This is a genomic window from Brevibacterium casei CIP 102111 (assembly GCF_900169275.1).
In the GTDB taxonomy this organism is placed as follows: Bacteria; Actinomycetota; Actinomycetes; order Actinomycetales; family Brevibacteriaceae; genus Brevibacterium; species Brevibacterium casei.
In genome coordinates this window covers 57,672-113,930 of sequence record NZ_FXZC01000006.1, presented here as the reverse complement: position 1 = coordinate 113,930, position 56,259 = coordinate 57,672, and the positions used below count along the sequence as shown (strand labels likewise).

The window sequence follows — 56,259 nt, the reverse complement described above, 5'->3', positions numbered from 1 at the left end:
CGGTCGGCACCCCACCCGAACGGGTTCCCTCCGAGTTGGAGGGGGTGGACCATGAGATTCGTGTCAGCCAGTTGCACTCGTGTCATGTCTCCAGCCTACTCGCGGCGATAGAATCGGTGCACCGGGCCACAGTGAGGAGCCGCCATGTCCGAGACGCAGTTCTCCGCGCAGCTGCGGGAGGCCACCGCCGTCATCCACGACGATGTCGAGCACACCGACTTCATGGTCGATCTCATGGAGGGCAGGCTCGACGCCGAGGCGTATGCGACCCTGCTCACGCAGTACGAGGTCATCTACGCAGCCCTCGAGGATCGGGCCCGCATGTTCGCCGACGATCCCGTCTTCGCGCCCTTCCACGATCCCCGGCTGGAGAGGCACGAACGCATCGTCTCCGATCTCACGGCGCTGGGGTCGGGCGACATCGCCGTCACCGAGGCGGCCCTCGACTATGCGAGCCGGCTCGCGGCGATCGAGACCCCGGAGGCGATGATCGCCCACCATTACACGCGCTACCTGGGCGATCTCTCCGGCGGGCAGGCGATCGGCACGCTCATGGGCAGGCACTACGGGATCGGCGATGACGCCCTGACGATGTGGGACTTCTCGGACCTCGGGAAGACGAAGCCGTACAAGGACGCCTACCGGGCCCGACTCGACGAGGTCGCCGCCACCGGCGGTGACGAACAGGCGGTGACCGCCGAGACGCTCGATGCCTTCGCGCTCAACGGGACGCTGCTCGCCGAACTCACGGCCGCCCGCGAGCAGTCCGTCGCCTGAGGTGCCTCACCCGGGCTGAGCCTGGTCAGCGCACTTTGCGGCGCATGAGGACGGCATCGGCGCCGGGATAGTAGTCCGGCCGTCTCCCCCACTCCTCGAAGCCGAGGGACCGGTAGAGGCCGAGCGCAGGCGCATTGCCGTCGGCGACCTCGAGGTGGATGAGGCCCGCTCCTGCCTCGTCCGCCCAGTCGATGCCCGCGAGCAGCAGTGTGCGCCCCACTCCCCGGCCGCGGGCCGCCTCGGTGGTCGCGATCGTCATGACATCGGCCTCCGAGCCGACGGCGGACATGACGACCCATCCGGCGAGGTCACCCGTACCCTCGTCCCGGGCGACGAACATCGCCGTGCCCGGCTGGGCGGCGACGGCCCAGTAGTACGGGAGGGTCCATGCGGTGGCCCCGAAGATGCGCGCATCGGCCGCGGCGACCTCGCTCAGCTCCCACCACGGCAGTTCGCGCACGCTCACGGTCATCGCAGTGCCCCTACTTGAGCAGGGTCTGTCGGACGGGGGTCGCGGCGGCGTCGGGTTCGCGCAGGTACTCGGGGACCGGGTCGCCGAGTTCGCCGCCCGAACCGAGCACCCGGGCCGCGGCGAACGCGAGGTGCTCGGCCTTCGGGTCGACGATGTCGCTGTCCGTGGACTCGCCGATCGCCTCAGGGTAGAGGGCGAACCCGCGCCCGAACCGCTGCCCCACGGCCTCGGGGTCGATGTCGTGGGCGGCGAGTTCGGTCGCGAGCTCCGCGGGCTTCGCGACGAGCGGGCCTGAGAGCATCGTCTCCGCCGCTGCGTCCCACACACTCGCGTAGACCTCCTTGCGGCGGGCGTCGCCGGCGATGAGGACGAGCCCGGTGTCAGCACCGGGACGAGCGTCCCCGCGGGCGGCACGGGAGCGGCGGACCTCCTCGGCGATGGCCGTCTGGGAGAGGATCCCGCGCACGGGGATGTCGCGGGCCAGGCCGACGGCGATGCCCGCCGCGATGCCCACCCGCAGTCCCGTGAACGGTCCCGGGCCGGTGCCGGTGACGACGAGCTCGGGGACCTCCGGCCGCTCGAGGACGCGGGCGAGTGCGGGACCGATGAACTCGACGTGGTGGCGCTGGTCAGCCGCCTGTTCGGCGGCGAGGACCGCTCCGGTGGTCGTGTCGACGAGGGCGACCGAGGCCGCCTGCGAGGTGTCGATTCCGAGAATGATCATCCGTCGACCTCCGCATCGGGTCCGAGGCCCGTCCTCACCGCCGCCGTGAGCGCGCCGAGGCGGCCCTCCCAGTCCTGTCCGTGTCCGGTGATCTCGACGACGCGCTCCTCGTCGACGAGATACTCGTCGTCGGCGGGGTCCTCGTCGTCGAGGTCGGAGACGTCGTCTCCTCCGCCGTGGGTGATCGTCACCGACAGGTAGTCCTGGCTCAGCTGTTCGGCGAGTCCCTCGCCCCATTCGACGACGGTGATCGAGTCCTCGAGTTCGGAGTCGAGGTCGAGGTCGGAAAGCTCCTCGGCGGCGCCGAGACGGTAGGCGTCGACGTGGACGAGAGTCGGACCGCCGTGGCGTGAGGGGTGTTCGCGGGCGATGACGAAGGTCGGTGAGGTGATGCGGCCGCGCACCCCGAGCCCCCGGCCCAGTGCCTGTGTGAACGTCGTCTTCCCCGCACCGAGGTTGCCGGTGAGGATGAGAAGGTCACCGGCGCTCAGGTGGGCGGCGACCACCTCGGCGAGGGTGCGCATCTCATCGAGGCTGCGGATCCGGATCCTCATCGGGCCTCCGTGCTCGTCGGGTCGGCGGGCGCCCTGTCGCCGGGGTCGGCAGGGTCGGCGTCGATGAGGACCCGGTCGACGCGGGCGCTCAAGCGGGTGACGATCTCGTAGTTGATCGTCTCCGCCCAGTCCCCCCATTCGGCGGCGGACGGGCCGCCGGGACCGAAGAGGACGACCTCGTCGCCGATGGCGACCTCCGCGTCGCCGACGTCGACGATGAACTGGTCCATCGCGATGCGTCCGACGATGGGAAACCGCTGTCCGCGGATGCTCACCTCGGCGCGGTTCGACGCCGACCGGGGCACCCCGTCGCCGTATCCGCCGGGTACGAGCGCGAACCGGGTGTCCGCCTCGGCGGTGTACGTCAGTCCGTACGAGGCGCCGTGCCCGGCGGGGATGTGCTTGAGGTTGACGACCTCGGAGACGAGCCGCATGACGGGGGTGAGACCGAGGTCGCCCGGTTCGGCGTCGGCGAGCGGGGAGAGGCCGTAGAGGGCGAGTCCGACCCTGGCCGAGGTGCCCGGCACGGGCCTGAGCGTGAGTGCGGCCGGGGAGTTCGCGATGTGGACGTCGAGGTCGGAGGCCTCACCGAGGCGGCCGCCGGCTGACTCGAGGAGCGCGGTGAGCTCCCGACGGGCTGAGTCGAAGACCTCCTGCTGCTGCGCGGTCTCGGGGCGCTCGGGTTCGTCGGCGACGGCGAAGTGGCTCATGATCCCGGAGACGACGAACGGGGGCGCGTCCTCCTCGGCGCATGCCCGAAGCATGGTGAGGACGGCGGGAATGTCCTCGGGTGCGAGCCCGTTGCGCCCGAGCCCGCTGTCGATCTTGAAGTGGACGCGCGCCCGGATGCCCGTGGCTCGCGCGGCCGCGGCGACCCGATCGAGGGCACCGGGGGTCGAGACGCCGAGGGCGATGTCCGCACGCAGGGCCGCCTCGAGGTCGCTGCCGGGACCGTAGAGCCAGGCCATGATCTCGGCGTCGGCGCCGAGGAGGTCGCGCAGGGCGAGGGCCTCGGGCACGGTGGCGACGCAGAACTCGCGGAGACCTGCGGCGTGGAGGGTCGGGGCGACGAGGTCGACGCCGTGCCCGTAGGCGTCGGCCTTGACGACGCACTTGAGTCGGGCGGGGCTGACCGCCTCGGTGAGGGCGGCGGCGTTGGCCCGCAGCGCGGACGCGTCGATCTCAGCCCTGACGAGGGACATGTCGCGTGAGGTCACTGGACAAGGATACCGTCCGCGGCCCGGCCCGAGTGGACGAGGGCGGACGTCACCTGCCCGACGGCGGTGACGAGCTGTTCGGCGTTGATCGACAGGGACCCGGCGGCGTTGTGGAGGAGCACGCCGAGCCCCGCGGTGTGCGCGACCACGCGATCGGGCATCGGGCCGTCCTCGCCTCCGGTCCGCCGTTTCGCCTGCGCGGCGGCGAGCAGGGTGCCGATGATCCCGGTGAGCACGTCGCCGGAACCGGCGGTCGCGAGGCTCGCCGGGCCCGGAGCGGGCAGGACCGCGAAGCCGTCGGGGCACGCGATGACCGTCTGAGACCCCTTGAGGAGGACGATGTGCCCGGTGTCCGCGGCTGCGCGCCTGGCCCAGAGCAGCGGGTCGGCCGCGACCCGGCCTGCGGTGATGATCTCGCCGAGGAGGCGGCTGAGGAGGCGGGAGAGCTCACCGGCGTGCGGGGTGAGGACGACGGGTCGCCCGTGGAGCCGCCCCGCCGCTCCCGGCACCGGGGCCGCCTCGGCATGGCCGACCATCTCGATCGCTCCCGCGTCGAGGACGACGGGGACCGCGGTGCCGCCGATCGCTGCGAGCCCGGCCTCGATCGCCCCGGTCTCGGGGTCGCCGGAGCCGACGACGAGGGCATCGAGGCGGCCGGGACCGAGGACCACCTCGGCGTGGCGGTCGAGCACCCGCTCTCCGACATCGTGGGCGCCGAGGAAGCGGACCATGCCCGGGGCTGTGCCCACGGCGGCGCCGGTGGTGAGGACGCCGGCACCCGGGTACTCGCGCGAGCCGGCGACGACCCCGATCACCCCGCGGGAGTACTTGTGGGACTCCGGGCCGGGGCGCGGGAACTCGGTGTCGAGGTCGGCGGAGTCGAGGAGTTCGGCGACGGCGGCCTCGGCGGAGAGCCCGAGACCGATGTCGACGACGTGGACCGGCCCGGTGAACCTGGCTGAGCGGGGGTCGATGAGCTCGGCCTTGAGCCCGCCGAAGGTGAGCGTCGCATCAGCGTGGATCCGGGACTCGGGGCCCGCCGAGGCGGGATCGAGGTCCGAGGGCATGTCGACGGCGATGACGGTGCCCCCGTACTCGGACTCCCGCCAGTCGCGGATGAGGCGGGCGACGTGCGGGGGCAGCCCACGTCGACCGCCTGTGCCGAGGATGCCGTCGAGCACGAGGTCTGAGCGGGTGAGTTCGGTGAGCGCGGCGGTCCGTTGGGCCGCGTCCTGCCCGCTGTCGAGGTCGATGACGTCGGCGCCGGCGCGCACCGCCGCGGCGAGCCCGTCGCCGTGGGTGGTGCCGAAGAGGACGATGACGCCGACACGGGCCCCCAGGCGGGCCAGCGCCGCAGCGGCGAAGAGGGCGTCACCGGCGTTGTTGCCGGGGCCGGCGAGCACGCAGACCCGGGACCCCGTGACGAGTCCGCGCCGAGCACGGAGGACCTCACTGCAGAAGCGGGCCAGCGCCGCGGCGGCACGGGCCATGAGGGGTGCGCCCGCCTCGAGCAGAGGCACCTCGGCGTCGCGCACGGTCCGGCTCGGGTACGCGTAGGTCGGCATCGGATGCTCCTTCCTGCCTGGTCGGCTCTGCTGGTCAGTGCTGCGTGGTCAGCGCTGCTGGTCGGGGCTCACTCCCGGGCGAGCCGGTCGAGGCGGCGGGCGGCGAGGTGGGCGAGGAAGAGCGCCTGATCGGCGAGGCCCTCGTCGCTGTGCCTGGCCCGAGGCGAATGGTTGGCCTCCCGCTCCTCGACGGGCAGGGTGGGCAGCGCTGCCCCGAAGTGGCCGTAGGCACCGGGCACCTCGGCGAGCACCCGGGAGAAGTCCTCGGAGCCGGGCAGAGGATCGGGCCGCGACCAGGTCCGGTCGGCGCCGAAGAGGTCGGCGAAGGTCTCGAGGAAGAAGTCCGCCTCGGCGTCGTCGTTGATCGTCGGCGGCAGGATCCGCTCGTAGGCGACCTCGGCCTCGAGTCCGTGGGCGGCGACGAGCCCGCTGACGAGGTGGGGAAGCTCCGCCTCGGCGCGGGTGGTGACGGTCTCGGAGAACGAGCGGACGCTGACGACGAGGGTCGCGAAGTCGGGGATGACGTTGGGGGCGGTGCCGGCGTTGAACTGGCCGACGGTGACGACGAGGGGATCGAAGATGTCGAAGCGGCGGGTGACGTACTCCTGGAGCTGACCGACGAGCATCGCCCCCACGGAGATCGGGTCGCGGCCGGTCGCCGGCCTGGATGCGTGGGTCCCCTTCCCGTGGACGGTGATCGTCATCTTCGCAAACGCCGCCATGTACGATCCGCGTCTGCTCGACCCGAGGCCGAGGTCCTGATCCGCGGAGACATGGATCCCGTAGGCGGCCTTGACCCGGGGACCGGCGGCGTCGAGGACGCCCTCGTCGAGCATCCGGCCGGCCCCGTCAAAGCCCTCCTCACCGGGCTGGAACATGAACACGACGTCGCCGGGCAGCTCTGCGCGTCGGTCGTGGAGGAGACGCAGCGCCCCGACGAGGCCCGCGGTGTGGAGGTCGTGGCCGCACGCGTGCATGTTCCCGTTCACCGCGGCGAAGTCGAAGCCCGTCGCCTCGGGCACGGGCAGGGCGTCCATGTCCCCGCGCAGGAGCACGGCGGGCACGACGCCCGTCGAATCCTCGGTCCGCCTGCCGCCGCGGAGGACGACGGTGAGCGAGGAGAGGGCGGAACCGTCGGTGATCTCGACGTCGAGGTCGGCGATCGCCTCGCGGACGAGGGCCTGGGTCTCGGGCAGGTCGAGGCCGACCTCCGGGGCGGCATGGAGGGCGCGACGCAGGGTGACGAGGTCGGGGGCGAGAGCGGCCGCCTCGGCGGGAGTGGGGAGGGAAGCCATGGGGAGAGTCTATGCCCGCATGCAGGCGGTCAGCCGAAGTGGCGGGACTCCCATTCGACATCGGGGCTGAGCGAGGGCCCGTCGCCCTCGGCGATGACGAAGGTCATCGTCACATTCGCATCATGGGTGATGGAGAGGTGGAGGTTGGTGCCGCCGATCGCGCGGAAGTGCTCGAGGACGAGCCCGCGGAGACGGAACGACGGGGCGCCCGAGCGGGCGGGGACCACCTCGGCGGACTGCCAGGGCAGCCACCCGGGGAACCCGATCGCCTTCTTCAGGGCCTCCTTCGCGGAGAACCGGGCGGCCAGGGACGCGTCCGTGCGGCGCTTGCCGTTGCGTTTGAGCTGTTCAGCGGGGGTGAGCAGCCGGTCGAGGAGTTCGGGCACGCGCTCGATGTGCTCGGCGAAGCGCGGGACGTCGGCGATGTCGGTGCCGATGCCGAGAATGGCCATGGGGCCTCCTCTTCAGGCTGCTGTGCCGCAGATGCGGTGCGGTCCGCAGGTGCTGTGCGGTCCACGGTCCCGGCGGGGTGCCGGAACCGCGGACCGGAGGGATCACTCGACGGTGACGGACTTCGCGAGGTTGCGGGGCTGGTCGACGTCGAGGCCCTTGGCCGTCGCGAGCTCCATCGCGAAGATCTGCAGCGGGACCGTGGTGAGCAGCGGCGCGAGCAGCGTCGAGGTCTCGGGGACGTAGATGACCTCGGAGGCGAACTCGCGCACGTCCTCGTCTCCCTCCTCGGCGATGACGACGGTGTTCGCACCGCGCGCCCGGACCTCCTGGATGTTCGAGATCACCTTGGCGTGGAGCGAATCGCGTCCGCGCTTCGAAGGCACGACGATGATGACGAGCTGGCCGTCGTCGATGAGCGCGATCGGACCGTGCTTGAGCTCGCCCGCGGCGAAGCCCTCGGCGTGGATGTAGGCAAGCTCCTTGAGCTTGAGCGCACCCTCCATCGCGACCGGGTAGCCGACGTGACGGCCGAGGAAGAGCACCGAGCCGACGTCCTCGTTGCGGCGGGCGAGCTCGAGCACCTGGTCCTTGCCCTCGTCGAGGATCCGCTGGATCTTCTCCGGGATCGTCTGGAGGTCCTTGAGGATGAGCGCGATCTCGTCGCGGAACTTGTTCCCGCGCAGCTGCGCGAGGTAGAGGCCGAGCAGGTAGCAGGCGACGACCTGGGAGAGGAACGCCTTCGTCGAGGCCACGGCGATCTCCGGTCCCGCGTGCGTGTAGAGCACGGCATCGGATTCGCGCGGGATCGTCGAGCCGAAGGTGTTGCAGATCGCGATGACCTTCGCGCCCTGCTGGCGGGCGTGGCGCACGGCCATGATCGTGTCCATCGTCTCCCCCGACTGGGAGATCGCGACGATGAGGGTCTTCTCGTTGACGACGGGGTCGCGGTACCGGAACTCGTGGGCGAGTTCGACCTCGACGGGGATGCGGCACCAGTGTTCGATCGCATACTTCGCGACCTGACCGGCGTAGGCGGCGGTGCCGCACGCGATGACGACGATCTTGTCGATGGTCTTGAGCACCGACTCGTCGATGTTCATCTCATCGAGCGAGAGCTTGCCCTCGGTGTCGAAGCGGCCGAGCAGGGTGTCGCCGACGGCCTGCGGCTGATCGTGGATCTCCTTGTCCATGAACGAGGAGAAGCCGCCCTTCTCCGCCGAGGCGGTGTCCCAGTCGACCTCGAACTGCTCACCGGGGACGACCTTGCCGGCGAGGTCGGTGATGACGACCGAGTCCGGGGTGATGGTGACGACTTCGTCCTGGCCGATCTCGACGGCGGTGCGCGTGTAGTCGATGAACGCGGCGACGTCTGAGCCGAGGAAGTTCTCCCCCTCGCCGAGGCCGATGACCAGCGGCGAGTTGCGGCGCGCGGCGACGACGGTGCCGGGCAGGTCCGCGTGGACGGCGAGCAGGGTGAAGGCTCCTTCGAGCTGCTGGGCGGTCACGCGCATCGCATCGGTGAGGTCGCCGCATTCGCGGTAGTTCTTCGCCAGCTGCGCGGCCGCCACCTCGGTGTCGGTCTCCGAGGTGAACTCGAAGCCGTCGGCGACCAGCGGTGCCTTGAGCTGCGCGAAGTTCTCGATGATGCCGTTGTGGATGAGCGCAAGGCGTCCGCCGTCGGCGACGTGGGGGTGGGCGTTGACATCGGTGGGACCGCCGTGGGTCGCCCACCGGGTGTGTCCGATGCCCGTCTGCGCGAGCGGAAGCGCATTCGCCTCGAGGTCATCGGTGAGATTGGAGAGCTTGCCCGCCTTCTTGGCGGTGGCGAGTTCGCCGTCAGGGGTGACGAGAGCGACTCCAGCGGAGTCGTACCCGCGGTATTCGAGCCGCTTGAGGCCGGCGAGCACAACGTCGAGCGCAGTATGGTCGACATCGGTGACCGGCGCACTGGAGACATATCCTACGATTCCACACATGAGAGGAATTTTACTGGGCCGAGTCAACCCCGCCTCCCACCGGGTACCCAGGCCGTCCGCCGAGGTGACCGGGGGCACTGCCGGCCTGTGACGGCGACCGCATCGCCGGGGTGGCGCCGGCCGCATCGCCGGGGTGACGGCGGCCGCATCGCCGGGGTGCCACGGCGGTGCGGGAGGCGCCCATGACGCATGACACAATTGTCCCCATGCCTCATGTCGATCCGCAGCTTGACCGTGCGCGCCGCCTTGCCGGACTCAACACCGCGAGGAAGCTCGACGACCAGCCGAGCTCCCCGTTCTGGGAGTTCGACCGCGAGGTGTGGGGCACGCTTGCGCAATCGACTCCACTGCCGCTGACCCAGCGCGACATCGAGCGGCTGCGCGGCCTCGGCGATCGCATCGATCTCGACGAGGTGGCGCAGGTCTACCTGCCGCTGTCCCGCCTGCTCAACCTCTACGTCTCCGCCCGGCAGGGCAAGCACCAGATGACGCGGGAGTTCTTCTCCCCCCTTCACGAGCTCGGCCTCGAACCGCAGGACGCCAAGCGCACGCCCTTCGTCATCGGCGTCGCCGGCTCCGTCGCAGTGGGCAAGTCGACGACGGCCCGTGTCCTGCGCGAACTCCTCGCCCGCTGGCCCGACACCCCTCGCGTCGAGCTCATCACCACCGACGGGTTCCTCTACCCCAACGCCGAACTCGAACGCCGACACCTGAACGGCCGCAAGGGCTTTCCCGAGTCCTATGACCGCCGCCGCCTGCTCCGCTTCCTCTCTGCCGTGAAGTCCGGGGCCCCGGAGGTCCGGGCACCCGTGTACTCCCACCACACGTACGACATCGTTCCCGGCGCCGAGGTGGTCGTCCGCTCCCCCGACGTCCTCATCGTCGAAGGGCTCAACGTCCTCCAGCCGGCCCGGCCCCGCAGCGACGGGACCGTGGGTCTGTCGACGAGTGACTACTTCGACTTCTCCGTCTACGTCGACGCCCGCTCCCGCGACATCCGCGAGTGGTACGTCTCGCGCTTCCTCAAACTCAAACACGGCGCCTTCCAGGACCCCGACTCGTACTTCCACCGCTACTCGAAGCTCAGCGACGACGAGGCGGTGACGCTCGCCACGGAGATCTGGGACTCGATCAACTTCCCCAACCTGCGGGAGAACGTCCTGCCCAGCCGCGGTCGCGCCGACCTCGTCCTCCACAAATCCGCCGACCACACGATCCGCAAGGTCCAGTTGCGCAAGCTCTGATCCGCGGCTGGTCGGCGGGCGTCGCGGATTCGCTGTCGTCGGTCGGGCGCCGCGCACTCCCGGAGTTCGGTCCGGGCGGGCGGAAATAGAATCGGCCCACGCACAGTTGCACTGAGTGCACAGTTTGTCATCCCCAAGGAGGCGATGCGCCTTCGTCCGGGTGCGTGCACTCCCACTCGGGCGAGAAGCAGGAGAGAGGCGACGATGAGTCTGCAGTCGGCACACAGGGTGATGTACACCTCGGTGAAGAGTCAGCGCACCCCGCAGACGACGATCCAGAAGGGCACCTACCGGCGGATCGCCGGATTCGCGAAACGGCACAAGAGGAAGCTCGCCGTCTTCCTCACCCTCTCCGTCGGCTCCGCCGTCATCGGCGTGCTCAACCCCGTCCTCGCCGGTGACGTCGTCAACGCGATCACCGGCGGCGGTCCCGTCGCCACCGTCGTGTGGCTCGCCGTGGCCATCGGCGCCCTCGCGATCGCCGACGCCGCGCTCTCGATCACGAACCGGTACCTGTCCGCGCAGATCGGCGAAGGCCTCATCTTCGATCTGCGCACCGCCGTGTTCGACCACGTCCAGTCGATGCCGATCGCCTTCTTCAGCCGCACCCGCACCGGTGCGCTCGTCTCGCGGCTCAACACCGACGTCATCGGGGCGCAGCGGGCGTTCTCGAACACGCTCTCGGGCATCGTGTCCAACCTCGTCTCGCTCATCCTCACCGTCGCCGTCATGGTGACGATCTCCTGGCAGGTCACGGCCCTGTCGATCCTCCTCCTGCCGCTGTTCATCATCCCCACGAGGATGCTCAGCGGGAAGCTCGCCGCCCTCCAGTTCCAGGCAGCGGAGAACAGCGCCGACATGTCGACGCGGATGACCGAGCGCTTCTCCGCCGGCGGTGCCACGCTCATCAAGCTCTTCGGCAACCCCGCCACGGAGAACCGCGAGTTCGCCGACCGCGCCGGTCAGGTCCGCGACATCGGGGTCAAGGTCGCGATGCTCCAGTCGACGTTCGTCGCCTCCCTCACCCTCGTCTCAGCTCTCGCGCTGGCACTCGTCTACGGCATCGGCGGCGCCCAGGCGGTCCTCGGTCATCTCAATGCCGGTCAGGTCGTCACCCTCGCCCTCCTCCTCACCCGCCTGTACACGCCACTGACGATGCTCGCGAACGCCCGCCTCGACATCATGAGCGCCGTCGTCAGCTTCCAGCGGGTCTTCGAGATCCTCGACCTCGTCCCGTTCATCAAGGCGCCGAAGGACCCCAAGGAGCTGCCTGAGGACGGCCTCGACGTCGCATTCGACCATGTCAGCTTCGCCTACCCGAGTGCCGAACAGGTCAGTCTCGCGAGCCTCGAGGACGTCTCGGTGCTCGACGCCCGCGGCGGTCAGGAGGTCCTCCACGATCTCCGCTTCACGATCCCCGCCGGTCACACGGTCGCCCTCGTCGGCTCCTCGGGGGCCGGCAAGTCGACGATCGCCTCACTGCTGCCGCGCCTCTACGATGTCACCGAGGGCAGCATCACGATCGGCGGTGTCGATGTCCGCGAACTCTCCGCGGAGACGCTGCGCAAGACGGTCGGCGTCGTCACCCAGGACGGGCACGTCTTCCACGAGTCGATCCGGTCGAACCTCCTGCTCGCGAAGCCCGATGCGACGGAGACCGAACTCGACGACGCCCTCGACCGGGCGCAGCTCCACGACGTCATCGCGGCCCTGCCCGACGGGCTCGACACCGTCGTCGGCGAGCGCGGCTACCGGCTCTCCGGCGGTGAGCGCCAGCGGCTGACGATCGCCCGGATGCTCCTCGCGGCCCCGGAGATCGTCGTCCTCGACGAGGCCACCTCGGCGCTCGACTCGACGAACGAGGCGGCCGTGCAGCAGGCGCTCGCGCACGCGATGTCGGGGCGCACCGCGCTCGTCATCGCGCACCGGCTCTCGACGATCCGGCAGGCCGACACGATCCTCGTCGTCGAGGCCGGGCGCATCGTCGAGTCCGGCTCGCATGCCGAGCTCATCGCCCGCGGCGGCCGCTACGCCGAGCTCTACGCGACGCAGTTCTCCGACAGCTGAGGAGCGGAGCTCAGGCGCGGAGGCCGAGGAAGGCCGGGATCTCGGCCACCGAGGGCAGCGACTGCGCGCCGTCGAAGGCGGAGAAGTCCGCGGCGGTGAGCGCTCCGGTCTCGACGCCGAGGACGATTCCGGCCCCCGAGGCGGCGCCGGCTTCGACGTCGACGGCGGTGTCACCGGCGACGAGCACGGTGCGGACGTCCTTCGTCCCGGTCCGCTCCATCGCCCGCTGGATCATGTACGGGTAGGGGCGGCCGGCGGCCACCTCGTCGGAGCAGACGACGGCGTCGAGGTTCCCGTCCTCCCCCGTCGCCCACCCGAGGCCCTCGAGGAGGGGGCCGGCGACGTCGGTCGAGAACCCGGTCGTCAGCGCCACCTTGACCCCGTTCCGGCGGAGTTCGGCGAGCGCCTCGGTGACGCCGGGCAGCGGTTCGGGCGGGGTGGCGGCGTAGAACTCGCGCAGCAGCGCGCGGAAGCGGTCGAAGCACTGAGCGACCGTGCCCTCGTCCGCGGCATGCCCGCCGAGGCGGAGGAGGTTGCGGATCGCCTCGACCTTGTCGGTGCCCATCCAGGTCTGGAGGTTCTCCTCGGTCACCTCGGTGCCGGTCTCCTCGACGCTTTGGCGCAGCGCCCGGTAGACGTCTCCGTGCTCGTCGAGCGTGGTGCCTGCCATGTCGAAGACGGCGAGGTCGATGGTCGTGGTCATTGGGGGTTCTCCTTCGCAGAGGTGGATGCGGGCGGCAGTGTCGCCGCCCGGCGTGGCGCGCGTGTCATGGGTCGGCTGGGACCGAGGTCAGTCCTCGGGGATGAGTCGGATGACGTTGCCGCCCGAGGCGGCGGTGTTGTTGATCGTGAACGTCACCTTGCCGGGCAGGTACCGGTCATCGGAGTACTCGACGGGGACGCCGGCACCGGTCGAGGTGATCCGGAGTTCGCGCAGCAGCGGCGTGCAGTCGGGCACCTCGAGCAGTTCGGCGTCGAGGCCCGCTGCGGTCACGGCGTCGAAGGTGTGGCGGGCGGCGACGAGTTCGACGCCGTTGCCCTTGAGGTGGGCGAAGATCGATCCGCTGTCGGTGTCGAAGTCGAAGAGGTGACGTCCGGCCTCGAGGGTGAAGGCCGTGCGCTCGACCATCACCGGCACGTCGTCGAGGAGGCGCAGGCGGATGATCTCGACGACGGTCTCCCCGACCGGCACGGACAGTGCCGCGGCCACCTCTTCGTTCGCGGCGCGGCGGGCGAGTTCGACGGTGCGCTGTCCCGGACGCCGATGCGTCGACTGCGCCCACTCGGAGAAGGAGAGGAAGCTCGTCATCGACTGCGTCGGCACGGAGCCGACGACGTGGGCGACCGCTCCCTGACTGCCGGCGATGATGCCCTCGGCCCGCAGTGCCGCGAGCGCCTGGCGCACCGGACCGCGGGAGACGGAGAACTCACGGCAGAGTTCGGCCTCGCTCGGCAGCGGCGCCCCGATGGGAAGCCTGCCGTCGGTGATCCGCGCCCGCAGCTCGTCACCGATGACCCTGTGCAGGGCCGCCCGCGGCTCCATAGGTGAACGTGAACTTGTCATCATAGGTTCGACGATAACCTACCGGCCCCGGCTTTCGGGCCTCCGTGATTGAACGCGGGATGAACAGACACCCCGCGCGAACGCTCGCAGATGAACGGATCGCCAACTTATATATACATGCCCCGAATCCGCTTGTCTCAGGCGTCCCGGACACGGCAGTCTCGAGGCATGAACCATTCTGACATCATCGTCGTCGGGGCCGGCATCATCGGCCTCGCCCATGCCCGGGCCGCCGCTCGCCGGGGCCTGAGCGTGACGATCCTCGAGGCCGACACGGTGCCGCGCGGTGCGTCCGTGCGCAACTTCGGCCACGCCTGCATCACCGGGCAGACCGGTGAGTTCGCCGAACTCGCCGCCGCCGGCCGCCACCAGTGGATGGAAGCGGCGAAGGAGGCCGACTTCTGGGCCGCACCGACCGGCGCCTTCGTCGTCGCCACCTCGCAGGCGCAGATGGCGATCCTCGAACAGGCCCGTGCTGAGAAGGGTGCGGCCGCGATCGACCTCCTCACGCCCGAACGCCTCGGGGCCGCGGTCACCGGCGACCCCCACGCCCGCCTGCGCGGCGCTGTGGGCGGGGCGCACCTGACCGCCGACCTCCGTGTCGACCCCCGCACCGCGGCCCCCCGGCTTGCGCAGTCACTGAGCTCCGCCTCGGCGATCGACCTGCGCACCGGGGTCCGGGTGGGCCGAGTCGCCGACGGACGGGTCGAGACCTCGGTGGGCACGTTCACCGCCGACCACGTCATCGTGTGCACCGGCCACCAGCTTCCCGCGCTCTTCCCCGAGCTCGCCGCCGAGGCCGAACTCGTCGAGTGCGCGCTGTCGATGACCCTGGCCGCGACCCCGGAGCACATCCGCACGGATGCTGCGATCCTCACGCGCACCTCGCTGCTGCGCTACGACGCGTTCACCTCGATGCCCGCCGCCGAGGCGGTCCGCGACGAGGTCGCCCGCAGCGCCCCCGAGCTCATCGCCGTCGGCGCCAACGTCATGTTCGGTCCCCGCCCCGACGGGACGATCATCATCGGCGACTCCCACGAGTACGGTCGCAGCGTCGACCCGTTCATCCCGGAGTCGACGACCGACGTCCTCCTCGCCGAGGCGGCCTGCGTCCTCGACCAGCCCACCGGGTTCGCCATCCGCCAGCGGTGGCAGGGCGTCTACGCCTCGAGCCCGACCCGACCGCTCCTCGTCGAGACCGTCGACGAGCGCACGACCGTGGCCACCGTGGCCACCGGGATCGGGATGACGATCGCCTTCGGCCTCGCCGAGCGCACGCTCACCGCCCTGCGACCCTCACTCCGTCCCGCCGCCTGAGCCGTCCGGGCGATCGCCCGGACCCCACCAGAACCGTTCCACCCCGTCCTATCGCACGATCACCATCACTCCATCACAGAAGGATCATCATGAAGCGCGTCCACATCGCCCTCGCCTCCGCCGCCGTCCTCCTCGCCCCCGTCGTCCTCGCCGGCTGCTCGCCGGCAGCCAGCGCCGAGTCGGCGACCTGTCCGAACGGGCAGATCACCTTCGGCATCGAACCGTTCGAGGACCCGAAGAAGCTCGAACCCGCGTACAAGACGGTCGCCGAGTCGCTGTCGAAGACCCTCGACTGCCCCGTCGAGGTCCAGGTCCTCGAGGACTACTCCGCCGAGGTGCTCGCGATGCAGAACGGCAAGCTCGACATCGGCCAGTTCGGCCCCCTCGGCTACGTCTTCGCCTCCGAGCGCGCCGGTGCCGAACCGCTCGCCTCCTTCGGCACCGCCGAGGGCGAGCTGAGCTCGTACACCGGTGGCATCTGGGTCCCCAAGGAGTCCGACATCACAACCCTCGAGGACCTCCGCGGCAAGGACCTCGCCCTCGGCAGCGTCGGTTCGACCTCGGGTGACGCTCTGCCCCGCTACGCCCTCGCCCAGGCCGGCATCGCCGAATCCGAGCTCAACCTCAACTACGCCGGCGGCCACCCCGAGGCCCTGCTCGCCCTGACGAACAAGACCGTCGACGCCGCCCAGATCAACTCCCAGACGATGGGCACCGCGATCAAGGAGGGCACCTTCAAGAAGGAGGACTTCCGCCAGATCTGGGAGTCCGACCCCATCCCGAACGACCCGATCACCGTCGCCGAGTCCGCTGACCCCGAGTTCAAGAAGGCCGTCAAGGACGCCCTCCTCAACCTCCCGGCCAAGGACATCGAAGAGGTCGCCGGCTACCTCGGCGTCGAACCGGCCGGTCAGCTCATCGAAGTCGACAAGTCGACGTACCAGCCGCTCTTCGACCTCGCGAAGACGATGAACCTGACCGAAGAGGACGTCTGATGACGCTGCGGACCACTCCCGCCGAGGCGGCCGCCGGGTCCCCGGCGACGCCGGGGTCGGCGGCGACCGGAGGCACCGGCGGTGCCGGTGCCTCCCCGCTCCTGCGGGTCTCCGGCCTCGCCGTCGCCTACGGTCCGACCACCGTGCTCGACGACGTCAGCTTCGACGTCGCCCCCGGTGAGCTGCTCGCGTTCCTCGGAGCCAACGGATCCGGCAAGTCGACGACCCTGCGCGCCGTCGCCGGCCTCACCCCGCACCAGGGTGGTGAGATCGAGATCGGCGGCGAGCACGGACGCCCGGCGATGGTGTTCCAGAAGATCCACCTCGTCGCCCGCCGCTCCGTGCTCGACAACGTCTGCGCGGGCGCCCTCGCCCGGATGCCCGTCGCCGCCTCGCTCCACCCGTGGTTCTACCCGGCGGAGATCCGCCGGGAGGCGATGGTCGCCCTCGACCGGGTGGGACTCGCCGACAAGGCCCCGCTGCGGGCCGGCACGCTCTCGGGCGGTCAGCAGCAGCGCGTGGCGATCGCCCGCGCCCTGTGCCAGGGCGCGGAGGTCCTCCTCGCCGACGAACCCGTCGCCGCGCTCGACCCCGAGGCGGCCCGCACGGTCATGGGACTGCTGCGCGACCTCGCCCACGACGAGGGACTCGCGGTCGCAGCAGTCCTTCACCAGCCGGACCTCGCCCGTGAGTTCGCCGACACGATCATCGGTCTGCGCTCCGGCGGGATCGTCCTGCGCGGGCGCGCCGACGAGGTGCCGGCCGAGGAGATCACCGGCCTCTACACCCCCGTGACGAATTCGGAGAGCAAGTGAAGACGATTCCCGACACGCGCGGCACCACCCTGCGCACCGTACCGCTGGGCCAGACCCCGACCGCCCTGCAGCCGCCGATCCGCCGCTTCGGCGGCTGGCAGCTGGCGACGGCGATCGTCGTCATCGTCGTCCTCCACGTCGTCGCCCTGCGGGAGACGGACTTCTCGCTCGTCACCCTCGTCGACGGACGGCAGGGGATGGCGAACTTCCTCTCCGAGGCGTTCCCGCCGAACCTCGACTGGACGGACACGGTGTGGCCGGGCATCCAGGCGACCGGGATCACGCTGTGGATCGGCCTGCTCGGCACGACCCTGTCGATCCCCACCTCGGCGCTGCTCGCCGTGCTCGGTTCGCGCACGACCTCACCGCACCCGGTCGTCTACCAGGTCGCCCGCGCGATCATGTCCTTCCTCCGCGCGGTTCCCGACATCGTCTTCGCCCTCGTCTTCGTCACCGCGGTCGGCCTCGGGCCCTTCCCCGGTGTGCTCGCGCTCATCTTCCACAACACGGGAGTCATGGGCAAGCTGTGGTCGGAGGCGATCGAGGAGATCGATCCGGGTCCCTCCGAGGCGCTGGCGACTGCCGGGGCGAAGCGCTCGCAGATCGTCGCCAACGCGACGTTCCCGCAGGTCGTCCCCCAGCTCTTCGGCCTGCTCCTCTACCGCTTCGACGTCAATGTGCGGTCCTCGCTCGTCCTCGGCCTCGTCGGGGCCGGCGGCATCGGACTGCTCATCAACCAGTCGATCAAGTCCTTCCAGTTCGACTCGATGCTCACCTACATCCTCATCGTGCTCGTGCTCATCATCGCCGTCGACCTCTTCTCGGCGGGAGTGCGCAAGAAGCTCGCGCTCTGAGCTGAGCGACCGCTGAGGCCGGCAACGAGATGCCGAAGGCCCGGGACGATTCCTCGTCCCGGGCCTTCGTGGTGCCGTGCGTCCCCGCCGAGGCGGGATTCCGCTCCCCCGCCGAGGCGGTGCTCGGGAGGGTCAGAGCGCGAGGTGCTCCTTGACGACGGCGGCGAGGCGCTCGGCCTGGCGGCGGGAGATCTCCTCGGTCTCGGCTTCGACCATGACGCGGATGAGCGGTTCCGTGCCCGAGGCGCGCAGGAGCACGCGGCCGGTGCCGTCGAGTTCGGATTCGACGGCGGCGACCTCCGCGGCGACCTCCGGGATGTCGACCCGGTGCTTGTCGACGCCCTTGACGTTGACGAGCGACTGCGGCAGCTGCGGGATCTCCGCTGCGAGGTCCGCGAGCGTGCGTTTGGCATCGGCCATCCGCTTCATGAGGTGCAGAGCCGTCTGCACGCCGTCGCCGGTCGTGCCGTGGTCGAGCATGAGGAGATGCCCGGACTGCTCTCCGCCGAGGGAGTAGCCGTCGGCGAGCATCTTCTCGAGCACGTACCGGTCGCCGACGGCCGTCTGCACGGTCCGGATGTCGTAGCGGTCCATCGCCAGGCGCAGACCGAGGTTCGACATCACCGTGGTCACGAGCGTGTTCCCCTTGAGCTCGCCGAGCTCCTTGAGCCCGATCGCGAGGATGCCCATGAGCTGGTCGCCGTTGACGACGCGTCCGAGCGAGTCCACGGCCAGGCACCGGTCGGCGTCTCCGTCGAAGGCGACGCCGAGGTCGGACTGGGTCTCGACGACGAGGCGCTGGAGCGGTTCGAGGTGCGTCGAGCCGACGCCGTCGTTGATGTTGAGTCCGTCGGGTTCGGCGGCGGAGACGATGACCTCGGCACCGGCCTGGCGCAGAGCCGCGGGACCGACGATCGAGGCGGCACCGTGGGCGCAGTCGACGACGACCTTGAGACCCGAGAGCGGGCGCACCCCGTCGGGGGCGATCGAACGCACGAGCTTCTCCGTGTACTCGTCGGCGGCGGCCGGGTAGCGGGAGATCCGTCCCACCTCGGCGCCGGTGGGACGCTCCCAGTCCTCGTCGAGGATCGCGAGGATCTCGTCCTCGACGGCGTCGTCGAGCTTCGTGCCGCCGGCGGCGAAGAACTTGATGCCGTTGTCGGGCATCGGGTTGTGGGAGGCGGAGATGACGACGCCGAACGCGGCGCCGGTGTCCCGGACGACGCTGGCGATGCCGGGCGTCGGGAGCATTCCGGCGTCGAGGACGTCGACTCCGGCAGAGGCGATTCCCGCGCTCGTCGAGGCGGAGAGGAACTCACCGGAGACGCGGGTGTCGCGACCGACGACGGCGAACGGACGCTTCTCGCCGCTCCACGTCCGGGTGAGCACACGGGAGGCGGCGACGGAGAGCTGGAGCGCCAGCTTCGCCGTGATGTCCCGATTGGCGAGGCCGCGCACCCCGTCGGTTCCGAAGAGTCGTGCCATGGGCAGGTCCTTTCTCACAGTTCTGTTCGATCGTAGTGCATGGTCATCGGCGCACCGCGGAGGTCGGTGATCCGGCTGGGCGGGCCCGCGGGCCGTGAATGCACGAAGTGCGGCCCCGAACGGGTTCGGGGCCGCACTTGCGACAACCGGTCGCGCATCAGTGGCAGACCATGCGCGGTCGGTCGAGCCGGATCAGCGCTTCGAGAACTGCGGCGCCTTGCGGGCCTTCTTGAGACCGGCCTTCTTGCGTTCCTTGACGCGGGCGTCGCGGCGCAGGAAGCCTGCCTTCTTGAGTTCGGGGCGGTTCGACTCGGCGTCGATCTGGTTGAGCGAACGGGCGATGCCCAGACGGACGGCACCGGCCTGTCCGGAGGGTCCGCCGCCCGAGATCCGCACGACGACGTCGAAGCGGCCTTCGAGGTCGAGCAGGCGGAAGGGCTCGTTGACGAGCTGCTGGTGGAGCTTGTTCGGGAAGTACTCTTCGAGAGTGCGTCCGTTGATCGTCCACTCGCCCGAGCCGGGGATGAGGCGGACGCGGGCGATCGCCTGCTTGCGGCGGCCCACTCCGTTGCCGGGGGCGGTGAGGGACTGTCCGCGTCCACCGGCGGTCTGGTCGCCCAGGCCGGCGTCTGCGGGGGTCTCGGAGGTGTATTCGGTCAGTTCTTCGACTTCGGTCGCGTTGGCGGTGTCAGCCACGGTTCTCCTCGGTTGGTCTGGGGCCGGCGGCGCTTACTGCGCGACCTGGCTGAGTTCGTACGGCTGCGGGTTCTGCGAGGCGTGCGGGTGCTCGGCACCGGCGTAGACCTTGAGTTTCCGCATCTGGGCACGTCCGAGACGAGTCTTCGGGACCATACCGGCGACAGCCTTCTCGACTGCGCGCTCGGGGTTGGAGGCGAGCAGCTCGGCGTAGTTGACGCTCTTGAGGCCGCCCGGGTAGCCCGAGTGGTGGTAAGCGCGCTTCTGCTCGAGCTTCGCGCCGGTCAGCGCGACCTTGTCGGCGTTGATGATGATGACGAAGTCACCGGAGTCGATGTGCGGTGCAAAGGTGGTCTTGTGCTTGCCGCGCAGCAGGCGGGCAACCTGGGTGGCAAGACGACCGAGCACGACGTCAGTGGCGTCGATGACGTGCCACTGGCGCTCGACTTCGCCGGGCTTGGGGGTGTACGTACGCAAAAGTAGCCTTCTTTTCGTATCTGTGTTGCTGGGGCCAGCGGCCTGCGGACTCATCGGGTCGTGAGGCTGATTCGTCCGCGCGCTGATTGTCTTCGATCGGGTACGTCCGTCAGCTGCTTCCCCACCTACGGGCCTGCAACGCAAGAGGCTATGCAAGGGAGCACGACGAGCGCACACAACGACAATCAAATATACATGCCCGCGCGCCCGCTGAGCAAACGTCCAGCCCGATGCCAGCGGGGTGAGATGCGCTACCCGATACCATTGACCTGTGCCGCCTGACTCCTTCCTGCCCATTCGCCTTCCCGCCGCCCGAATCCTCGTGCTGGGAATGGTCGTCGGGCTCCTGGCACTCGTCGGAGCTCTTCCGGCGACCCCTGCCTGGTCGTCGACGACGCCGGAGCAGGGCACCGAGGAGTCGTCGCAGCCGAGCCCTCCGGCGGCCGGGGCCGACGATGCCGCGACCGCCGGGAATCCGACGGTCGTCTTCGGAATACCGGGTCTGACCATCGGCGACATCGACCCGGAGCGCACCCCCAACCTCTTCGAGCTCGCCTCAGGCGGGGCGATCGCCAACCTCAACGTCCGCACGATCGGCTCGGCCACATGCCCGGCCTCCGGATGGCTGTCGCTCGGTGCCGGTGCCCGCGCCGTGGCGGGGCCGGAGCACGAACCCGACCTCGACAACCCCGCGCGCTGCCCCTCCCTCATCGCGCCGACGTCGGCCGCAGGTGCCACCGCCGAGGCCGAGGGAGCCGACCCGTCCGCGGCCGGTGGTGACGAAGATCTCGCCGAGGCGGCCCGCATCCCCGACTTCGCCTCCGTCCGGGAGCCGAACGAGGGCACCGGGTACACCGTCGACTACGGCATGCTCGCCCGCCTCGTGCGCGAGGCCCCGGCAGCGCCGAGCGGCCTCGACGCGTGCGCGGCCGCCCAGGGTCCGGGTGCCGCGTACGCCGTCGCCGACGAGGGCGGAGCGGTGCGGAACTACACCGACGATGCGATCGGCGCGGGATGCCGTCTCTCGCTCATCGACCTCGGGTCGATCGGCTCACGGTCCTGGCTCTACGACCCGATCCCCAACTACTCCTACACCGTGCCCGTCGACTACGACCGGCGCACCGCCGTCGCCGAGGCCGACCGTCGCCTCGGCGCCGCCCTCGGCGAACTCCGGGAGCAGTCCGAGGGAGAGCCGACCGTCATCGTCGCAGGCCTCGGCGACAGTTCGGGATCGCCGAGGCTGCGGGCATTCATCGGCTCGGGACCGGGGTTCGCCGCCGGGACCGTGTCCTCGGCCTCGACGCGCAGCCCGGCACTCCTCCAGCTCACCGATCTCGCGCCGGGCATCCTCGAACACCTCGGCATCGATTCGCCAAGCGGGATCACCTTCGACGTCTCAGCGTCCTCGGCGTCGACGGAGGACAGGCTCCTCGACCTCGAGACCGAGGCGACGAAGGCCGAGACCGTCTACGAGAACCTCTCGACGTTCTCCCTCACCCTCGACATCGCGTTCTACGTCCTCGTCGTCCTCTGCGGTCTCCTCCTCTCCACGGCCGTCGCCCGGGCCTGGGTGCCGGGTCTGGCGCGGGTGCCGGGGCTGCGGCGGGTGCCTGGCCTGCGCCAGTCGCCAGGGGCCAGCGGCTTCGAGCGCGTGCAGGCCGGTGCCGAGAGCCTGTCGGTCCACCGGCTGCTCGGATGGATCGGCTTCGTCCTCGCGACCGTGCCGATGGGCGGCTTCCTCGCCGGGCTCCTCCCGTGGGCCCGCTTCCCCGAGCCCGACCTCGGACTCGGGGTCTCGGTGGTCATCGGCTCCGCAGCGATGCTCGTCATCGCCCTCCTTCCGCCGTGGGGACGGACCTGGCGCGGTCGGGTCGGGGCGCTGACGTCCGTGACCCTCCTCGTCATCGCCGTCGACCTCGCGACAGGCTCCCGACTGCAGGCGAACTCGCTGCTCGGCTACAACCCGATCGTCGGCGGCCGGTTCTACGGCCTCGGCAACCAGGGCGCGGCGATCTTCATCGTCAGCCTCTTCATCCTCCTCGGTCTCGTCGTCTCGCGCCTGCGCGCTGCCGGCCGGACGCGCGCAGTCGTCCTCGTCCCCGCCGTCGTGGGACTCCTCGCGGTCTTCGTCTCCGGGAACCCGTCCTGGGGGGCGAAGTTCGGCGGCACCATCGCCACCCTGGCCGGACTGCTCGTCCTCCTCGCGCTCGTCAGCCGGATCCGCCTCTCGCTCTTCCGCCTCGGACTCATCGGCCTCGCCTCGCTCGGCGTCCTCCTCGGCATCGCGTTCCTCGACTGGCTGCGACCGGCAGGCAGCCGTTCGCACTTCGGGAACTTCTTCGATCAGCTCGTCACCGGCGAAGCCCTCCAGGTCGTCGGCCGCAAGCTCGGCGCCAACCTCCACATCATCCAGATCAACCCCGCGCTCGCGATCGTCACCCCGCTCGCGATCATCGCGATCCTGTTCTTCCTCCGCTACCTCCTCCACTTCCCCCGCTTCCGCGGGCGGACCCGCACCGCTGCGGTGCTCGACCACTGGCAGGGGCGCCTTCCCGCCCTCTTCACCGACGAGGACGTCCACTCGGGATTCCTCGCCGCGGTCACCGGTCTCGCCGTCGGGCTCGTCCTCACCGACTCCGGCATCGCCGTGCCCTCGACCGGGGCGATGGTCCTCCTTCCCTATCTCCTCGCTCTCTGCGCCGACCGTGGCCTCAGCGGTGCCGGCCCGGACCTCGCCGAGAACGGTCCGGACCGCCGCGCCTCCGCCGGCCGGGTCGGATCCGCTGGCCGAACTGCGGACCGTGGCACCAGTGTGACCCCCGGCACTGACACGAACGGGTCGGTGCGATGACCGTGCTGCCGCGCTCCTGGTTCGTCCGGGTCCTCTTCGGCCTCCTCGCCGCCGCCGTGCTCGTCGTCGGCCTCCCCCAGGCCGGTCAGGCGGCCGACGCCCCGACACCATCCGCGGGCCGGTCGGCATCCGCGACCCCGCCTGCGGGCTCCTCGCCGCCGGTCGACTCCTCGCCGCCGACCGACTCCGGAGCGACCTCGACGAGCACCGGCGACCGTGGAGCGATCCTCATCGGCACCTCCGGCTTCGAGTTCGAGGACCTCGACCCGCAGACGACGCCGAACCTCTGGGCGATGATGCAGTCCGCGCAGATCGGGACGATGACCCCGCGCAGCGTCCGCTCGGTCAGCTGCCCCGTCGACGGCTGGCTCGCGGTCGGCTCGGGCAGGCGCGCCGCCGACGAACCTCGTCCCCAGTGCCGGGTGCCGCAGCCGCCGCTCGACGGTTGGGTCGCCGACTGGGACGTCTACGCGCAGGTCGCTCGGGGCGACAACTACGATGCCGCGCTCGGCGGGCTCGCCGAGGCGGTGCCGTCGATCTCTGCGTTCGGTCCCGGTGCCGCGATCGCCGCCGCCGACCCCACCGGCCGCATCGAGGCGTGGTCCCCGATCGGCGACGACATCGGTCCGCGGGCCGCCGCCGCCTCCGAGGCCGGGGAGCTGACGATCGTCGACCTCGGCAACTCCGCCGCCGACGGCTATTCGCTGCGTGACCTCGACCGTCGGGTCGGAGCGGTCCTCTCAGCGACCGGGTGGATGACGGCCGACGCCGCCGACGGCATCGGCGAAGGCACCTCCCCGGTCATCTTCGCCTCGATCGCCGACGGCACCCACGACGGTTCGTCGATGCAGGCGACGATGATGCTCCAGCCCGGTGAGAAGCCGGGACTGCTCACCTCGTCCTCGACCAGGCAGCCGGGTCTCGTCCAGGTTCCCGACATCGCGCCGACGCTCGTCCAGCTCTCCGGCGGGGAGCCGATGGGCAACGTCGCCGGTGCTCCGATGAGCTCGACCCCCGGCGGGTCGTGGGAGTCGCGCTACCAGTCGGTGCTCGACCGGCAGGTCGCGGTGAAGACGCAGAACGAGATCTCGACGTGGTTCTTCCCCGTCGTCGCCACCCTCATGGTCGTCCTCCTCGTCCTCGCGTGGTTCCTCCGCCGGCGGCACGCGGAACTCGTCCGCTCCGGGGCGTATCGGCTCGGCATCGTCTTCGCGGCGATGCCCGTCTCGACGTACCTCGTCAACACGGTGCCGTGGGAACGGGCGACGAACCCCGACATCGCGATGCTCGGCGCCCTCGTCGGATGGGCACTCGTCCTCGGGGCCCTCGCCCTCCTCGGACCGTGGAGCAGACACCGTCTCGGTCCGGTCCTCTTCGTCTGCGTCGTCACCGTGACCGTCCTCGGCTACGACGTCGTCACCGGTTCGCAGCTGCAGATGTCGACGCTGCTCGGCGAACCGCTGCTCATCGCCTCCCGCTTCTACGGGATCGGCAACTCCGCGCTCGCACTCTACTGCTGCGCCCTGCTGCTCGCCGTCGCGGGCTTCGCCTCAATGACGAAACGGCCGATGGCGCGCCTGTCGATCGTCCTCATCCCCGTGCTCGTCTCGTGCGCACTGCTCGCCGCCCCCGGCCTCGGGACGAAGTTCGGGTCCGTGCCCACGCTCATCATCGGCGTCGCCTACCTCGCCCTCGCCTCGGCGGGGATCCGCTTCTCGCTCAAACGGCTCGGCCTCACCGTCGGCATCGCCGGGTTCGTCATGCTCCTCGTCCTCTTCCTCGACTGGCTGCGACCGGCGAACCAGCGCACCCACTTCGGCCGCTTCTTCGACTCCCTCATCAGCGGTGAGGCGCTCGGCGTGCTCGCGCGCAAGATCGACATGAACATCGACATCCTCACCCAGTCGTGGATGACGGTCATCCTTCCGCTCGTCATCATCGCCGTCGTCTGGGCCGCGCTCATGCCGCAGCGGTTCGGCCTGCGCGGGCTCGTCGACGCCTACGCCCGGATCCCGCTGCTGCGGGCCGGGATGATCAGCCTCGCGATCCTCCTCGGCGTGGGCACGATCATCAACGACTCCGGCATCGTCGTCCCCGCCGTCGGCATCCTCTTCCTCGTGCCCGTCCTCGCCCATCTCGAGACGTTCCGCACCCCGTCCTCCCCCGCCGAGGCGACCGCCGCCACCCGTCTCACCTCCCCCGCGGGTCCGCCCCCGGCCGATGCCGAGGATGCGGCCGGTGCCACGGCTGCGGCCGATGCCGAGAATCCGTCCGGTGCCGAGAGTGCCCCGGATTCCGGGCCCGCGGCCTCACGATCGACCACCGCAGACCGGACCGCCCGTGACGGTGTGTCCCCGACCGACCCACGCCGGCTCAGCGACCGGTCACCCGAGCGCCGAGGCGGCGCACCCTCCTGAGGACCCGAAGACACTCCGGTCCCGGGACCGGACACGCGGACGGGCCGGGGAGGCGACTCCCCGGCCCGTCCGGACTCGCACACAACGCCAGGTCACACCTCGGCGTCGGCCTTCTTCCTGCGGATCGCGGTGACGACGGCGCCGCCGGCGATGATGAGGGCGAGCGCAGCGGCGACGAGGTTCATCGCTTCGAAGCCGGTGCGCGGGAGGTCTCCCCCGTCCTTGCCCGCGGAGGCCTCCGAGCCGCCGCCGGCCGACGAGGCCGATCCGCCCGCCGACGACGATCCGCCGGCATTCGAACCGCCGTCAGAGCCCTTCGCGCCACCCGAGGCATCGGCCGAGCCGCCGTCGGCACCCGCATCAGCGGCACCTCCGTCAGCGCCCGCACCGCCGTCTGCGCCCGCATCGGCGCCGGCACCGGCGGTGACGTCCGCGGTCGCCTCGAACGCGTGCGGCAGCGGCAGCGGGTTGTCATCCCACCATTCGGCCTCACCGGCGAGGAGCGTCGCGGTGGCCGTGACCTCCCCAGAGGCGTCTTCGGGGGCGCTGACCGTGATGGGCACCTCTGACTGGCCCGCCGGGATCGACTCGAGGGTGATCGTCGCCTGACCGGCCTCCTGCTTGACAGCCGCCGCGGGCGCCGTTGCCGACTGCGCCTGCCCCGCCTCGACGGTGAAGCCCTCGGGCACGTCGACGGTGACGTCGACGGGACCGGGCACCTCGGCCTTCGCGTCAGTGGTGAGGAGGAACTCGCCCGAGCCCCCCGCAGCGATGCCGTCGGCAGGAGCCGTGAAGTCGACGTTGAGTTCGCCGTTCGCGATGACGTCCTTCGCGGCGTCGGCCTGCCGCTCGGTCTTGTCGGGGGCGACCGGCGAGTTGTCGTTGAAGTACTTCGTCCACGTCTCGAAGTCGGTGAGTCCGGACTGTTCGAACGTCCCCTTCGCGAACGAGGAGAAGTTGTCGCCGCCCGCGGCGAGGAAGCTCAGGGTCGCCACCCGGTAGTCCCGGTTCGGGTCGATCTCCTCGCCGTTGACCTTGACCGACTTCACGCGCTTCCCGGCCTCGGCGCTCGAATCGTAGACGACGTCGAGCTCCTTCGAGATGCCGAGGTGGAGGAACGGCCGCGAGGCGCCTGCGGGCTGCCACTGCTCCTCGAAGAGCCCGATGACATCTGCGCCCTTCATCGTCACGACGCCGTGGTCGTTGGCGAACGGGAGGACCGCGTTGAGTTCGGCGGCGGTGACCTCGCAGCGCTTCTCGGTGTTGTAGATGTCATCGCACTTGAGGTCCGTGCGCAGACCGCCGGGGTTCGTGATGCCGAAGTCCGCGGGCGCGAGCTGGGAGTCCCCGACGCCGTCCTTAAGCGCATCGGCGACGAGGTTGCCGAGCGTGCTCTCGGCACCGCGGTCCTCCGAACCGTCGTTGAAGGCGCGCGTGATGTCCTCGGTGATCGTGCCCGCGACGACGGATCCCGGTCCCTTGGCCTTCTCGTCGGCGTCGGCGATGATCTGCTTGACCTCGTCGACGACCGGGGACGCATAGTCCTTGTCCTCGGTGGAGAGGAGCTCCGAGGTCGCGGTCGTCCAGTCGCCGTTGCCCAGGGATTCGAGCTGGAGCTGACCGACGACCGATCCGTAGTTGCCGGCCTGGATGACCGGGCGCGTGCGCTCGGGATCGCCCGGCACCGGGGCGTCGAAGGACGACGGCAGATGGGTGTGGCCGGTGAGCATCGCGTCGACCGAGGGGTCGGCCTCGGTGACGAGCTTCTTGAACTCGGCGTTCGAGGCCTCTGCCGCCTCGAGGCTCTCCGTCGACGAGGCGCCGAGGTGGGCCTCGACGACCGTCATGTCCGGCTTCTCCTCCTCCGGCAGCGCCTCGAGTTCGTCGGCGACCCGGTTGACCGCGTCGGTGGGGTCGCCGAAGTCGACGTCGGCGATGCCGTCGGGTGAGACGAGCGAGGTCGTGTCCTGCGTGACGACGCCGATGACGGCGACCTTGACGCCTCCGACGTCGAGCGTCGTGTAGGCGTCGAGTCCGTCGACGACGTTCGTCGTGCCCTTGTCGTAGACGTTCGCGGCGAGGTAGGGGAAGTCGGCTTCGGCGGACACCCGTCCGGTGAGGTCGTCGATGCCCTTGTCGTATTCGTGGTTGCCGGTCGCCGAGCCCTGGAGTCCGATGGCGTTGAGCACGTCGATCGTCGGCGAGTCGTTCTGTGAGGAGGAGACGTAGGTCGAGGCGCCGATGCTGTCGCCGGCGGAGAGGAAGGCCGTTCCGGCGGCACCGGGAACGTCGGCGAACTTCGCCCTCTCCTCCTCGACGACCGAGGCGACCTGCGATCCGGCCTCGACGATGCGTCCGTGGAAGTCGGTGATGCCGAGCAGCTGGACCTTGGTCCCGGCAGGAGCGGCGTTGGGGTCAGCGCTCGGAGCATCGGTGGGGGCGGCGGACTCAGCGGGGGCCGGCGACTCCGGGGCCGCCTCGGCGGGGCTCGTCGGCGTGCCGATCGAGGACTCCCGGTCCGGGTTCTCCTGCGACGCCGAGGACTCCTCGGACGGGTTGCCCAGCGGTGCCGCATGGGTCGGCGCGATGCCGGGCAGGGTGAGCAGCGTGACGGCTGCGCCGGCGGCGAGCGCCTTGGTGACGAGTGTCGACATAGATTCGCATCCTTTGGTCATGACGTCCGCCGCAGGCGACGGGCTGAGAAGAGGATCGAGCGAACTCATCGTGTCGCAGGGAAGCGAACGACGAGTGACGTACACGTGAATCTACACAGGAATCTCACACCTGGGAAGAGGTTCCCTCTCAAACTCCCAGAGAATGACGACAAGGCAGGCGTCCGGAATGCGTCGGCGGCGCACGTCCCGGGGATCGGGTCGTGCGCCGCCGTCGACGTGCTGATATCGCGGTGAGGCGGTGCGCTCAGAGCTTCGCCTTGATCTTGGCGATGCGCTCCTCGCGCTTCTCCTTGCGTTCGGCCTTCTTCGCCTCCTTCGCCTTCTCGCGGGCGGCGTCGGCGGCGGCGATCGCCGCGTCCTCGGCGGCGGCGACCTCGTCGAGGACCTCGTCCTCGGGCCGACGCAGGAGCTCGGCACCCGTCGACTTCGCGAAGTCGTCGAGAACGGCGGGATCGGTCTCCTCGACTTCGGCGATGACGCCGGTCCTGCCGGCGGGCAGGGCGCTGCTGAACACGGTGAGGGCGTCGTCAGCGTCGAACGTGCGCTCGGCGTCGACGGTCGAGCCGATGAGGGCACCGGTGGCGAATCCGAGGAGGACGCCGAGGGGGCCGCCGAGGATGCCGATGAGCGCCCCGATGCCGCCTCCCCCGAGAGTGGAGAGTCCGAGGTCGTTGTCCTGCCCGTCGGTGACACGCAACTGACCGCGATCGTTGCGTTCGACGACGGCGGAGGCGACGATCGTGATCGCTGCGGAGTCGAGGTCGCGGAACTTGCTGAAGGCCTCATAGGCGGTGCTCGAGTTGTCCCAGGTGAGGAGGACGATGTTGGTTTCTGACATGGCGCTTCCCTTCGCAGATGGCGGATGGGTGGGGATGGCGGTCGGGGAAGGCTCGGCTCGCCGGTGCCGGGTCACCCAGACAACCACCCCTGCGATGAGGGGTCAAGAGCACGATCGTTTTCACAGGACTCCCTCAGATCCGAGCGGACGATCGACCGAGGCCGCGTGGGAGGTCGAGGGCGGCGGTCAGTCGAGGTCGCGGCGGGCCATCGTCTGGGCCGCGCGTGCCGCGTAGTCCTCAGGTGCCGGGTAGCCGACCCCGGTGAGGACGAGTCCGTGGGCGGGGGTGACGAACATCGGCCCCTCGGGGGCGATCCCGGCATCCGCCTCGGCGAGGAGTTCGGCGGGACGGGTGACCGGCCACGCTCCCGACCCGACCCGGATGAGCCCGCCGACGAGCGCCCTGACCATGTGATGGCAGAACGCGTCGGCACGCAGGTCGATGGTGATCACGGCGTCGTCGTCGCGGACGACGTCGAGGTCGTGGAGGGTGCGGATCGTCGTCGCCCCCTCCCGCGGTTTGCAGAAGGGAAGGAAGTCGTGGAGTCCGCGCGCCTCGTCGGCGGCCTCGGCCATCGCCTCGGCGTCGAGTTCGCCCTTGTGGCGGGGGGTGACCGCGGTGAGGAGCGGATCGACGAAGGACCGATGATCGGCGAGGCGGTAGCGGTAGGAGCGCCACAGCGCGGAGAAGCGCGCGTCGAAGTCCGCGGGAGCCTCGCTCACGGCGTGGACGACGAGGTCGTCGGAGCCGTCGGCGGTGAGCACCCCGCGCAGACGCGAGAGCAGCGCCGTCTCCGCGGTTCGGGACGAGCGTCCGACGAGCCGGGCGATGGCCTCGTCGCCGAGGTCGAGGTGGACGACCTGGCGCCTCGCGTGGACGCCGGCGTCGGTGCGTCCGGCGACGACGGCGGCCACCTCGGTGCCGGCGACCCGGGCCAGACCGTCCTCGAGCTTGCCTTGGACGGTGCGCAGGCCCGGCTGCTTCGCCCAGCCGTGGAAGTCGGTGCCCCGGTAGCCGAGGTCGATGCGGAACCGGGTCATGCCTCGACCGTTCCCCGGCCGGTGCGGTCCCCGGTGCTGGTGCGGCCCTCGGTGCCGGCAGGACCGTCCGCCTCGGCGCGACGGGGGTCCGTGCCGTCTCGGGAGGAGTCCTCTGTGAAGTGCTCCCGGGGGCGGAAGACGCGGCCGAAGAGGCGGGAGAGGAAGCGGGCGCGCTGCCGGTGGTAGCGGTCGACGTTGGCGTTGTAGAGCCGGCTCACGGCGACGATCCGTTCGGAGAGGACGGTGAGCTGGCCATGGAGGAGGAGGACGGTGGTCTCGAGCTCGTCGCGCATCCCCGCCTGCACCGAGGTGGCCGCGTCGGCGCCTCCGCTGGGGGTGGTCGGGATGAGGGCCGCACCGTCGATCGCCGTGGACAGGGCGTTCTCGGCGGCCGCTCCGCGCGGGCCGAAGACGGCGCGCTCGGCTGAGGCGAGGGCGAGTTCGAGGCTGCTCAGGTCCCGGGTGGTCACCTGCTGCAGGGTGCCGATGTAGGCGGGGACGAGGGCGTGCCGGGCCTTGAGTTCGACGACGAGCTGCCGTTTGGCCTCGTCGCAGAGGGAACGGGCCATCGAGAGCTGGTTGAACCGAAGGATGGTGAGCATGACCGCAGCGACGAGGAGGACGGAGACCGCAGCGGCGGCGATGATGGTCCAGACCACGCGCAGTCCTCCCCTCTCGTGCCGGCCGCGCCCAGCCCGCGGGCGCGGTACAAGTTTACGTGGGGTTCACCCCCGCCGCGAACGGGTCGGTCACCGGTCACCGGACGTCTGCCTGAGTGAACTGATTTCGGCAACTCGTCGCCGACACTTCGCCTCCGAGTCGTCGCGTCTTCACCATGGGAGCGTCCACTGGGTGGTGTGAGAGTAGCGATCATTGCAGAATCCTTCCTCCCCAACATGAACGGGGTCACCCACTCACTGCTGCGGGTCCTCGACCACCTGTCCGATCGCGGCGACGAGGTCCTCGTCATCGCTCCCGGCACCCGACGCGACGGACCCAAAGAGGTCTCCGGCGCGAAGATCGTCCGGGTCCCCTCGATCGCCCTGCCGAAGTACCGGCGCATCCGCGTCGCCCCGGGCGGCGTCACCCGCATCCGCCGCCTCCTCGAGCGGTTCTCCCCCGACGTCGTCCACCTGGCCAGCCCCTTCGTCCTCGGGTGGCGCGGTGTGCTCGCCGCGCAGAGCCTCGGTCTGCCGACCGTGGCGATCTACCAGACCGAGGTCCCCGCCTACGCCGCCCGCTACGGCATGCACGGCATCGAGGCGGTGCTCTGGACCCACGTCCGCAACCTCCACCAGCACGCCTCGCTCACACTCGCCCCGTCGTCGTACACGATCGATCAGCTGCGCAGGCTCGGCGTCGCCGAGGTCGACCACTGGGCGCGCGGCGTCGATTCGACCCGTTTCGACCCGTCCCACCGCTCCGAGCAGTGGCGACGGTCGGTGGCACCGAACGGGGAGCGGATCATCGGCTTCGTCGGCAGGCTGGCCGCCGAGAAGCAGGTCGAGGACCTCGCGGTGCTCGCCGACATCCCCGATGCGAAGCTCGTCATCGTCGGTGACGGTCCGTGGCGGGCGAAGCTCGAGCGGCTCCTGCCGAGCGCCCACTTCACCGGGTTCCTCGGCGGCGACGCACTCGCCCAGGCGGTCGCGAGCTTCGACCTCATGGTCGCCCCCGGCGAGCTCGAGACGTTCTGCCAGACGATCCAGGAGGCCATGGCCTCCGAAGTCCCGGTCATCGCCCCGGCCCGCGGCGGTCCCCTCGACCTCGTCGACTCCTCCCGCACGGGATGGCTCTACACGCCGAAGGATCTCCCTGCCATGCGTGCCCACGTCGTCGACCTCCTCGGCGACGAGGCGAAGCGTCGGGCCTTCGGCATCGCCGGCCGCGAGCAGGTCCTCAGCCGTTCGTGGAAGAGCGTGTGCTCACAGCTCGTCGGCCACTACTCGCGGGCGATCGAGAACCCGGCCCCGCAGGTGATGGGTCGCAGCTTCACGGTCCTCTCCTGGGCCGGTGCCGAGGGCACGACCGCCCGCTGAGAACCCTCCTCGCGCCGAGCCGGACACTTCGCGCCGGGACCGACGCTTCTTAGTGTCGGTCTCGACGGTCTCGGTGGCTCAGGGCGTCACTTCCCCGTCCATTCCGCGACGGTGAGGACGTCGGACTGCCACGGGAAGACCTCCTCGGTGAGCACGCGATGGACCTCCGGGTCGGGATCGGCGCAGGCATCGGAGAGCACCGTGACGCCGAAGTCGAGGTCGGCGGCCTGTCGCCACGTCGCAAGCACGACACCGCGGGTGGCCACGCCGGTGAGGACGAGGTTCGTCGCCCCGAGGCCCGCGAGGACGGTGGCGAGGTCGCTGCCGGAGAATGCGCCGACGCGGCGCTTGGTCACGAGCGGTTCGTCCTCCTTCCGGCCGAGCACCTCGAGGATCTGCGTCGAGTCGCTGTCCTCGCTGAGGTCGCCGAGCGCGGCGATGCGCTGGAACGGCGAGGTCTCTGGCAGCTCGGGGTACCCCGGGCGCAGGGCCACCCGGACCCACACGACGGGGATCCCGGTCTCCCGGGCGTGGGCGAGCGCTTCGCGCACGCGGTCCATGATCGGGGCCTCGGCGAGGCCGCCGGCGATGCCGTTCTGGAAGTCCATGGCGAGCAGGACAGTGCCATCGGTCATGATTCGCTCCTCTTCTGCAGGTCAGGCGGCCTGCATGCCCGAGGATACCCCTCCTGCGCGACGCTGAGGCGAACGTCAGTCGACGATGCCGCGGGCGTCGAGCGCCCGCCCGGTGTCCTGCGCGTACTTGACCGAGCGGAGGATCGCGGGGACGACCCGCGCCTTGAGGCTCGTCTCGAGGCCACGGGCGCGGGCTGCCCGGTCCGCCTCGGCGAGCAGACCCGAGAGATGGGAGATCGCCCGGACCATGAGGCTCGCCGTGAGCGCAATGACCTCGGGGTCGACGCCGAGGCGGCGCAGCGGGGAGACGATGACCGCGAAGGCGTCGAGGAGCTCGCCGATCGTCGTCGTCAGGGTGAGCAGGAGCGCCGCCTGGACGCACGCGAAGACGGTGCCGGCGACGACGAGCCCCGCCTCGAGGGTGCCGAAGAGGTACTGGAGTCCGATGACGATGGCGACGAGGACCGCCGCGTAGGCCCACGGGATGAGGAAGCGGCGCAGCGGGAGCCGCGCGCTCAGTCCGAGGACGACGAGGACGACGAAGATCGACCAGTTGACGACGCCGTTGCGGAAGACGAGTGCGGTCAGCCCGATGACGGCGATCGCCGCGAGCTTCCATCCCGTCGGCACGCGGTGGAGCCACGTCGACGTCCGCACGACCCGGCCGAAGAGCTGGGGACGCGTTCGGATGCCGGTGCGCCTGCCCGCGCGGCGGCTCGGCGTCGGCCGCGAACGCGTCGGGGGAGCCTCACTCATGGGTCTCGCTCATGATGATCTCCCGGTAGGCGGCGACCGCCTCGGCGGGGGTGGAGTCCCAGGCGATGCGTCCGTCGTCGACGACGATCGCGCGGTCGGCGATCGAGGCGAACTCGAGGTCATGGGTGGAGAAGACGATGCGCACCCCGCGCCGCTCGACGAGGTCGGCCAGACGGGTGCGCAGGCGCTCTCGATTGCGCAGATCGAGCAGGGTCGTCGGCTCGTCGAGGACGAGGATCTGCGGGTCGACGGCGAGGACGGCGGCGAGCGCGACGAGCTGACGCTGGCCTCCGGAGAGCTCGTAGACGCTGCGGTCGGCGAGTTCGGCGATCCCGAGTTCGTCGAGGACGGTCAGTGCCGCCGCCCGCCGCTGCCCGCGGGGCACCCGCCTGCGCAGGGAGAGCTCGATGTCCTCGAGCGGGGTGGGCATGACGAGCTGAGCCGCCGGATCGGTGAAGACGAACCCCACCCGGGCACGCACCTCGGCGGGGTGCCTGGCCGGATCGAGGCCGTCGATGAGGACCTGCCCGGCGCTTGCGGTGACGAGGCCGTTGAGGAGCTGGAGCAGCGTCGACTTGCCCGAGCCGTTGGCGCCGATGACGGCGACCGAGGGTTCGCTCAGCCGCAGGTCGACGCCGTCGAGGATCGACCGGTGCGCCTCGCCGTCGGGGGTGTCGTCGATGACGCCGACGGACACCCCGGTCAGGGCGATCTCCCGGACCCCCGCCTCGGCGGACGCGGCGGACCCGGCCCCTGCCTCGGCGGGCGGAGGGGAACCGGCAGAGCGCTCGGGTCGGCGGCGCAGGATCACTGCTTCTCCGGCACCTGGGGGCGTGCGCCTCGGCGACGGAGGATGTCGGGGAAGGCGCGGTGGATGAGGAGGGCCACGGACACGGAGAGGACGGTCTTGACGATGTCGCCGGGCCAGTAGATGAGGTCGGCTGCGGCGGCGACGCCGAGCGGGAGGTCGCCGTTGATCGACATCCCGAGGATGCCGAGGGGATGGACGATGAGCAGGCTCGCGGCCAGGGCGCCGACGAACATCGCGGCCCACAGGCGGCCGCCGCGGAACCGGCGCAGCGCCCAGCGGGCGGCGAATCCGGCGGCGAGCGCGTAGAGGGTGAAGGCGAGGATGTAGCCGGCGCTCGGGCCGGCGAGGACGGCGATGCCCCCGCGCATCCCGGAGAAGATCGGGAGTCCGATGAGGCCGAGGACGACGTAGAGGCCGGTCGCGGCCGCAGCCCGCCACGGTCCGAGGACGAGTCCGGTGAGCGCGATCGCGAAGGTCTGCAGGGTGATCGGCACCCCGAGCGGGCCGACGGGGATGGGCGGGAGCATCGCGAACGCGGCGATGAGGGCGGCGAAGACGGCGATGAGGGCGATGTCACCGGCCCGGCTCGCGGGCTTGGGCGAGACGGATGCCGCCGAGGCGGGGCTGGACGATGCGTGTGTCATGAGTTCTCCGTGGGTCGGGTCTGGCCCGGGTCCCACCCGGGCTGACCCCACCCTAACTGAACACCGTTCAGGAGTTGTCGGCGGGGCACAGTTCGCGCCCCGACTCCTTGGACTCCTGAGCGGTGCTCACTCCCATTCGATCGTGCCCGGGGGCTTCGAGGTGACGTCGAGGACGACGCGGTTGATGTCGTCGACCTCGTTGGTGATCCGGTTCGAGATCACCGAGAGCGTGTCGTAGGGGATCCGCGTCCAGTCGGCGGTCATCGCGTCCTCGCTCGAGACGGGGCGGAGGACGACGGGGTGGCCGTAGGTCCGGCCGTCGCCCTGGACGCCGACGGAGCGGACGTCGGCGAGGAGGACGACGGGGCACTGCCAGATCTCGGCGTCGAGGCCGGCCTTCGTCAGCTCCTCGCGGGCGATGGCGTCGGCCCGGCGGAGGATCGCGAGACGGTCCTCGGTGACCTCGCCGATGATGCGGATGCCGAGTCCCGGTCCGGGGAACGGCTGGCGGGAGACGATCGCCTCGGGCACGCCGAGCTCGCGGCCGATCGAGCGCACCTCGTCCTTGAACAGGGTGCGCAGGGGTTCGATGAGCTGGAACTGGATGTCCTCGGGCAGACCGCCGACGTTGTGGTGGCTCTTGATGTTCGCCGTGCCCGAACCGCCGCCGGATTCGACGACGTCGGGGTAGAGGGTGCCCTGGACGAGGAAGCCGATCTCCTCGCCCTCGTCCTTGGCCTCGCGGACGAGTTCGGCAGCGGCCTGCTCGAAGGTGCGGATGAACTCGCGGCCGATGATCTTCCGCTTCTCCTCCGGGTCGGTGACCCCGGCGAGCTGGGTGAGGAACCGCTCCCGGGCGTCGACGGTGACGAGCCGGACGCCGATCGAGTCGACGTAGTCGTTCTCGACCTGTTCCCGCTCGCCTTCGCGCAGCAGTCCGTGGTCGACGAAGACGCACGTGAGCTGGTCGCCGATGGCCTTGTGGACGAGGGCGGCGGCGACCGAAGAGTCGACTCCGCCCGAGAGCGCGCAGATGACCTGCTTGTCGCCGACCCGGTTGCGGATGAGTTCGACCTGCTCGTCGATGACGGACTCGTTCGTCCAGTCGGCGTCGAGGCCGGCGACGCGGTAGAGGAAGTTCTCGAGGATCTTCTGCCCGTTCTCGGAGTGGAGGACCTCGGGGTGCCACTGGACGCCGGCGAAGCGGCGCTCGGGGTGCTCGAAGGCCGCGACCGGGGTGTCGGGGGTCGAGGCGAGGACCGTGAAGTCCGCGGGCGCCTCGGCGACGGAGTCCCCGTGGGACATCCAGACCTTGTAGGCGTCGGGCGTCTCGGCGAGCAGCGCCCCCTGGTCGGCGACGGTGACCGGGGTCGACCCGTACTCGCGCTTGTCGGTCTTCGCCACCCGTCCGCCGAGGCTCGTCGACATGAGCTGGAAGCCGTAGCAGATGCCCATCGTCGGCACCCCGAGGTCGAAGACGGCCGTGTCGAAGGGCGGGGCGGCCTCGTCGTTGACGCTCGAGGGTCCACCGGAGAGCACGATGGCCACCGGGTTCTTGGCCGCGAACTCGGCCGCCGGGGCGTCATGGGCGATGATCTCGGAATACAGTCCCGCCTCGCGGATCCGGCGGGCGATGAGCTGCGCGTACTGCGCGCCGAAGTCGACCACGAGGACAGGAGGCACCTGTGTGCTCTGGGTTTGCGTCATGCGCCCAATTCTAGACGGCGTCGGCGCACCTCCCGAACCGCGGGTTCGGGCGCACTTCGACGCCTGCTCCGAGGCTCGATGCCGGGACTCGGCTCAGCTCTTCGGGGCGGGTCTCAGCTCTTCGGGGCGACGACGACCGCTGCGGCGAGTTCGGCTTCGACCTGACGGTGGATGCGGCGTTCGAGGATGAACGACATCACGGGCACGACGCCGGCGAGCGCGAGGACGAGGTAGCGGCCGAGGCTCCAGCGCATCTGCTGGTTGAGCCAGAAGCAGCCGATGAGGTAGACGACGTAGCACCAGCCGTGGCTGATGGCGATCGCGGCGGCGAGGTTGAAGTCGCCGAACATCAGCGCGGTCTTCGGGTCGGCGGCGATGAGGTACTTGTAGATCATCTCGACCGTGAGGATCATGAGCATGGTGCCCGTGATGATCGCCATCACACGGTAGAACTTCAGCGCATTGCGCGCCGAGGTGAAGCGCTTGACGCTCCACACGTTGGCCTCATCGATCTCGGGGCGGGAATCGAGGTTCGGGTCGTCGCTCACGCTTCGGGTCCTCCGGTCGGTGTTCTCTGGTCTCGGTGCCTGCGCGGCTTCGTCCCGCCGTGCCGGTGTGCGGGCAGTCCGGTGAGCCCGGACATCACCTCGGGGTCGATCCGCGACTCGCCTGCGGGCTTGACGACGACGTACTCGACGTCGCCTGTCGAGCCCTGCGGATCTCCGTCGCCGAGGCGGCGGCCGAGGTAGTCGTCACGGAGCAGCTGCCACCACATGTAGAGGGCCATCGCTGCGAAGATCAGCCATTCGATCGCGTAGACGGCCGACTGGATGTCGAATCCGCCCTCGTCGCGGGTCGTCGTCGTCGGCACCTGGACGAGTCCGCCGGTGCCCACCGAGGCGCCTGCGCCGGCCTCGGTCTCGGGAATGAGGAATCCCGAGTAGGTGAGGAGGTCGGGGAAGAGGTTGATCAGCTGCGAGGTCGAAACCGTGCGCACCTGCCCCTCGGGCAGGTCCGATCCGGGTTCGGGACCCTCGACGGGTCCGATCCGGGCCTCCATCTCGACCGACCCCTCCGCGGCACGGGAGTTCATCGCCGTGGTCTCATCGGTGGTGAAGCCGCGCACGACGGGGATGGCGATCGTCTTGCCCTCGGTGTCCGCGACCGCTCCCTCGCCGAGGCGGGCGCCGTCGGGAGCGAACATCGTCACCACCCAGTAGCCCTCCTGACCGTCCTGGACCCGTCCGGGCAGGACGACCTGGGCGTCGGGCAGCCACCGGCCGGTCAGCGAGACCCGCTGGTCGGCGAGGATGCCGGGCATCGGCGCCTGCGCGCCCATGACGTCGTTGAACGGTTTGAGCTCATCGACGTCTGCGGCCGCGACGACGTCGTTCTTGTGCTGCGCCCGGTCGACCTGCCACGCCGAGAGGCCGACGAAGCAGCTGACGAGGACGAGCACGAAGAGCAGCGACCCCAGCCATTTGGGAGTGAGGGCCAGACGGAACAGATCAGACCACCGATCCAGGCTGGTAGGGCGAGACGGTGACGTCGACGCGCTGGAACTCCTTGAGGTCGACGTACCCGGTGGTCGCGAGCGCCCGGCGCAGAGCACCGGCGAGGTTGAGCTCGCCGATCGCCGTGCGCCCGGGGCCGAAGAGGACCTGCTCGAGGCTGCCGACGGTGCCGAGCTCGACGCGGTGGCCGCGCGGCAGCTGCGGGTGGTGGGCCTCGGCGCCCCAGTGCATCCCGCGCCCGGGCGCCTCGGTGGCGCGGGCGAGGGCGGTGCCGAGCATGACGGCGTCGGCGCCGACGCCGAAGGCCTTGACGATCTCCCCGCTCGTGCCCAGTCCACCGTCGGCGATGACATGGACGTAGCGGCCGCCGGACTCGTCCATGTAGTCACGCCTGGCGGCGTGGACGTCGGCGATGGCCGTGGCCATGGGTGCGTGGATGCCCAGCGTGCGCCGCGTCGTCGCCGCCGCTCCCCCGCCGAAGCCGACGAGGACGCCGGCCGCACCGGTGCGCATGAGGTGGAGGGCGGCCGTGTACGTCGCGGCACCGCCGACGATGACGGGGACGTCGAGTTCGTAGATGAACTGCTTGAGGTTGAGAGGCTCGGCCTGCGAGGAGACGTGCTCGGCCGAGACGGTCGTGCCGCGGATGACGAAGATGTCGACGCCGGCATCGACGACGGTCTTGTAGAACTGCTGGGTCCGCTGCGGGGTCAGGGCACCGGCCACGGTGACGCCCGCTTCGCGGATCTCCTCGAGGCGGGCGGTGATGAGGTCGGCGCGGATCGGCTCCGAGTAGAGCTCCTGCATCCGGGCGGTCGCCATGTCACCGGGCAGCTGGGCGATCTCCGCGAGCAGGGGGGCGGGATCCTCATAGCGGGTCCACAGGCCTTCGAGGTCGAGGACGCCGAGGCCGCCGAGCCTGCCGAGGGAGATCGCGGTGTCCGGGGACATCGCGGAGTCCATGGGAGCGCCGATGAAGGGGAGATCGAAGTGGTAGGCATCGATCTGCCACGACAGGGAGACGTCCTCGGGGTCGCGCGTGCGACGTGCGGGGATGATCGCGATGTCGTCGAGCGAATACCCGCGACGACCGCGCTTGCCTTTGCCGATCTCGATTTCAGAACTCACGCGCACAGCCTATCCCACCGGGGCTCAGCCGGGTCTCAGGCAGCTGTGAGGCTGGAGCGGTGCTCGGGACTCGCGTGGGCCGCGTTTCGGGGGCCGCGCTGGGGCCAGGCCGGGATCGCGCCGGGGCCGCGCTGGGATCACGCTGCGGCCGCGCCTTGGCCCGCTCGCGGCCGCGCCGGCGCCTCCCCGAGGAGGATCCGATGCGATTCTGAGCCCGGTTTCGGCTCGGATCCACCTCGTGGGCACCGCTGCGGGTAGGACGTGCGGTGCAGCGGAGGACGTGCGGTCACAGGTGCGACGTGCGGTGAGAGGTACGAAGCGCAACCCGCGGTGTGACGCGTGAGACAGGGCGCGGGGCACGGATGGCAAGGCGGACGACGCAGCTCCAGGTAACGGTGCGGGCTGGTTCTCAGGGGACGCGGTCGGCGGCGACCGCCTCGGCGGCGGAGGCGAAGGCCCGCACATGCGGTAGGTGCGCCTCCCGGTCGCGGACGTGCATGACGACCCGGCGGACGGGGACGGGATCGGTGAGGTCGACGGCGGTGAGACCGGCGGGCAGGTGGACGGTCGAGAGCCGAGGAAGGACGGTGATGGCGAGGTTCGCGCCGACGAGGGCGAGGGCGGCGTCGTCGTCCTCGGAGGCGGCGAACATCGTCGGTTCGAACCCGGCGGCGGCGCACGCGAGTTCGACGACGCGGCTCGTCGGCCCGCTCCACAGGTCGTAGTCGACCCACCGTTCGGCGGCGAGTTCGTAGAAGGGCACGGACCCCCGCTGTGCGAAGGGATGGCGGGTGGAGACGACGACCCGGTAGTCGTCGTCGAAGAGCACCGTCCGCGACATCCCCGGCAGGTGCACCTCCTCATCCTGGGGGACTTCGTTGCGGATCTCGATCGTGCAGTGGCTGCGCCGGACCTTTGCGGGCTCGTTGAGCTGGATGTCGAAGCGCAGGTCCTCATGCGCGAGCGCGACGGGGGCGATGATGTCGGGCAGGAGGACGGCGTTGAACGAGGTGAAGGCCGCGATGCGCATGCGTGGACGCGAGACCGTGCGGTAGCTCTCGACGAGGCTGTCGAGGCGACCGAGGCCGGTGAAGACGTCGGCGGACTCCTCGGCGAGCCTGCGACCGAGCTCGGTCACCTCGATGCCCCGGCCCGATCTCCGATAGAGCGGGGCGCCGACGGCCTTCTGCAGCGTCGTGATGTGCTGACTGACGGTGGCCGGGGTGTAGTTGAGGCTGCGCGCGGCGGCGACGACGGAGCCCGTCGCGACGACGGCCCGCCACACGCGCAGACGCTGGAGATCCCACATGGGAGACAGCCTATCCGAGAATCGTTCGGTTCGGCCTGATGATCATTCGTCAATGATTGCTTTTCCTGACGCGTGACATGGGTGAGAATGATTCAGGCGCGGTCGACGACCGCGCCCATCCCCGCAGCACCCCTCGCCGCACCAGTCGCACCACCGCACGTTCCGCACCACCATTCGGAGGAGTCCCATGACCGGTCCTGAGCTCATCACCATCGCCGGAGCCGCCACCGTCCTCGCCGTCACCCCCGGACCCGAGACGATCCTCACCGTCAGGCTCTCGGCGCTGCGCCGCAAGGCAGGGCTCATCTACTCCCTCGGTTCGGCCACGGGCATGACGATCTGGATGGTCGCGGCGCTCACCGGCATCTCCGCACTGCTCACCGCCTACCCCTCGGCGCTGCTCGTGCTCAAGATCGTCGGCGGTGCCTACCTCTGCTTCCTCGGCGTCCTCGCCGCCCGGCAGGCACTGCGGATCCGCTCCGAGCTGCGTGGGGCTCCCCTCGGCCCGGTCGGTGAGATCGCCGCGGCCAGCGACGACATCGTCTCCGACGGCTCGCTCGTCGAGGCCCCGGTCACCGCCGGACACCCGTGGGGCCAGCTGCGATCGGTCATCTCCTACCGCCGCGGCCTGCTCTCCTCCCTGAGCAACCCGAAGGCGGGACTCTTCTTCCTCGCCGTCATGCCGACCCTCGTTCCCGCATCCCCGGCGGGCACCGACTACGTGCTCCTCGTCGCGATCGTCGTCGGCCTCCTCCTCGCCTACCAGATCATGCTGGCTCTCATCGCCGGTCTCGCCGCGGCCGCCCTCCAGCGCCGCAGCACCGACTTCTGGATCGAGGCGGTCTCCGCAGGCATCCTCGTCGTCATGGGCATCACCGTCGCCGCCCTGCCGATGTGACGCAGGCTGCGGGGCACTCACCCGCCCGCCACGGGGCGCGGGCCAGCCACTCGCAGCACCGGACCGGCCCAGCCACGCGACCCTGCCGCTCACCTGCCCGCCGCGTTTGATTCACTTTTCGCCCGATCAGTCGGTTCGGAACCCGACCGGTCTGGCGGAAAGTGACTCGTATCGGCAGGCACACGACGGCGCCGGTGCTCGAGATCGCTCTCAGGCACCGGCGCCGTTGACAGTGCAGTCGCTCAAGTCAGCCGAGCGGTGTCCGCTCCCAGCAGATGGCACCGAGAGCGGCGTCGACTCACCTGCTGTGGTTGGGACCGTCGCCCAGCGGGCCGTCACTGAACGGTCCGTCGCCCACTCCCCCGCTTCCGGAACCAGCGCTGCCGACACCACCGCTGCCGGGGCGACCGCCGAGCGGGTCGGCACCAGGCGTGCTGCCGGGGGTGCCGCTTCCGGGCGTACGGCCGAGGCCAGACGCCGCACCGGGTCGGCCGGCGGCACCGGGGCGATCGGCCGACGCGTCACCGGTCGCGGCGTCGACCGCCTCGGCGGCCTCATCCTCGACCTTGTCGAGCAGCCTGGCCGCAGCGTTGCGGCCGCCGAGGCCGAAGGCGAGCGCCGCGGCAGCCGCGCCGCCGATGACGACAGCGCCGAAGGCGAGGTTGATGATCGAATCGGCGATGCCCATGTAGCGCAGACCCATGGCGATGAAGAGGGCGATCGCCGAGTAGCGCAGCACCTTGCTCGCGATGCTGTTGGTGATGAACCGCCCGATGATCCCCGCGATGAGGAAGCCCGCTGCGATGATCACCGCACCGAAGAGGACGCTGCCGCCGAGGGCGAGGATCTCATTGAGGATCCGCGTGATCTCCGGGAAGCCGAGCATCCGGGTGGCCATGATCGCGAAGAAGATCATGATCGCGATCTGGACGATCTTCGTGATCACCGCGGACGCGCTCGTGCCCTCGGGGACGATGCCGATCGACTCGATGGCCCGGTCGGTGCCGACACCGCGGAGGATCTCCTCGAGGAGGTTGCCGAGGAACTTCGCGATCGCGAATCCGATGGCGAGCAGGATCGCCGCGGCGACGATGAGCGGAATGGCGTTGAGGAACATCTCGAGCATCTGCTGCGCAGGGCCGGAGATCGCGGCGATCCCGAGCACCTGGAGTGCGGCGATCGAGACGACGATGATGATGATTCCGAAGACGACGTTGCCGACGAGGTTGGAGATGCGGGCGTTCGCCTCGGCCTCCGGTGACCGTCCCATCGACTGACCGGGGTGACCCTGACCCTGGTGACCCTGTTGCGGGTGACCCTGACCCTGGTAGCCCTGCTGCGGATGCCCCTGCGGCGGCTGTCCGGGCTGGCCGTGCTGCATCGTCTGGCCGGGACCCGGCTGACCGAAGCCCGGCTGGCCCCGACCCTGCTGACCGGGGCCAGGCTGACCGGGACCCGCAGGACCGCTCTGCTGGGGTCCGCCCTGCTGCACCTGGTCGAAGGCGGCGGTCTGCTGTCCGGGTGCCTCACGACGACGGAAGCCTCCGTCGGAGTCGGCGACGCTGACGGCGCGGTCGCCGATGGAGCGGAACTTCGCGGTGATCTTCGTCAGGTCGACGGCGCCGAGCGCGGTGACGACGAGCTGTTTGGCGATCTTCGCGAAGACGTAGCCGATGAGGAAGATGAAGCCCGCGCCGATGATGTTAGGCAGGAAGCTGAAGATCCCGTTCGCCAGACCCTGCAGCGGCGTGAGCACCTGGTCGAGGGCGAAGAGCTGGAGGACGGCGATGAGGCCGAGGATCCAGATGATGAGCCCGGCGATCTGACCGACGGATCTGCCGACCTGCTGCCCGTTGTGCCCGTCTCTCTGCAGAGCGGGGACCTTCGCCACGAGCTTCGCGATCGCCCATTTGACGATCGAGGCGACGATCCAGGTGACGATGAGAATGACGATTGCAAGGCCCACATTGATGAGGACCGGCCATATGTCCTGCATTTCCGTTGTCTCCTTCGGATGCTGCGACTAACAAGGCGTCTTTGTCACTTGTTATTTCGGAGCCTATTCCACGGGTGCACTCTGGACAAGGGTCGTGCGCCTGTCATCTCGAATCATGTCCTGAAATGCGATTAGCGATCGCCGCATTCACGCGTTTATCTCAGGGCCTTAACAATACGTTCATGCGGCGATCACGATTGGGCAACGGAGGGATTTTCAGAACTCGAGCGGCCGATTGTCGATGAGCCTCGTCGTCCCCACGGTGGCGGCGATGAGGAGGAGGGCTGAGCCACGGAACTGCTCGCGCACCGGCTGCAGGGTCGCCGCCTCGACGAGGGCGAGGTAGTGGACGTCGAGGTCGCCGTCGAGTGCCGCGCGGGCGGCTGCGAGGACGTCCTCGGGCAGTCCCCCGTCGGTCAGCGCGGATTCGCCCGCGTCGAGGGCGCGCGGGATCGCCAGCGCCGCGAGCCGCTCGCCCGGGGTGAGATAGTCGTTGCGGCTCGAGACGGCCAGACCGTCCCGGTCGCGGACGACCGGGAGTCCGATGAGCTCGATGTCGAAGTCGAGGTCGGTGATGAGGCGCCGGACGAGGGAGAACTGCTGGATGTCCTTGAGCCCGAAGACCGCGACGTGGGGGCGGGTGAGATGGAAGAGCTTCGTCACGACGGTGAGCACCCCGTCGAAGTGGCCGGGGCGGTCCGCGCCCTCGAAGATCGCTCCCATCCGCCCGGAGGACACGGTGACCTCCGGCGCCGCGGGGTACATCTCGATGAGTGCGGGGGCGAAGACGAACTCGGCCCCGGCATCCTCGCACATCGCGAGATCGGCCTCGATCGGCCGCGGATACCGGGTGAAGTCCTCCCCCGGACCGAACTGGAGCGGATTGACGAAGAGGCTGACGACGAGGTGGTCGGCCGACTCCCGGGCCCGATCCATGAGCGCCCGGTGCCCCGAGTGCAGCGCCCCCATCGTCGGCACCAGCGCGACGGTCCCCGACTGCCGTGCCCGCCACGCCCGCAGCGCTTCGATCCCGCCGATCTCCATCACTCGAAGCTCCTCTCCGGTTCGGGGAACTCCCCAGCCCCCACCTCGGCGACATAGGTCCGCACGGCATCGCCGAGGACCGTGCGCAGGTCGGCGTAGCGCTTGACGAACCGCGGGGACCGACCCGGCCGCAGACCGGCCATGTCCTGCCACACGAGGACCTGGGCATCGCAGTCGGCCCCGGCGCCGATCCCGACCGTCGGAATCTCCAGCTCCGCGGTGACCTGGGCGGCGAGCGGGGCCGGGACCATCTCCATGACCACGGAGAACGCCCCCGCCGAGGCGACGGCGCGGGCATCGGCGAGCAGCGCCTCTGCCGCATCTCCGCGGCCCTGGACCCGGTACCCGCCGAGGTTGTGCTCGGACTGCGGGGTGAAGCCGATGTGCGCCATGACCGGGATCCCCGCCGAGGTGATCGCCCTGATCCGGGAGGCGACGTGGGCGCCGCCTTCGAGTTTGACCGCGTGGACCTCGGCCTCCTTCATGAACCGGACCGCAGTCGCAACGGCCTGTTCGTCGGAGATCTCGTAGCTGCCGAAGGGCAGGTCGGCGACGACGAGGACGCGGGAGGTCGCCTTCGCCACCGCGCGGGCGAGCGGGATGAGCTCGTCGACGGTGACCGGCAGAGTCGTGGCATGGCCGTAGACGTTGTTCGCCGCCGAATCGCCGACGAGCAGCGCCTCGACGCCGGATTCCTCGAAGAGCGCGGCCGTGTACTGGTCGTAGCTGGTGAGCATCGCCCAGCGCCGGCCCTCGGCCTTCGCGCGGAGGAGATCGAGGGTGCGGACCCGCCGAGGCGGTCTCGACTCCCCGGCTGCCGTCGGGCTGGACGACCCGTCTCCCCCAGGGGACGCGGCCCCGGCCGCTCCGGGCCCGTAGACGGGCGTCGTCTCGTCTGACTCGGTGGTGCCTGCCGCATCGGGCATGGGAATCCTCAAGTGGTTGGTGGTCTGGGTATGTGCGCCCGTCCTGCCCCGCGGCCTCGCACCGGAGCTGCTCCTCGTCCGAGCGCAGGGACTCCGCGCTCTCGCACGGGAGTCCCCCGGTTCCTGCGCGCGCCTTCCGATCGAGCATGATCGGCGGTCGCCGCGCGGGGTATGCGGGCTGGTCGGGACGGCGCCGGCTCGGATCGCGAGCCTGTCACCAGCGTAGAACATCCGCACTGCGCGTGGAGGGCGGCACCGCGATGCCGGGTGGCCGAGTTGTACTTTACGGACGACCGTGATTAAGCTCAAATGTGCGTAAAAATGCGCCGAGCAGCAAAGGACGACGATGACCACGACAGCTTCGATCGAGCTCACCCTCAAGGACATCTCCGCCGGAAGGACATCGGGGTCGATGTGCTCCTCCTCCCTCGTCGACGCCCCGTGGGACGTCGATGCCTCCCCGGGCTACGGTCCGGGCGCCTCGCTCGCCGACCCGATCCCGGCCGCCGCCCCGCGCCAGGGCGAGATCCCGCAGGAGTACCGTGACGCCTCGGCGGGTGAGCTGCGCGAGCGGATCATCGCCGCGAAGGCCGCGCTCGGCGACCGCGTCGTCGTCCTCGGCCACCACTACCAGCGGGTCGAGGTCGTCGAGCACGCCGACTACATCGGGGACTCGTTCATGCTCGCCAAGGCCGCCCAGAACCATCCCGACGCCGAGGCGATCATCTTCTGCGGCGTCCACTTCATGGCCGAGACCGCCGACCTCCTCTCGACCCCTGAGCAGTCCGTCATCCTCCCCAACCTCGCCGCCGGCTGCTCGATGGCCGACATGGCGACGATCGACCAGGTCGAGGACTGCTGGGAGCAGCTGGCCGAACTCTGGGGCACCGAGCCCGACGAGACCGGGAAGGTGCCCGTCGTCCCCGTCACCTACATGAACTCCTCGGCCGCGATCAAGGGATTCTGCGGCCGCAACGGCGGCATCGTGTGCACCTCGTCCAACGCCGAGGTGGTCCTCGAGTGGGCATTCGAACGCGGGCACCGGGTCCTCTTCTTCCCCGACCAGCACCTCGGCCGCAACACCGCGATCGACATGGGCATCGACCCCGAGGCGATGCCGCTGTGGAATCCGCGCCGACCGCTGGGCAACAACACCGCCGAGGTGCTCGAGGACTCCCGCGTCATCCTCTGGCAGGGCTTCTGCTCCGTCCACAAGCGCTTCACCCCTGCCCAGATCGCCGCCGCCCGGGAAGCCGATCCGGACGTCCGCGTCGTCGTCCACCCCGAATGCCCGCGCGAGACCGTCGCCGCCGCCGACGAATCGGGGTCGACGGCCTACATCACGAAGGCGATCAGCGAGGCGAGCGAGCCGACGAACTTCGCGATCGGCACCGAGATCAACCTCGTCCAGCGACTCGCCGCCGAGCACCCGCAGCACACGATCACCTGCCTCGACCCCGTCGTGTGCCCGTGCTCGACGATGTACCGCATCCACCCCGGCTACATCGCCTGGGTCCTCGAATCCCTGCTCGACGGCTCGATCGTCAACCAGGTCACCGTCGACGCCGAGGTGGCCGACCCCGCCCGGATCGCGCTCGACCGGATGCTCGCCGCGAAGCCGAGGATCTGAGGATGAGCCGCGTCATCGTCGTCGGGACCGGCATCGCGGGCCTGACCACGGCCCTGCGCCTGGCCGGGACCCACGAGGTGACCGTCGTGACGAAGAGCCGCCTCGGCGAGTCGAACACAGCGCTCGCCCAGGGCGGGATCGCCGGCGTCCTCACCGCAGATGACACCGTCGGCTCCCACATCGACGACACCCTCACCGCGGGCGCCGGGCTCTGCGACGCCGAGGCCGTGCGCGTCCTCTGCACCGAGGGTCCGGACAGGATCCTCGACCTCGCCGAGGCGGGGGTCGTCTTCGACCGGAACCGTGCCGACGCGAGCGCCGATCCTCTCGACCCCGCAGGCTGGGCGCGCGGGATCGAGGGCGCGCACTCGGCGCCCCGGATCTATCACTCCGGTGGGGATGCGACGGGGCGGGCCATCGTCGATGCGCTCGTCTCCCGCCTCCTCGCCGAGGCGACGGCAGGCACCGTCGATCTGCGCACGGAGACCCTGCTCGTCGACCTCGTCGTCGACGGTGGGACCGTGACCGGGGTGAGCGTGCTCGGCTGCGGGGGCGTGCCCGAGGTCATCCCCGCCGAGGCGGTCGTGCTCGCCACCGGTGGCGCCGGGCAGGTCTTCGCCCACACGACGAACCCGCTGGGCGCGACCGGGGACGGGCTGGCCGCGGCGATCCGCGCAGGCACCGCGGTCCGCGACCTCGAGTTCGTCCAGTTCCACCCCACGGCCCTCGTCGGGTCGGGCTTCCTCATCTCCGAAGCCGTCCGCGGAGCCGGGGCCTTGTTGCTTGACGCGCACGGTCAACGGTTCATGCCGGACATCGACCCCCGCGCCGAACTCGCCCCGCGCAACGTCGTGGCATTGGCCCTGCGCCGCACAATGGCGGAGCAGAACGGACTGCCGTGTCACCTCGACGCCCGGGCAGTCCCCGACGTGGCCGCGCGCTTTCCGAGCATCGCCGCGACCCTCGCCGCGCAGGGCCTCTCTCTCGCCGACGACCTCATCCCCGTCACCCCGGCCGCACACTACGTCATGGGCGGGGTGGCCACCGACCTCGACGGCAGGACTTCTCTGCCCGGTCTCTTCGCCGTCGGCGAGGTCGCGTGCACCGGCGTCCACGGGGCGAACCGGCTGGCGTCGAACTCGCTGCTCGAAGGTGCGGTCTTCGGGGCACGGGCGGCTGAGTCGATCACGGCAGATCGCCGGCGTACACGATCGCTCGGTTCGCGATCGGCTGCCGCACCCCCGCGCCCCGCACCGGCCCTGCCGCATCCTGCCCCGCTCTCCCGCGCGGAACTCCAGGCTCTCACCTGGGAACATCTCGGTCTCGAACGCACCGAGGAGGGTCTGATGGTGCTCTTCGACCGCCTCGGCGAGGACACTGACGACCGCCTCGGCGAATCCCACGGGATCGGACGCGCCGCCGACGGCACGGGCGTTCACGGCTTCCCGGTCGATCACCTCGGCGAGGGCGACCACGTCCAGGCGATCGAAACGGCGAATCTCGCGCTCATCGCCCGGGCCATGGCCGTTGCCGCGCTCGCCCGCACGGAGAGCGTCGGAGCTCACGTCCGCACGGACGTGGATGCGCGGCGAACTGCGGCATCATGGTCGGGGGCCGGGCATCCCGTGCTCGACCGCAACCACGAGGAGGCAGCCTCATGCTGACGACGACCACGATCGATGCCGCCCTGCGCCAGGCGCTGGACGAGGACGCCCCGTGGGGTGACATCACCGGCGAGGTCTTCGTGCCGGCGGATGCGCAGGCGACCGCGGAGCTGCGCGCCCGGGAGGACGGGGTGCTCGCAGGCGGCGAGGTCTTCGCGCGTGCCTTCACTCTCACCGAACCCGCCGTCGCGGTCGAGGTGCTCGCCGGCGACGGTGAGCGGTTCAGTGCGGGCCAGGTGCTCGCCACCGTCTCGGGGCCGGCCCGCGGGGTGCTGCGGGCGGAGCGGATCGCGCTCAACTTCACTCAGCGGATGAGCGGGATCGCGACCCTGACCCGGGCTTTCGTCGACGCGGTCGACGGGCGGACGCGGATCGCCGACACCCGGAAGACGACTCCGGGTCTGCGTGCGTTCGAGAAGCACGCGGTCGTGTGCGGGGGTGGGAGCAGTCACCGGTTCGGGCTCTCGGATGCGGTCATGGTCAAGGACAACCACCTCGGCGTGCTCACCGGGGCAGGCGGTGATGTCACTGCCGCCTTGCTGGCGGCGCGGGAGAGGCTCGGGCACACGACGATGATCGAGGTCGAGGTCGACCGGCTCGAGCAGATCCCTGCGGTCCTCGACGGCGGGGCCGACATCATCATGCTCGACAACTTCTCCCTGCCCGACCTGCGGCGCGGGGTCGCGCTCATCGGGGACCGGGCGATCATCGAGGCGAGCGGCAACGTCAGCCTTGAGACCGTCACCGAGATCGCCGACACCGGCGTCGATGTCATCTCCTCCGGGGCGCTCACCCACAGCGTCCGGGCGATCGACCTCGGACTCGATCTCGTGCTGTCCGAGGCGACCGAGCGGTCGCACCCGGCAGGCGGCGCGGTCACGGCTGTCGGTGAACACGTTCACCAGGGCGGTGCCGACGCGTCAGGCGATGCTCATGGCGACACCGCTGCGGCAGAGATCCGACCGGCGGCGGACTGAAATGGGCCCGCTCTACCTCGACACCGCATCCGCGGCACCCGTGCGTCGGGAGGCACTCGAAGCGGCCTGGCCGTACCTGAGCGGGGCGTTCGGGAACCCGTCGAGCCGCCACGAATTCGGGCGCGTGTCCGCGGAGGCGCTCGAGGATGCGCGGGCCCGGGTGGCGCGGGTGCTCGGGATGCGGAGCACGGACATCGTCTTCACCGGCGGCGGCACGGAGGCGGCGAACCTCGCGGTCATCGGAATGGCGCTCGGCGGGCTTCCCGACGCCACCGCCTCGGCGGGGACGGATTCCGGACGCCGGCACCTCGTCACCTCTTCGCTCGAGCATGAGGCGGTGCTCGCCTCGGCGGACTTCCTTGTCCGACGCCACGGGTTCGATATCGCGTATGTCGACGTCGATCCCGACGGAACGGTCACCCCGGAGGCCCTGCGGGCGGTCCTGCGGGAGGACACCGCGGTCGTCAGCCTCGGCTACGCGAACAACGAGATCGGCACAGTCGCCGACATCGCGGCACTGAGCGAGGTCGCCCATGCCGCCGGCGCGCACGTCCACACCGATGCCGTGCAGGCCGCGGGATGGCTGCCGCTGGCGGGCCTCGGCGTCGACGCGATCACGCTGGCCGGGCACAAGGTCGGTGCGCCGAAGGGCATCGGAGTCGCGGCGATCCGCGCCCGCATCCCTATCGAGCCGATCATCCACGGCGGCGGTCAGGAGTCGGGCCGGCGGTCGGGCACGGAGAACGTCGCCCTCGCCGTCGCGTTCGCCACCGCGCTTGAGCTCGCGGAGTCCGAACGCGCCGAGGCGGCCGCCCGGGTGGCCGGCATCCGTGACGACTTCATCGCCGAGGTGCTCCGGTCCGTCGACGGGGCACTCCTCACCGGCAGTGCTGAGTCGCGGACCCCCAACCACGCGTCGTTCTGCTTCTCCCGCACGAGCGGGGAGGCCGTGCTCCTCGAACTCGAACGCCTCGGGGTCACGGCCTCGAGCGGTTCGGCGTGCGCGGTCGGCTCCGATGAGCCCTCGCATGTGTTGCTGGCCCTCGGCATCGACGCCGAGGTCGCGAAGACGAGTGTGCGCTTCACGTTCCCGTCTGCGATCACCGCCGAGCAGGGCTCGGCTGCTGCAGCGGCGGTCGTCGAGGCGGCGAACCGGCTCAGCCTCGCGTATTCGTAGGCCTCAGCCCGTTCGGGTCGCGCCAGCCCTGCCGCCTCGCCCTCACTGCGACGCGAAGAGGCCACTGATGTGCGATTGGCCCCTTTCCACAGCGCCACTTCGGAGAGACACTGGAATCCAGGGTTCCACTGCGGCTGCGAGGGGGTTTCGTCATGGATCTGCTGATCATCACCATCATCGGTGCCGGCTTTGCGGCGATCGTCTTCGCCCTCGGGCGCCTCACGTGTCCGCGGCACGACCGTGTCCCCCTGTCCCAGGTCGATCGCGTCATCCTCTGGACGACACTGTGCCGGGGCTGGATGGTTCTCGGACAGTTCGCCCCGCTGACCATGATCGTCGATGACCGCCGCGAGGGCCGCGCTTAGCGGAGGTCACCGGGCACCCACTGCTCTGACCTGCCTTGTTAGTGTGAAGAGGTGACTTCGCCACGAGACAGGGGGCAGCGGCCGGGATTCTCGGCGTTCGTTTTCGCCCTCGTCGGCATCGCGATCTTTGCGGCTCTGTCCCTGTGGTTCGCGGTGACCGCCCCGGAGACCGTTCCCAGCCACTTCGACGCGTCCGGTCGTGCCGACGACTGGTCGTCAAAGTGGTCCGTCCTCGTCCTCCTCGTCCCGCTCGGCCTGGGGATCTCCGTGCTGCTGTCGATTCGGGGAATCTGGACGCGTATGCCACTGGCGTCCATCAATGCTCCGCACAAGGAGTACTGGTTCGAGCGCAGCGATGAGAGCTACTTCTACGACTGCCTCATGGAGTTCATGCGCATCAATGCCGGGGCCCTCGCCCTGCTGTTCTCGACGATTCTCATCTCGATGTTCACTGTGGCCGCCGGGCCCGACAACAGCGGTCCGGTTCCTCTGCTCATTCCCACGGCAGGGTTCCTCATCGTTGTGGGCGCCTCGGTGTGGCTGCTCTTCCGGCGTCTGCAACCGCAGAGCTGACTGCGCAGTGTCGGCGCTCACCGCACAGGTTCGGCCGCGGGCACCGCGAAGACGCCCGCGTCCCAGTCCTGCAACGCGTGCGCCGAGGCCCAGAAGTGGAGTTCGTAGACGCACGCGCGTTCGAACGCGGCCCGCATCCGCGCCGCCTCATCGGCTGGCGCCCGGTCGAGTTCGCGTTCGAGGATCTCGACGGCCTTCCGCGTCGACTCGTCGAACTCCGGGGCGTCGTAGGTCTTCACCCACGTCCGATACGGGTGGTTCTCGTCCATCTCTCCGGCGCGCTCGATGAGCACCTTGCCCATGTGCGCGTAAACCCAGAAGCAGGGCAGCACTCCCGCGACGCCCTCACCGTAGGACCGGGTCGCGGCCGTGGCGACGAGGAACGAGACGTATCCGAGCGTCGTCGGCGACGGACCCACCCGGTCCTCGGCCTCGAGCTGGGAGTGCGCCTGCCCGAGGCGGGCATCGGAGAGCAGTTGGGCGTGCATCTCCTCCTCGACGGTGATCGCCTCCGCCGCCGAGGTGGACCAGAACCGGGACTCGTCCCGGTCCGTCGTCTTCCCGGCGAGGAAGGACATCGCCTTCGCATATCCGCTGAGGTAGATGCTGTCCTGAGTGATGTAGTTCGTGAACGCAAGAGGATCGAGGCTGCCCTCGGCGAGCTGGCTGAGGAACGGCAGCGCCTCGATCGCCTCGATGATCGGGCGGACGTGGTCCCAGAGTTCGGTGGTCTGCGGGCCGGCGGCGAAGGTCGTCGTCATACGTGTCTCCTTGGGTCGAATCGTCGTCGATCGGGTCGGGTCCGGGGCGCCGCGGTGCTGCGATGGTGAAGCGCTCCGGGTACGGTGCTCGGGCGGGGTCAGCGGCGGACGATGTCGACCTGATGGTCGACCGGTCCGTGGGCGCCCGCGGGGTCGAGGCTGACCTTCCAGTCCGCCGCCGAGGCGAGCGCCCGGGCAAGGAAGTCGAGTCCCCGTTCGACTGCCTGCCGCATGTCCTCAGAGGCCAGCGTCTTCCCGCCGTTGGCCCGCCGGAGGACGGCCGCCTCGGCGGTGATCGCAGCCGAGAGCGTGCACCCGGTCCCGTGCGTGTTCGGGGTCGCGATCCGAGGGTGGGCGAACTCGGTGACCTCCCCGTCGGCGGTGACGAGGATGTCGGCGACCTCGCCGTCGGCGGCGTGCCCGCCCTTGAGGAGGACGGTGCGCGTGCCGCGCGCGACGAGCTCCCTGGCCTGGTCGCGCATCTGCTCAGGGGTCGTCGCCTCGGGCACGTCGTCGCCGAGGAGGAGGGCCGCCTCGGGGAGGTTCGGTGTGATGAGGTCGGCGGCCGGGAGCAGGCGCGTGCGCACGGCGTCGACGGCATCGACCTCGAGGAGGCGGTGTCCGGAGGTCGCGACCATGACGGGGTCGACGGTGAAGAACCCGAAGTCGGAGGTCGCTGCCCGGTCGACGACGAGGTCGACGAGCGACCGGGATCCGAGCATGCCCGTCTTCGTCGCGTCGACGGGCATGTCATTCAGCACGCTGTCGAGCTCATCGGTGACGAAGTCCTCGTCGATCGGGTAGACGCGGGACACCCCGTGGGTGTTCTGCGCGACGAGGGCGGTGATCGCCGTCGTCCCGAGCACGCCGAGGGCGGTGAACGTCTTGAGGTCGGCGTGGATTCCCGCCCCGCCGCTCGGGTCGGTGCCGGCGATCGACAGCGCGATCGGTGGTCGCTCGCTCATGCCTGTTCCCCGTCCTTTCGGGTGCCGTCGCCGAAGGCGTCGAGGAGGTCCGCGGCCGCCTGCTCGGGATCCTCGGCGCGGCAGATCGCGGAGACGACGCAGATGCCGACGAGTCCTCGTCCCCGCAGTTCGTGCGCGCGCTCGGCGTCGATGCCGCCGATCGCGACCGCGGGGATCCCCGCCGAGGCGGTGAGTTCGCCAAGGCGGTCGGGACCGATCCCGGCCGGGGCGTCGGTCTTCGTCGTCGTGTCGAAGACCGGTCCGATGCCGACAAGGTCGACGCCGCCGGTCTCCTGGGCCGTGGCGAACTCCTCGGGTTCGGCGGCGGAGAGGCCGACGAGGGGGCCGTCGCCGAGGAGGTCGCGCACCTCGGCGACGGGGGTGTCGGTCTGGCCGACGTGGATGTGGACGTCGCTGCCCTCGTCGAGGAGGCGGCGGGCGACGGCGACCCGGTCGTTGAGGAAGACGGGAACGCGGCGGTCGGTCCCGGCGATCGCCTCGGTGACGGCGGCGATGACCTCACGGGTGAGGACGAGGAATTCGGTGTCGTCGATGTCCTTGTCGCGGACCTGGACGACACCGACTCCCCCGGTCACGGCCGCGCGCACGGTCTCGGCGACGGTTCGTCCCGCCTCCGCGCACTGCGCGGTATCGGTGACGAGGTAGAGGCGGGTGTCGATGCCCGCGAGCCGATCGCCGCTCATACTGTGGTCACCTCGACCCGGGCGCGGCCGATCCGGTCGTCGTCGGTGGTGAAGAGCGCGTCGAGGAAGTGCACCGAGTAGGTGCCCGGTCCGAGCGCCCCGGTGGCGGCGGCCTCTCCGGCGTCGGCGAAGTGGGCGTGGGCGGCGACGACTGCGGTGAAGCGCTCGAACGCGGCCGATCCTGCCGGGCCCGCCTGCGAACTCGTCCCCGCCGGCGGGACGGCGGCGAGGTAGGCGGCGGTCACGGCGCCGAGTGAGCAGCCGGTGCCGATGACGAGCGGCATGAATGAGTGTCCCCCGTCGACGCGGGCGATGTGGTCGGCCCCGTCGATGTGGGCGACGATGGCGTCCCGGGCACCGGAGACGGCGACGATGGCGCCGGTCGTGCGGGCGAGCTCGGCGGCGGCCGGGAGCACGGCGTCGACCTCGTCGGTGGACTCGACCCCGCGCCCGCCCGCTCCGGCTCCGGCCAGTGCCGCGATCTCCGAGGCGTTGCCGCGGATCGCGGTCGGGTGGGCGGCCGCGGCGCGGCGGATCCGGGTGGTGCGGTGGTCGGCGGCGCCGATGCTCACGGGGTCGAGCACCCAGGGTTTGGCATCCTCGGTGACGGCGTCGACGGCGGCGTCGGCGGCGAGGAACTGCTGGTCCGTCGCGGTGCCGAAGTTGACGAGCAGACCGCCGGCGAGGTGGGCGAACTGCGCGGCATCGGCGTCGTGGTCGAGCATCGCCGGTGACGCCCCGACGGCGAGGAGCACGTTCGCGCTGAACTGCTGCACGACCGTGTTCGTGATGCATTGGATGAGCGGGTTCGACGCGCGCAGCCGCGCATGCGCCGACGACAGGTCGATGTCGGTCATGACGATCCCTTCGCTAGCATGGCCCAGATCAGGTTCGATGGGTGTTCTCTCAGCCCTGCGCGAGTCGCACCGGGCACCCCATGTCATTTGCCCCCGACTGTATCACCGGCGCCGAGGCGGGAGCGAGGTCAGGGTCGCGCGCGGGCGGCGTGAATCCGTCCGACGGGTCGAAAAGTGACTCAACTCCGCCCCTGCGACCGCTATCCGGTGTCCGCTTTCCAACGACTGCAGTGAGCCGACGACCTCCGCCGCCAACGCCGAACCGCACCCGTCGAAGAGCGCGGTGCCGCAGGTGACGGCCGCCGCGATCTCATCGATCAGACGTCACCAGGAAGGTGCTCTTTCGAAAATACCCCACTCCGTATTCACCATCGACGATTGTCGGCGTCGGGGCCCCTGGAAGTGTGACCAAGCGAAAGAACAGCTTCATTCTCGACAATGGTTTCGGTGCCGACAATAACGACTGTGTGACCACCTTCCTTGTCATAACAGAAGATCGATAGCAGGTAAACACAAGATCACAATTCGACAACACGGATCGGCGCGCACTTCCGGAGTTGTCGCCTACCTGCTCGCCCGAGGGGCGGCTCAGATGATCGCTGCACCGCATCTTTCAATTTGTTCACATCTGTTGCTCGTCGAACTTCGTTTTCGTAGCGTTCCGAGCAGTTGCCTACCCAGGACAACGAAGTGAATTCAGACACGAGAGGAAAGAATGTCGACGACACAGTTTGCCCCACAGAGTGCCTGCGGATCCGGTAAAGAATCAGTCCGCCAGCGATAGGAACTGCGATGGCTCGCTTGGGGGAG

The 56,259-nt window shown here is 70.2% G+C and carries 51 protein-coding genes and 1 riboswitch (1 of these 52 cut by a window edge); of the genes, 17 read left to right on the top strand and 34 right to left on the bottom strand.

What is annotated here, in order from left to right; all coding sequences use genetic code 11:
* On the bottom strand, positions 1-86 hold the start of the coding sequence (locus tag BC102111_RS14020; protein WP_227007012.1) for an aldo/keto reductase. Its footprint begins 862 nt before the window's first position; the window shows 86 of its 948 coding nt (coding positions 1-86); it begins with the start codon at positions 84-86; the stop codon falls past the left edge of the window.
* 58 nt (positions 87-144) lie between these two features.
* On the opposite strand from BC102111_RS14020, the gene BC102111_RS14015 reads away from it, so the two are divergent.
* On the top strand, positions 145-777 hold the full coding sequence (locus tag BC102111_RS14015; protein ID WP_063249334.1) for a biliverdin-producing heme oxygenase: 633 nt from the start codon (positions 145-147) through the stop codon (positions 775-777).
* Positions 778-802: 25 nt separating this feature from the next.
* Here the strand turns inward: BC102111_RS14015 and BC102111_RS14010 are convergent, their stop codons facing one another.
* The 8 genes from BC102111_RS14010 to glmS form a co-directional block, all read right to left on the bottom strand.
* On the bottom strand, positions 803-1,249 hold the full coding sequence (locus tag BC102111_RS14010) for a GNAT family N-acetyltransferase (protein ID WP_095376441.1): 447 nt from the start codon (positions 1,247-1,249) through the stop codon (positions 803-805).
* 10 nt (positions 1,250-1,259) lie between these two features.
* Complete coding sequence (gene tsaB, locus BC102111_RS14005) at positions 1,260-1,973, bottom strand: tRNA (adenosine(37)-N6)-threonylcarbamoyltransferase complex dimerization subunit type 1 TsaB (RefSeq protein ID WP_095376440.1); 714 nt, start codon at positions 1,971-1,973, stop codon at positions 1,260-1,262.
* The gene (tsaE, locus tag BC102111_RS14000; protein ID WP_095376439.1) at positions 1,970-2,527 is read right to left on the bottom strand and encodes a tRNA (adenosine(37)-N6)-threonylcarbamoyltransferase complex ATPase subunit type 1 TsaE; all 558 of its coding nucleotides are present in this window, start codon (positions 2,525-2,527) and stop codon (positions 1,970-1,972) included. Before tsaE ends, tsaB begins: the two co-directional genes overlap by 4 nt.
* On the bottom strand, positions 2,524-3,744 hold the full coding sequence (gene alr, locus BC102111_RS13995; protein WP_101624649.1) for an alanine racemase: 1,221 nt from the start codon (positions 3,742-3,744) through the stop codon (positions 2,524-2,526). The genes tsaE and alr overlap by 4 nt, the downstream gene beginning before the upstream one ends.
* The gene (locus BC102111_RS13990; protein ID WP_095376437.1) at positions 3,741-5,309 is read right to left on the bottom strand and encodes a bifunctional ADP-dependent NAD(P)H-hydrate dehydratase/NAD(P)H-hydrate epimerase; all 1,569 of its coding nucleotides are present in this window, start codon (positions 5,307-5,309) and stop codon (positions 3,741-3,743) included. The genes alr and BC102111_RS13990 overlap by 4 nt, the downstream gene beginning before the upstream one ends.
* Before the next feature lie 68 nt (positions 5,310-5,377).
* Positions 5,378-6,604, bottom strand: a complete 1,227-nt coding sequence (locus tag BC102111_RS13985) for a M20 metallopeptidase family protein (RefSeq protein WP_101624648.1) — start codon at positions 6,602-6,604, stop codon at positions 5,378-5,380.
* Positions 6,605-6,633: 29 nt separating this feature from the next.
* Positions 6,634-7,056 (bottom strand): holo-ACP synthase, encoded by a 423-nt coding sequence (locus tag BC102111_RS13980; RefSeq protein WP_009376107.1) that lies wholly within the window; start codon positions 7,054-7,056, stop codon positions 6,634-6,636.
* A gap of 102 nt (positions 7,057-7,158) precedes the next feature.
* Complete coding sequence (gene glmS / locus BC102111_RS13975) at positions 7,159-9,033, bottom strand: glutamine--fructose-6-phosphate transaminase (isomerizing) (protein WP_095376435.1); 1,875 nt, start codon at positions 9,031-9,033, stop codon at positions 7,159-7,161.
* Between the two features lie 206 nt (positions 9,034-9,239).
* On the opposite strand from glmS, the gene coaA reads away from it, so the two are divergent.
* A complete protein-coding gene (gene coaA, locus BC102111_RS13970; RefSeq protein WP_009376109.1) occupies positions 9,240-10,277 on the top strand; it encodes a type I pantothenate kinase in 1,038 nt (345 codons plus the stop codon).
* 204 nt (positions 10,278-10,481) lie between these two features.
* On the top strand, positions 10,482-12,344 hold the full coding sequence (locus BC102111_RS13965; protein ID WP_101624647.1) for an ABC transporter ATP-binding protein: 1,863 nt from the start codon (positions 10,482-10,484) through the stop codon (positions 12,342-12,344).
* A gap of 10 nt (positions 12,345-12,354) precedes the next feature.
* Here BC102111_RS13965 and BC102111_RS13960 read toward each other — a convergent pair whose 3' ends face one another.
* A complete protein-coding gene (locus tag BC102111_RS13960; RefSeq protein ID WP_101624646.1) occupies positions 12,355-13,047 on the bottom strand; it encodes a phosphonatase-like hydrolase in 693 nt (230 codons plus the stop codon).
* 87 nt (positions 13,048-13,134) lie between these two features.
* Complete coding sequence (locus BC102111_RS13955) at positions 13,135-13,908, bottom strand: GntR family transcriptional regulator (protein ID WP_232252493.1); 774 nt, start codon at positions 13,906-13,908, stop codon at positions 13,135-13,137.
* 168 nt (positions 13,909-14,076) lie between these two features.
* Between BC102111_RS13955 and BC102111_RS13950 the strand changes: the two genes are divergently transcribed.
* From BC102111_RS13950 to phnE, 4 genes are all read left to right on the top strand, one after another.
* The gene (locus BC102111_RS13950; protein WP_101624645.1) at positions 14,077-15,225 is read left to right on the top strand and encodes a TIGR03364 family FAD-dependent oxidoreductase; all 1,149 of its coding nucleotides are present in this window, start codon (positions 14,077-14,079) and stop codon (positions 15,223-15,225) included.
* A gap of 89 nt (positions 15,226-15,314) precedes the next feature.
* Positions 15,315-16,220 (top strand): phosphate/phosphite/phosphonate ABC transporter substrate-binding protein, encoded by a 906-nt coding sequence (locus BC102111_RS13945; protein ID WP_101624644.1) that lies wholly within the window; start codon positions 15,315-15,317, stop codon positions 16,218-16,220.
* A complete protein-coding gene (locus BC102111_RS13940; protein WP_009376123.1) occupies positions 16,220-17,035 on the top strand; it encodes a phosphonate ABC transporter ATP-binding protein in 816 nt (271 codons plus the stop codon). Before BC102111_RS13945 ends, BC102111_RS13940 begins: the two co-directional genes overlap by 1 nt.
* A complete protein-coding gene (gene phnE / locus BC102111_RS13935; protein ID WP_009376124.1) occupies positions 17,032-17,889 on the top strand; it encodes a phosphonate ABC transporter, permease protein PhnE in 858 nt (285 codons plus the stop codon). Before BC102111_RS13940 ends, phnE begins: the two co-directional genes overlap by 4 nt.
* Positions 17,890-18,021: 132 nt before the next feature.
* Here phnE and glmM read toward each other — a convergent pair whose 3' ends face one another.
* From glmM to rplM, 3 genes are all read right to left on the bottom strand, one after another.
* Positions 18,022-19,374 carry a phosphoglucosamine mutase gene (gene glmM / locus BC102111_RS13930; RefSeq protein WP_009376126.1) on the bottom strand — a complete coding sequence of 451 codons (1,353 nt, stop codon included), beginning with the start codon at positions 19,372-19,374 and terminating at the stop codon, positions 18,022-18,024.
* A 192-nt stretch (positions 19,375-19,566) separates the two neighbouring features.
* Entirely contained in the window at positions 19,567-20,070 is a 504-nt protein-coding gene (gene rpsI / locus BC102111_RS13925) for a 30S ribosomal protein S9 (RefSeq protein ID WP_009376128.1), read from the bottom strand.
* 33 nt (positions 20,071-20,103) lie between these two features.
* The gene (gene rplM, locus BC102111_RS13920; RefSeq protein WP_009376130.1) at positions 20,104-20,547 is read right to left on the bottom strand and encodes a 50S ribosomal protein L13; all 444 of its coding nucleotides are present in this window, start codon (positions 20,545-20,547) and stop codon (positions 20,104-20,106) included.
* Positions 20,548-20,818: 271 nt separating this feature from the next.
* Between rplM and BC102111_RS13915 the strand changes: the two genes are divergently transcribed.
* A complete protein-coding gene (locus BC102111_RS13915) occupies positions 20,819-23,398 on the top strand; it encodes an alkaline phosphatase family protein (RefSeq protein WP_257957744.1) in 2,580 nt (859 codons plus the stop codon).
* Complete coding sequence (locus BC102111_RS13910) at positions 23,395-25,815, top strand: hypothetical protein (protein ID WP_101624642.1); 2,421 nt, start codon at positions 23,395-23,397, stop codon at positions 25,813-25,815. The genes BC102111_RS13915 and BC102111_RS13910 overlap by 4 nt, the downstream gene beginning before the upstream one ends.
* 92 nt (positions 25,816-25,907) lie before the next feature.
* On the opposite strand, the gene BC102111_RS13905 is transcribed toward BC102111_RS13910, so the two are convergent.
* The 4 genes from BC102111_RS13905 to BC102111_RS13890 form a co-directional block, all read right to left on the bottom strand.
* Complete coding sequence (locus BC102111_RS13905) at positions 25,908-28,469, bottom strand: bifunctional metallophosphatase/5'-nucleotidase (RefSeq protein WP_101624641.1); 2,562 nt, start codon at positions 28,467-28,469, stop codon at positions 25,908-25,910.
* A gap of 265 nt (positions 28,470-28,734) precedes the next feature.
* On the bottom strand, positions 28,735-29,328 hold the full coding sequence (locus tag BC102111_RS13900; protein WP_009376141.1) for a DUF1269 domain-containing protein: 594 nt from the start codon (positions 29,326-29,328) through the stop codon (positions 28,735-28,737).
* Between the two features lie 186 nt (positions 29,329-29,514).
* Complete coding sequence (truA, locus tag BC102111_RS13895; RefSeq protein WP_063249358.1) at positions 29,515-30,369, bottom strand: tRNA pseudouridine(38-40) synthase TruA; 855 nt, start codon at positions 30,367-30,369, stop codon at positions 29,515-29,517.
* Positions 30,366-31,028: a hypothetical protein gene (locus BC102111_RS13890; protein ID WP_063249360.1), complete on the bottom strand. Its 663-nt coding sequence runs from the start codon at positions 31,026-31,028 to the stop codon at positions 30,366-30,368. The genes truA and BC102111_RS13890 overlap by 4 nt, the downstream gene beginning before the upstream one ends.
* 198 nt (positions 31,029-31,226) lie before the next feature.
* Between BC102111_RS13890 and BC102111_RS13885 the strand changes: the two genes are divergently transcribed.
* Positions 31,227-32,408, top strand: a complete 1,182-nt coding sequence (locus tag BC102111_RS13885) for a glycosyltransferase family 4 protein (RefSeq protein WP_197907868.1) — start codon at positions 31,227-31,229, stop codon at positions 32,406-32,408.
* An 86-nt stretch (positions 32,409-32,494) separates the two neighbouring features.
* Here BC102111_RS13885 and BC102111_RS13880 read toward each other — a convergent pair whose 3' ends face one another.
* From BC102111_RS13880 to BC102111_RS13840, 9 genes are all read right to left on the bottom strand, one after another.
* Entirely contained in the window at positions 32,495-33,043 is a 549-nt protein-coding gene (locus BC102111_RS13880) for a cysteine hydrolase family protein (RefSeq protein ID WP_063249363.1), read from the bottom strand.
* Positions 33,044-33,118: 75 nt separating this feature from the next.
* A complete protein-coding gene (locus BC102111_RS13875) occupies positions 33,119-33,799 on the bottom strand; it encodes a CbiQ family ECF transporter T component (protein ID WP_101624639.1) in 681 nt (226 codons plus the stop codon).
* Positions 33,792-34,610: an energy-coupling factor ABC transporter ATP-binding protein gene (locus BC102111_RS13870; protein WP_082834880.1), complete on the bottom strand. Its 819-nt coding sequence runs from the start codon at positions 34,608-34,610 to the stop codon at positions 33,792-33,794. The genes BC102111_RS13875 and BC102111_RS13870 overlap by 8 nt, the downstream gene beginning before the upstream one ends.
* Complete coding sequence (locus BC102111_RS13865) at positions 34,607-35,254, bottom strand: biotin transporter BioY (RefSeq protein WP_009376164.1); 648 nt, start codon at positions 35,252-35,254, stop codon at positions 34,607-34,609. Before BC102111_RS13865 ends, BC102111_RS13870 begins: the two co-directional genes overlap by 4 nt.
* A gap of 126 nt (positions 35,255-35,380) precedes the next feature.
* Positions 35,381-36,961, bottom strand: coding sequence for a glutamine-hydrolyzing GMP synthase (gene guaA, locus BC102111_RS13860; RefSeq protein ID WP_063249367.1), 1,581 nt, complete (start codon positions 36,959-36,961; stop codon positions 35,381-35,383).
* Between the two features lie 113 nt (positions 36,962-37,074).
* On the bottom strand, positions 37,075-37,509 hold the full coding sequence (locus tag BC102111_RS13855) for a DUF3817 domain-containing protein (RefSeq protein ID WP_009376168.1): 435 nt from the start codon (positions 37,507-37,509) through the stop codon (positions 37,075-37,077).
* On the bottom strand, positions 37,506-38,420 hold the full coding sequence (locus BC102111_RS13850; protein ID WP_095376424.1) for an SURF1 family protein: 915 nt from the start codon (positions 38,418-38,420) through the stop codon (positions 37,506-37,508). Before BC102111_RS13850 ends, BC102111_RS13855 begins: the two co-directional genes overlap by 4 nt.
* 49 nt (positions 38,421-38,469) lie before the next feature.
* Positions 38,470-39,603: a GuaB3 family IMP dehydrogenase-related protein gene (locus BC102111_RS13845; RefSeq protein WP_009376170.1), complete on the bottom strand. Its 1,134-nt coding sequence runs from the start codon at positions 39,601-39,603 to the stop codon at positions 38,470-38,472.
* Positions 39,604-40,012: 409 nt separating this feature from the next.
* Positions 40,013-40,912 (bottom strand): LysR family transcriptional regulator, encoded by a 900-nt coding sequence (locus BC102111_RS13840; RefSeq protein WP_009376171.1) that lies wholly within the window; start codon positions 40,910-40,912, stop codon positions 40,013-40,015.
* 187 nt (positions 40,913-41,099) lie between these two features.
* Here BC102111_RS13840 and BC102111_RS13835 point away from each other — a divergent pair, with 187 nt between their 5' ends.
* Positions 41,100-41,810 (top strand): LysE family translocator, encoded by a 711-nt coding sequence (locus BC102111_RS13835; protein ID WP_063249370.1) that lies wholly within the window; start codon positions 41,100-41,102, stop codon positions 41,808-41,810.
* Between the two features lie 298 nt (positions 41,811-42,108).
* On the opposite strand, the gene BC102111_RS13830 is transcribed toward BC102111_RS13835, so the two are convergent.
* From BC102111_RS13830 to panB, 3 genes are all read right to left on the bottom strand, one after another.
* A complete protein-coding gene (locus BC102111_RS13830) occupies positions 42,109-43,806 on the bottom strand; it encodes a mechanosensitive ion channel (protein ID WP_101624638.1) in 1,698 nt (565 codons plus the stop codon).
* A 216-nt stretch (positions 43,807-44,022) separates the two neighbouring features.
* Positions 44,023-44,850, bottom strand: a complete 828-nt coding sequence (panC, locus tag BC102111_RS13825; protein WP_009376180.1) for a pantoate--beta-alanine ligase — start codon at positions 44,848-44,850, stop codon at positions 44,023-44,025.
* Complete coding sequence (gene panB / locus BC102111_RS13820; RefSeq protein ID WP_101624637.1) at positions 44,850-45,776, bottom strand: 3-methyl-2-oxobutanoate hydroxymethyltransferase; 927 nt, start codon at positions 45,774-45,776, stop codon at positions 44,850-44,852. The genes panC and panB overlap by 1 nt, the downstream gene beginning before the upstream one ends.
* A 346-nt stretch (positions 45,777-46,122) precedes the next feature.
* Here panB and nadA point away from each other — a divergent pair, with 346 nt between their 5' ends.
* The 6 genes from nadA to BC102111_RS13790 all read left to right on the top strand — a co-directional run bounded on the left by nadA (position 46,123) and on the right by BC102111_RS13790 (position 52,162).
* On the top strand, positions 46,123-47,406 hold the full coding sequence (nadA, locus tag BC102111_RS13815) for a quinolinate synthase NadA (protein WP_101624636.1): 1,284 nt from the start codon (positions 46,123-46,125) through the stop codon (positions 47,404-47,406).
* 2 nt (positions 47,407-47,408) lie between these two features.
* Positions 47,409-49,070 carry an L-aspartate oxidase gene (gene nadB, locus BC102111_RS13810; protein ID WP_101624635.1) on the top strand — a complete coding sequence of 554 codons (1,662 nt, stop codon included), beginning with the start codon at positions 47,409-47,411 and terminating at the stop codon, positions 49,068-49,070.
* Positions 49,064-50,047 carry a carboxylating nicotinate-nucleotide diphosphorylase gene (gene nadC, locus BC102111_RS13805; RefSeq protein WP_101624634.1) on the top strand — a complete coding sequence of 328 codons (984 nt, stop codon included), beginning with the start codon at positions 49,064-49,066 and terminating at the stop codon, positions 50,045-50,047. Before nadB ends, nadC begins: the two co-directional genes overlap by 7 nt.
* A 1-nt stretch (position 50,048) precedes the next feature.
* Positions 50,049-51,224 carry a cysteine desulfurase family protein gene (locus BC102111_RS13800; protein ID WP_101624633.1) on the top strand — a complete coding sequence of 392 codons (1,176 nt, stop codon included), beginning with the start codon at positions 50,049-50,051 and terminating at the stop codon, positions 51,222-51,224.
* 152 nt (positions 51,225-51,376) lie between these two features.
* On the top strand, positions 51,377-51,589 hold the full coding sequence (locus BC102111_RS13795; protein WP_095376416.1) for a hypothetical protein: 213 nt from the start codon (positions 51,377-51,379) through the stop codon (positions 51,587-51,589).
* Positions 51,590-51,640: 51 nt separating this feature from the next.
* The gene (locus BC102111_RS13790; RefSeq protein WP_101624632.1) at positions 51,641-52,162 is read left to right on the top strand and encodes a DUF1648 domain-containing protein; all 522 of its coding nucleotides are present in this window, start codon (positions 51,641-51,643) and stop codon (positions 52,160-52,162) included.
* Positions 52,163-52,179: 17 nt separating this feature from the next.
* Here the strand turns inward: BC102111_RS13790 and BC102111_RS13785 are convergent, their stop codons facing one another.
* From BC102111_RS13785 to thiM, 4 genes are all read right to left on the bottom strand, one after another.
* On the bottom strand, positions 52,180-52,923 hold the full coding sequence (locus BC102111_RS13785) for a TenA family protein (RefSeq protein ID WP_101624631.1): 744 nt from the start codon (positions 52,921-52,923) through the stop codon (positions 52,180-52,182).
* 98 nt (positions 52,924-53,021) lie between these two features.
* Positions 53,022-53,888, bottom strand: coding sequence for a bifunctional hydroxymethylpyrimidine kinase/phosphomethylpyrimidine kinase (thiD, locus tag BC102111_RS13780; RefSeq protein ID WP_101624630.1), 867 nt, complete (start codon positions 53,886-53,888; stop codon positions 53,022-53,024).
* Positions 53,885-54,592, bottom strand: coding sequence for a thiamine phosphate synthase (gene thiE, locus BC102111_RS13775; protein ID WP_063249374.1), 708 nt, complete (start codon positions 54,590-54,592; stop codon positions 53,885-53,887). Before thiE ends, thiD begins: the two co-directional genes overlap by 4 nt.
* Positions 54,589-55,449, bottom strand: a complete 861-nt coding sequence (gene thiM, locus BC102111_RS13770) for a hydroxyethylthiazole kinase (RefSeq protein WP_101624629.1) — start codon at positions 55,447-55,449, stop codon at positions 54,589-54,591. Before thiM ends, thiE begins: the two co-directional genes overlap by 4 nt.
* A riboswitch (TPP riboswitch) is annotated at positions 55,437-55,540 on the bottom strand. (Overlaps the previous gene by 13 nt.)
* Positions 55,541-56,259 lie beyond the last annotated feature (719 nt).

What these genes read in the sequence shown, in the direction of transcription:
- BC102111_RS14010 (WP_095376441.1), bottom strand. Translation starts at nt 1,249, where the DNA reads ATGACCGTGAGCGTGCGCGAACTGCCGTGGTGGGAGCTGAGCGAGGTC.
- BC102111_RS13990 (WP_095376437.1), bottom strand. Translation starts at nt 5,309, where the DNA reads ATGCCGACCTACGCGTACCCGAGCCGGACCGTGCGCGACGCCGAGGTG.
- BC102111_RS13945 (WP_101624644.1), top strand. Translation starts at nt 15,315, where the DNA reads ATGAAGCGCGTCCACATCGCCCTCGCCTCCGCCGCCGTCCTCCTCGCC.
- truA (WP_063249358.1), bottom strand. Translation starts at nt 30,369, where the DNA reads ATGACCCGGTTCCGCATCGACCTCGGCTACCGGGGCACCGACTTCCAC.
- BC102111_RS14015 (WP_063249334.1), top strand. Translation starts at nt 145, where the DNA reads ATGTCCGAGACGCAGTTCTCCGCGCAGCTGCGGGAGGCCACCGCCGTC.
- BC102111_RS13980 (WP_009376107.1), bottom strand. Translation starts at nt 7,056, where the DNA reads ATGGCCATTCTCGGCATCGGCACCGACATCGCCGACGTCCCGCGCTTC.
- BC102111_RS13835 (WP_063249370.1), top strand. Translation starts at nt 41,100, where the DNA reads ATGACCGGTCCTGAGCTCATCACCATCGCCGGAGCCGCCACCGTCCTC.
- BC102111_RS13905 (WP_101624641.1), bottom strand. Translation starts at nt 28,469, where the DNA reads ATGTCGACACTCGTCACCAAGGCGCTCGCCGCCGGCGCAGCCGTCACG.
- tsaE (WP_095376439.1), bottom strand. Translation starts at nt 2,527, where the DNA reads ATGAGGATCCGGATCCGCAGCCTCGATGAGATGCGCACCCTCGCCGAG.
- nadC (WP_101624634.1), top strand. Translation starts at nt 49,064, where the DNA reads ATGCTGACGACGACCACGATCGATGCCGCCCTGCGCCAGGCGCTGGAC.
- BC102111_RS13785 (WP_101624631.1), bottom strand. Translation starts at nt 52,923, where the DNA reads ATGACGACGACCTTCGCCGCCGGCCCGCAGACCACCGAACTCTGGGAC.
- panB (WP_101624637.1), bottom strand. Translation starts at nt 45,776, where the DNA reads ATGCCCGATGCGGCAGGCACCACCGAGTCAGACGAGACGACGCCCGTC.
- BC102111_RS13985 (WP_101624648.1), bottom strand. Translation starts at nt 6,604, where the DNA reads ATGGCTTCCCTCCCCACTCCCGCCGAGGCGGCCGCTCTCGCCCCCGAC.
- BC102111_RS13965 (WP_101624647.1), top strand. Translation starts at nt 10,482, where the DNA reads ATGAGTCTGCAGTCGGCACACAGGGTGATGTACACCTCGGTGAAGAGT.
- BC102111_RS13800 (WP_101624633.1), top strand. Translation starts at nt 50,049, where the DNA reads ATGGGCCCGCTCTACCTCGACACCGCATCCGCGGCACCCGTGCGTCGG.
- BC102111_RS13830 (WP_101624638.1), bottom strand. Translation starts at nt 43,806, where the DNA reads ATGCAGGACATATGGCCGGTCCTCATCAATGTGGGCCTTGCAATCGTC.
- BC102111_RS13875 (WP_101624639.1), bottom strand. Translation starts at nt 33,799, where the DNA reads ATGAGTGAGGCTCCCCCGACGCGTTCGCGGCCGACGCCGAGCCGCCGC.
- coaA (WP_009376109.1), top strand. Translation starts at nt 9,240, where the DNA reads ATGCCTCATGTCGATCCGCAGCTTGACCGTGCGCGCCGCCTTGCCGGA.
- BC102111_RS13840 (WP_009376171.1), bottom strand. Translation starts at nt 40,912, where the DNA reads ATGTGGGATCTCCAGCGTCTGCGCGTGTGGCGGGCCGTCGTCGCGACG.
- BC102111_RS13955 (WP_232252493.1), bottom strand. Translation starts at nt 13,908, where the DNA reads ATGACAAGTTCACGTTCACCTATGGAGCCGCGGGCGGCCCTGCACAGG.
- BC102111_RS13880 (WP_063249363.1), bottom strand. Translation starts at nt 33,043, where the DNA reads ATGACCGATGGCACTGTCCTGCTCGCCATGGACTTCCAGAACGGCATC.
- nadB (WP_101624635.1), top strand. Translation starts at nt 47,409, where the DNA reads ATGAGCCGCGTCATCGTCGTCGGGACCGGCATCGCGGGCCTGACCACG.
- thiD (WP_101624630.1), bottom strand. Translation starts at nt 53,888, where the DNA reads ATGAGCGAGCGACCACCGATCGCGCTGTCGATCGCCGGCACCGACCCG.
- BC102111_RS13910 (WP_101624642.1), top strand. Translation starts at nt 23,395, where the DNA reads ATGACCGTGCTGCCGCGCTCCTGGTTCGTCCGGGTCCTCTTCGGCCTC.
- nadA (WP_101624636.1), top strand. Translation starts at nt 46,123, where the DNA reads ATGACCACGACAGCTTCGATCGAGCTCACCCTCAAGGACATCTCCGCC.
- BC102111_RS13865 (WP_009376164.1), bottom strand. Translation starts at nt 35,254, where the DNA reads ATGACACACGCATCGTCCAGCCCCGCCTCGGCGGCATCCGTCTCGCCC.
- BC102111_RS13950 (WP_101624645.1), top strand. Translation starts at nt 14,077, where the DNA reads ATGAACCATTCTGACATCATCGTCGTCGGGGCCGGCATCATCGGCCTC.
- glmM (WP_009376126.1), bottom strand. Translation starts at nt 19,374, where the DNA reads ATGGCACGACTCTTCGGAACCGACGGGGTGCGCGGCCTCGCCAATCGG.
- tsaB (WP_095376440.1), bottom strand. Translation starts at nt 1,973, where the DNA reads ATGATCATTCTCGGAATCGACACCTCGCAGGCGGCCTCGGTCGCCCTC.
- BC102111_RS13960 (WP_101624646.1), bottom strand. Translation starts at nt 13,047, where the DNA reads ATGACCACGACCATCGACCTCGCCGTCTTCGACATGGCAGGCACCACG.
- BC102111_RS13940 (WP_009376123.1), top strand. Translation starts at nt 16,220, where the DNA reads ATGACGCTGCGGACCACTCCCGCCGAGGCGGCCGCCGGGTCCCCGGCG.
- glmS (WP_095376435.1), bottom strand. Translation starts at nt 9,033, where the DNA reads ATGTGTGGAATCGTAGGATATGTCTCCAGTGCGCCGGTCACCGATGTC.
- BC102111_RS13795 (WP_095376416.1), top strand. Translation starts at nt 51,377, where the DNA reads ATGGATCTGCTGATCATCACCATCATCGGTGCCGGCTTTGCGGCGATC.
- guaA (WP_063249367.1), bottom strand. Translation starts at nt 36,961, where the DNA reads ATGACGCAAACCCAGAGCACACAGGTGCCTCCTGTCCTCGTGGTCGAC.
- thiE (WP_063249374.1), bottom strand. Translation starts at nt 54,592, where the DNA reads ATGAGCGGCGATCGGCTCGCGGGCATCGACACCCGCCTCTACCTCGTC.
- panC (WP_009376180.1), bottom strand. Translation starts at nt 44,850, where the DNA reads ATGGAGATCGGCGGGATCGAAGCGCTGCGGGCGTGGCGGGCACGGCAG.
- thiM (WP_101624629.1), bottom strand. Translation starts at nt 55,449, where the DNA reads ATGACCGACATCGACCTGTCGTCGGCGCATGCGCGGCTGCGCGCGTCG.
- BC102111_RS13900 (WP_009376141.1), bottom strand. Translation starts at nt 29,328, where the DNA reads ATGTCAGAAACCAACATCGTCCTCCTCACCTGGGACAACTCGAGCACC.